The sequence below is a fragment of the Micromonospora musae genome, from assembly GCF_003626545.1.
In the GTDB taxonomy this organism is placed as follows: Bacteria; Actinomycetota; Actinomycetes; order Mycobacteriales; family Micromonosporaceae; genus Micromonospora; species Micromonospora musae.
Map to the genome: position 1 here is coordinate 113,106 of NZ_RAZS01000013.1, position 57,671 is coordinate 170,776.

Sequence of the window (57,671 nt, forward strand, 5' to 3'; positions counted from 1 at the left end):
AACCTCGGCTCCGACGGCCGGCCGATCCTCGGCCTCGACTCCCGGGACCTGCTGGAGATCACCCTGGAGGCGAGCGCCGACGGCTACCTGGTGCCGGCGCACATCTGGACGCCGTGGTTCTCCGCCCTCGGCTCGAAGTCCGGCTTCGACGCCATCGCGGACTGCTACGCAGACCTGGCCGACCACATCTTCGCCGTGGAGACCGGCCTCTCCTCCGACCCCGAGATGAACTGGCGGGTCGGCAGCCTGGACGCGTACCGGCTGGTGTCCAACTCGGACGCGCACTCGCCGCCGGCGCTGGGCCGGGAGGCGACGCTCTTCGCCACCGACCGCGACTACTTCGCGGTACGCGACGCGCTGCGCACCGGCGACGGCCTCGCCGGGACCGTGGAGTTCTTTCCCGAGGAGGGGAAGTACCACGCCGACGGCCACCGGCTCTGCGGGGTCAACTGGGCTCCGGAGCAGACCCGCGCGGCCGACGGACGCTGCCCCGAGTGCGGCAAGCCGCTCACCGTCGGTGTGCTCAGCCGGATCGAGGAGCTGGCCGACCGCCCGGCGGGTCACCGGCCGCAGCAGGCCCGCCCGGTGACCCACCTGGTGCCGCTCGCCGAGATCCTCGGCGAGTTGAACGGGGTGGGCGCCCGCTCGAAGAGGGTCGACGGGAAGCTCAACGACCTGATCGCCGCCCTCGGACCGGAGCTGGAGATCCTGACCGGCACGCCCCTCGACGAGATCGCCCGGGTCGGCGGCGAGCTGCTCGCCCAGGGGATCGGCCGGCTGCGCCGGGGCGAGGTCCGCCGGGTTCCCGGCTACGACGGCGAGTACGGCGTCATCACGCTCTTCGATCCGGCGGAGCTGCGCGGACGGGCCGGCGGAGCGCAGGCGGAGACGCTCTTCGACGTACCGGTGCCGGTGCAGCGGCGGCCCGCGGAGCCGGCCGCGAAGGCACGGGCCAAGCGCCCGGCGGCGGCCAAGGCCGAGCCGAAGCGGAAGGCCGCGCCGCCGCCCCCACCGCCGATCGCCCCGCCGCCCTCACCACACGAGCCGTTCGAGCCGATGCTCGCCGGGATGGAGGAGGTCGGCACCGGGCTGCTGGACCGGCTCGACGCGATGCAGCGGGTGGCCGCCTCCGCGCCGGGCGGGCCGCTGCTCATCGTGGCGGGGCCGGGGACCGGCAAGACGCGGACGCTGACCCACCGGATCGCGTACCTCTGCGCCGAACTGAACGTCTTCCCCGAGCGCTGCCTGGCGATCACGTTCACCCGGCGCGCCGCTGAGGAGCTGCGGCACCGCCTCGACGGCCTGCTCGGGCCGGTCGCCGAGGACATCACGGTCGGCACGTTCCACTCGCTCGGGTTGAGCATCCTGCGGGAGAACAACGCCGCCGCCGAGCTGCCGCCGGACTTCCGGATCGCCGACGACGCCGACCGCGCGGCGGCCCGGGTCGAGGCGGGTGACGACGCGGCCGCGTACACCGCGTTGCTGCGCAAGCAGGGTCTGGTCGACCTGGACGAGCTGCTCACCCTGCCGGTGGCGCTGCTGCGGGCGGACCGGACGCTCGTCGAGCGCCACCGGGACCGCTGGCAGTGGATCTTCGTCGACGAGTACCAGGACGTCGACGCGGTGCAGTACGAGCTGCTGCGCCTGCTCAGCCCGCCGGACGGCAACCTCTGCGCGATCGGCGACCCGGACCAGGCCATCTACTCGTTCCGGGGCGCCGACGTCGGCTACTTCCTGCGCTTCTCCCAGGACTTCACCGATGCGCGGCTGGTCCGGCTGAACCGCAACTACCGCTCCTCGGCGCCGATCCTCGCCGCCGCCGTGCAGGCGATCGCGCCGTCGTCGCTGGTGCGTGGCCGCCGGCTGGACCCGGCCCGCCTCGACCCGGAGGCCCCGCTGGTCGGACGCTACGCGGCGGCCTCCGCCGCCGACGAGGCGGACTTCGTCGCCCGTACGACCGACGAGCTGGTCGGCGGGCTCTCCCACCGGTCGCTGGACTCCGGCCGGATCGACGGCCGGTCCACCTCGCTCTCGTTCGGCGACATCGCGGTGCTCTACCGCACCGACTCCCAGGCAGCGCCGATCGTGGACGCGCTCACCCGGGCGAACATCCCGGTCCAGAAGCGCTCGCACGACCGGCTCCGGGACCGGCCGGGCGTGGCGGCGATCGCCCGCGAGCTGCGGCACGCGTCCGGGCTCGGCGGCGGCCTCGCCGCCCGGGTACGGCTGGCCGGCCAGGTCGTGGCGGAGCGCTTCGCAACCCCGACGCTGGACGGCGCGGGCACCGTACGCCCCGAGGACGTCCGGACGGCGGTCGACCTGCTCACCCCGCTCGCCCGCCGCTGCGGCGACGACCTGGAGCTCTTCCTCTCGCAGTTGGCGACCGGCGCCGAGGTCGACGCGCTCGACCCGCGCGCCGAGGCGGTCACGCTGCTCACCCTGCACGCCGCCAAGGGGCTGGAGTTCCCGGTGGTCTTCCTGGTCGGCGCCGAGGACGGGCTGCTGCCGCTGCGCTGGCCGGGCTCGACGCCGGACGAGGAGGCCGTCGCCGAGGAGCGCCGGCTCTTCTTCGTGGGCCTGACCCGGGCGCAGGATCGGCTCTACGTGAGTTCCGCCGCGCGCCGCATCCGGCAGGGCACGGAACGGGATTGCGCACCGTCGCCCTTCCTGGACTCGATCGACCCCGGCCTCTTCGAACGCTTCGGTGACGCCGAGCCCCGCCGCCCCAAGGACCGCCAGCTCCGCCTGCTCTGAAGCATCCGGCCGCCCGGGCCGGCCGCGTCGCCGTCGATCCGGGCGGCGGGCACGACGGGCGGCAGGAGGGGCGGGCGGTCGCTCAGGCGAGGAGCGCCGCGAGCCAGGCTCCGGTCAGGATGGCCGGACCGAACGGCCACCCGGTGTCCCGGCGGATCCGCCCGGCGAGCAGTTGCGCCAACGCCCAGAGCCCGCCCAGCACATGCGGCAGGGCCAGCCCCCAGGCGAGGGCCGGCCAGCCCAACCAGCCGAGCGGCAGGCCGAGCGCGGCGGCGAGCTTGACGTCGCCGAAGCCGAGCCGCGAGCCCGGGAGCAGCGCCAGGAGCACGTACCCGGCGAGCGAGATCGCGGCGCCGGCCAGGGCGGTCGAGAGCCGGGCCGCCTCGCCGCCGGCCGCTGCCACCGCGCCCAACCCGAGCGCGCCGGACGCCGCCGCCGCGGCGACCAGTGGGTCGGGCAGCCTGAGGCAGTCCAGGTCGACCGCGGCGAGCACCAGGCCGACGGCCGCGATCACCAGGAGGACGGGCAGCGCCGGGTCGTCGCCGCGGGCGGCGACGAGCCCACCGAAGGCCACCCCACCGGCGACCGCGAGGCCGAGGCGAGGCCGCCTGGGACGCGCCACGCGCGGGTTCGGGACGACGTAGCGGCCCCCGAGCGTGGGGGCGACCGATCCGGCGAGCACCCCGAGGAGCACCGCGACGGTCAGCGGGCCGGCGGTCACCGGCCGGACGCTACCGGCGGGATGTCTCCGGGGTCGCCCCGGCCGCCGAAGGCGCGGTATCCGGTCTGCTCGTCGCGCCTCGACCCGGGCGCTCGGTGCTCACCACCAGGGCCACCCCGGCCACGATCACCGCGCCGCCGAGCAGCACCTGCGCGGTTACCGGCTCGGCGGCCAGCACCGCGCCGAGGGCCACCGCCACCGCCGGGTTGACGTAGGCGTACGTCGAGACGAGCGAGAGCGGCGCGTTGTGCAGCAGCCAGACGTACGCGGTGAAGGCGACCAGCGAGCCGGCCACCATCAGGTAGCCGAGCGCGAGCCAGGAGCGGCCGCTCACCTCGGCCGGGTCGAAGCCGCGCAGCTCGCCCCGGCCCACCGAGAGGACGATGAGCGCCACCGCACCGGCCGCCATCTCGTAGACGGTGGCGACGAACGGATCGGCGGGCATCCGGAGGCGGCCGGAGAGGAAGGAGCCGATCGACCAGCTGGCCGCCCCGGCGACCACGGTGAGCGCCCCGCCCAGGGGCACCGCGTCCGCGCCTCCGCTGGGCAGCACGAGCAGGACCAGCCCGACGAATCCGAGGCTGACTCCGGCGAAGGTCCAGATCCGGGGGCGGTCGCCGGTGGCCGAGCGGAGCAGCACCACCAGCAGCGGCACCGTGGCGACCAACAGTGCGGCGATGCCGGAGGGCAGCGCGACCCCGGGCGGCCCGGACTCGGCGAGCACCACGAGCCCGTTGCCGCCGGCGAGCAGGAGCAGCCCGACCAGCCCCGCCGAGGCGAGCTGCCGCCGGTCGACCCGGAGGGCGCCCGCGCCGCGGCGGATCCGCAGGACGAGCGCGAGCACCAGAGCGGCGGCGGCGAACCGGGCCGCCGCCGAGGCGAGCGGCGGCATGGTCTCCACCGCGATCCGGATACCCAGGTACGTGGAGCCCCAGAGCAGGTAGACCAGGAGGAGCGCGGTCCAGACCAGGGTGGGGGTCGCGGTCACGGCCCGGCCGGACGGATCGGCGGCAGGGGACGGACGAGAGGGAGTCGAGGCCATCGTCGGTCCACGCTACGGTGACCTCGGTGTCGGCGTCCCGCCTTGGTGGCCGGCCTCTCACCACTGTCCAGGAGGGCGTTCATGGCGAACTACGGATCACCGGGTGGCGAACCCCCGGACCCGTGGCGCGGGCAGCGACCTTATCCGGGGTACCACGGTCAGGAGGCGCAGCGGCCGGCCCGACCCGAGCCGCACCACGACGAGCCGCAGTACACCGAGCCGCCGTACGGCGAGCCGCGCCGCGACGGCCGCTACGACGCCGAGCCGCGCCAAAACGGCCGCTATGACGCCGAGCCGCGCCGCGACGGCCGCTACGAGGAGCAGCCCTACCCGAACGGCGGGCACGCCACGGCGGGACCGCAACGGGCGTACGAGCCCGCGCCCGAGTGGGACCCGGTCGGCGGCCCGGTGCCGTACGCCGGGGCGCCCGCTCCGGCGCGGCGTCGTCACGGGCCGCTGATCGTGGTCTCGGTGGTCGTGGTGCTGCTGGTGCTGGCCGCCGGTTCGACGCTCTACCTCCTGGCCGACGGGGACGAGCCGCCGCCGGTGGCCGCGCCGACCAGCGCGGTCCCGTCCCGGGCAGCGGATCCGGACGTACCCGCCCCGACGGCCCCGGCGACCGCGGCGGCACCCGAGTCGTCGGCGGACCCCCGCTTCGCGAAGGTGGGGCAGTGCGTCCGCCACGACGGCACCGCGAACGGGAAGCCGAAGCTGCTGATCGCCGGCTGCGCCGCGAACACGTACGAGGTGCTGCGCCGCTTCGACGGCACCACGAGCGGGGAGAAGGACGCCGAGACGAAGTGTGCCCAGGTCCGGGGCTACACCAACTGGTACTTCTACGACAGCGAGCTGGACACCCTCGACTTCGTCCTCTGCCTGAAGCAGCGGTAGGGCACCGTCGCAAGGCGCGGGGTCGCCACCGGTAGCCGAAACTAGGGCTTTCTAGCATGGACGCTAGAGAGCCCTAGTTTTATGTCGAGAGTTCTCGACACGCCGGTAGCCCCATCTATCCATGTCTAGCCTCGCAGCTAGACAGCCCGATACTCTGCGATGCGTGGATCCGGTCCGCAACCCGTACGCCCCGGGCGCCGGTCAGCGTCCGCCCGAGCTCGCCGGGCGGGGGCGAGAGCTGGACGTCTTCGACATCGTGCTGGAGCGCATCGCCCGAGGACGGCCGGAGCGGAGCCTGATGCTCACCGGCCTGCGCGGCGTCGGCAAGACGGTGCTGCTCAACACCCTGCGCTCGCAGGCCATCAACCACCTCTGGGGCAGCGGCAAGATCGAGGCCCGACCCGATCAGTCGCTACGCCGCCCGATCGCCGCCGCGCTGCACATGGCGGTCCGGGAGCTCGCACCCCGGCACCGCGCCCCGGACCGGATCGACGACTTCCTCGGCGTACTCAAGGCGTTCGCGATGCGCGCCGCACCGACCGCCCGCGGTGGTGCCGCGCCGAAGTTGCGCGACCGCTGGCAGCCCGGCATCGACGTGCCCGCGAGCAGCGGCCGGGCGGACTCCGGCGACATCGAGATCGACCTCGTCGAGTTGCTGACCGATGCCGCAGCGGTCGCCAGCGACGTGGGCACCGGTGTCGCCATCTTCATCGACGAGATGCAGGATCTCGGCCCCGAGGACGTCTCGGCGCTCTGCGCCGCCTGCCACGAGCTCTCCCAGCTCGGCGCACCGCTGATCGTGGTCGGTGCCGGTCTGCCCCACCTGCCGGCCGTGCTCAGCGCCGCGAAGTCGTACTCCGAACGCCTCTTCCGCTACCAGCGGATCGACCGGCTCGACCGGATCGCCGCCGACCAGGCGTTCTGCGCCCCGGCCGAGCGCGAAGAGGTCGAGTACGAGCCGAAGGCGCTCGACCTGCTCTACGAGAAGTCCGGCGGCTACCCGTACTTCGTGCAGGCGTACGGGAAAGCCACCTGGGACCATGCGCCGCGCTCCCCCGTCACCGCGGCCGACGTCCGGGTCGCCGCCCCCGAGGCCGAGGCCGAGTTGGCGGTCGGCTTCTTCGGGTCCCGCTTCGAACGGGCCACCCCGGCCGAGCGCGAGTACATGCGGGCCATGGCCACCCTCTCGCTGGTGGAGGCCGAGTCGGGGGGCGAGGTCCGGGACGACATGGACGCCGCCGTGCCGACGGCGGAGATCGCCCGCGCGCTCGGCCGCAAGCCGGCCAGCCTCTCCCCGGCCCGGGACGCCCTGATCAAGAAGGGGCTCATCTACTCCGGCGAGCGGGGCACCGTCGCGTTCACCGTGCCGCACTTCGGCCGCTACCTGCGCACCCAGCCGGCCTGAGGCCCACCCCATCGGCCAGGCGGCGAGTCAGACCTTCGCCCAGGGCGGCGGAAAGACCACTTCACCCTGGGGCGGTGCGGCCGCGTCACTGGTCGCCGGCGGCAGCACCAGCGCCTGCCACGGCTCGCCCAGCCCGGACCAGGGGCTGGTCAGGCCCATCCGATCGGCCCGGCTGAAGCCGAAGCGGCGGTAGTAGGCCGGGCTGCCGAGCACCACCACGAGCCGCTCACCCAGTTCGGTCGCGGCGTCGAGGGCCGCCTGCACCACGGCCGTGCCGTGACCGACCTTCTGCCGGTGCGGCGCCACCGCCACCGGGCCGAGGGTCAACGCCGGCGCGGAACCCCGATCGGATTTCACCCGTACGCGGGTGAGCAGCGCGTAGCCGACCACCTCACCGCCGTACTCGGCGACCATGGCGAGTTCGGGCATCCACGCGTCGCTGTCACGCAGCTCGTTGACGAGCCCGACCTCCGGCGGCGCGGCCACGTCCGGGCGCGCGAACGCGGTAGCCAGCACCCGGCGGACCGGGCCGGTGTCGGCCGGGCCCTCGGGTCGAAGCCGCAGCGTGGTCACCCGCGCGAGGTTACCCGTCGGGAGCGGTCCATCAGCGACGGTCGCTCGAATCGGCGTGGCGCGACGTGCACGTACGCCGATCCGGATCGGCGGTTGCCGGGGTGGCCAGGGCCGCGACGGGGTATGACTGAGCCATGAAACCCGTACGCTCCCTCGCCCGCGCCATGTTGAGCGGCATCTTCGTGGCCAGCGGGTATAGCAACTTGACGAATCCCGGCCGGTTGGTGCCCGCCGCCAAGCCGATCACCGACCGTGTGGAGCCACTGCTCGAGCAGGTCAACCCCCGCATCCCGACCGACACCGCGACGTTGATCCGGGCCAACGGCGCGGTGCAGATCGGCGCCGGGCTGCTCTTCGCCACCGGAAGGCTCACCCGACCGATGGCGCTGGTGCTGGCCGGCACGCTGGTGCCGGTGACGCTCGCCGGGCACCGGTTCTGGGAGAACGAGGACGCCGCCGCGCGGGCCAACAACCGGGTGCACTTCCTGAAGAACCTCGGGCTCTTCGGTGGGCTGCTGCTCGCCGCCGCCGACACGCAGGGCAAGCCGGGGCTCCGCTGGCGTACGGGCCACCGGATCGGCCACTCCCGTAGCTCGATGCGGAGAGCCGTCCGCACCGCGCGGCGGGAGGCCCGGGTGGTGACCGCCCGGGCCGCGAGCACGGCCCGTCGACTGCCGGGCTGACCTGCGTCGATGCCTCCCCTCGACACCACCGCACCCCACCCAACACCACGAATCACCTGAACCGCCCGCTAGGCGTTAACGCGGTGGAAATGTCAAAAACATGTGTGGGATCGGACACGGTCGCATAACGCGGGAGGCACTAACGTGAGTCGCCGTTCTAGGCTCCGTGCGGGACCTGGACGGGTAGGACGAGCTTGGTACGGGGGTGGCCACGCCATGCCGGCGACCGTCGGGAGACGGGCGGACCGCCTCGCCACAGTCCGACGCGTGACGAGCCGCGTCGATCGCGGAATCGTCGTACGGGTCAGCATCGTGGCCGCCGTCGCCTACGCCGCCTGGCTGGCGATCGGCGCCTTCGGACGGCCGTACAACTTCTTCGACATGAAGATCTACCACGGCGCGGTGGTGTGGTGGGCGACCGGACACGAGCTCTACGAGTTCGTCGCGCCCGAGACCACCCTCGGTTTCACCTACCCGCCCTTCGCCGGCCTGGTCATGCTGCCCATGGCGCACCTGCCGATCGAGGCCGCCGGGATGGTGAACGCGCTGGCCAGCCTCGCCGCCCTGGCGGTGGTGCTCGCCGGCCTGCTGCGCCCGATCGTGGACCGGCTCGGCTGGTCACTGTGGTACACGGTGGCCCTGGCCGTACCGCTCGCCGCCGCCATCGAGCCGTCCCGGGAGACCCTCGGCTACGGCCAGGTCAACCTGCTGCTCTTCGCCCTCGTCATCGCCGACCTGATCGGCCTGCGGTGGCGCTCCCGCCGGGGCACGCACGTCGCCCCCGAGGACGGCCCGTTGCTGCGCTTCGTCTACAGCGGGGCGTGGGCCGGTGTCGGCATCGGACTGGCCACCGCGGTGAAGCTCACCCCGGCCCTCTTCATCGTCTATCTGATGATCACCCGGCAGTGGCGGGTGGCGACGACCGCGATCGCGACGACGATCGGGGTGACGGTCGGCAGCTTCGCCATCGTCGGCGTCGAGTCCCGCGCGTACTTCGGCGGCGTCCTCTGGCAGACCGAGCGGGTCGGCGCCGCCGACATGACGCCGAACCAGTCCCTCGCCGGCCTGCTCGCCCGCCTCTACGACTCGATCGAGACCCCGGGGCTGCTCTGGTTCTCGTTCTCGGTGCTGATCCTGGCGCTGGGGCTCTCCCGCGCCGCGCACTCGCACGCCGACGGTGACGAGCTGACCGCGTTCACCCTGGTCGGGCTCACCGCCAACGTGATCAGCCCGATCTCCTGGACGCACCACCTGGTCTGGGTCATCCCGGCCATCATCGTGCTGGCCGACGCCGCCGTACGACGACGCGACGCGAGCCGGGGGCTCGCCCACCGCTCCGGGGCGGGCGGGCCGTACTCCGGGCTACCCGGGGTCAACGGCCTCCGCCCGCCGATCTGGTATCCCACGTTGACCGGGCTCCGCCACGGTGTCGCCGCGATCGCGCTCTACCTGCTCGTGCTGATCTCGCCGATCTGGCCGTACGAGCACCAACTGCCGGAGGAGTCGCACTACCAGGACGGTCTCTTCGGCGCGCTCATGGAGAACTCGCTGGCGTTGGCCCTCATCGTGCTGGTCGCCGCGATGCCCTGGCGGCCGGGGGCCGAGCCGGTCTTCTACGCCGACCGGTTGGGCCGGCAGCCCGCCGCCGCCCGCCGCTGACCTCGCCACCGACCTACCCGCGCCGCTGCCGGTGGCCGGCGTACCGCCCGGCGGATCCGCCGACAGACCGCGGGGCGGCTCGGTGGCGACCCGTCAGGGGCAGTTCACCCACTCCTCGCTGCCGTCGGCGAAGACCTGGTGCTTCCAGATCGGCAGGCGGGCCTTCACCTCGTCGACCAGCCGTGCGCAGGCGGCGAAGGCGGCGGCCCGGTGCGCCGTGCTGACCGCCGCGACCAGGGCCGCGTCACCGATGGCCAGGGCACCGATGCGGTGCGAGACGGCCACCGCGTACACCTCGGGGTCCGCAGCGACCTCGGCGGCAACCTCGCGCAGGATCCGTTCGGCGCTCGGGTGCCCCTCGTACTCCAGGCTGGTCACCGCCCGGCCGTGGTCGTGGTCGCGGACCACGCCCTGGAAGGAGACCACCGCGCCGGCGCGCGGATCGGCGACCGCCGCCTCGTGCGCGGCCAGGTCGAGCGGCTGGTCGGTGACCGTGCCGTGGGCGAGCGTCGGCGCGGTCATGCGGCACGCTCCCCGCTGCGCAGCGGCAACGGCACCACGGGGACCCGACTCCCCACCTCGCCGCTGCCGCCCGGCCCGATCACGGCGAAGCCGTCGGCCCCGGCGAGCCCCCGCAGCATCGCCGAGCCGACGTGCCGAACCGGATGGGCGGTGCCGGCGACCCGGTCCAGGCGGACCAGGGCGAGGTGGGTGTAGTCGCCCCGCCCGGGCACCGGCTCGGCCAGCGTGGCGTGCGGCAGCTCCGGCAGCTGCCGGCCCTGGAGGCCGGCGAGCAGCGGGGCGACCAGGGAGACCAGCGCGACGATCGCCGACTGCGGGTTGCCCGGCAGACCGGCCACGAAGCGGACCCGCCCGTCCGGCCCGGTCAGCCGGGCCAGCAGCATCGGGAACCCGGGCCGGACGGCCACGGTGTTGACGACGTACTCAGCGCCCAGCTCCTCGAGCGCCGGGTGCAGGTGGTCGACGGGGCCGTGCATGGTGCCGCCGGTCGTGCAGACCAGGTCGGCGTCGGCGAGCGCCGCACGCAGCGCCGCGACGTGCGCGGGGAGGGTGTCCTCGACCGGGCCGATCACGTCGGCGGGGCGGATCTCGCAGCCGTACCGGCGCAGCCAGGCCGGCAGCGACGGCCCCAGCGCGTCGCGGACCTGCCCGGCCGCGGGCGGGCCGGCGGTCAACAGCTCGTCGCCGAAGACCAACAGCGCGGCGCGTGGCGCGCGCCGCACCGGCAGCGTGTCGTATCCACAGGAGGCGGCGAGGCCGATCACCGCCGGGTCCACCGACGTGCCGGCGGGCAGGAGCTCTTCCCCGGCGTACGCCTCCTCACCCGGCTGCCGCCACTCCGGCGCGCCGCGGGGGGTGCCGACGACGCGGGCGTCCGACGTCCGTTCGGACTCCTCGATGCGCAGCAGCGCCGTGGTGCCCTCCGGCACCATCGCGCCGGTGGCGATCTCCACGGTGGTGCCGTCCTCGGTCAGCGCCGGCGGAGTGCTGCCGGCCAGCACCCGACCGACGACCCGCCACGGCCCGGATCCCCGTACCGCCCAGCCGTCCACGCTGGCGGTGGGGAAGGCCGGAAGGTCGGTACGCGCGGTCAACGGCTCGGCGAGGGTCAGTCCGTCGGTCTCGGCGAGCGGCCGGGCGACGACGGGAAGCGCGGCGGCGAGCCCGACCGCGTGCACCCGGGTACGCGCCTGTGCCCACTCGGCCGGCGGCGAGGCGACGGCGTGCTCCGCCGTCGCTGCGGTTTCCGTGCTCACCGGCCGAGCCTATCCGGGTGGGGGCCGCTGCGCCGGGGCAGTCGACGCGCCGGGCCGCTCGGTGGCCGCCACCGCGCGGCTTGTCGACGGCGCGCGCTCGACCCTTCGCCGCCACGCAGCCGGCCGCGGCACGCGCTCACTGGTCGCCGCGGGCAGCCGGCCGACGGCGTGTGGTCGGAGGCCGCGGCCGATCCACGGCGTGCGCTCAGTGGTCGCCGCCGCGCAGCTGGTCGACGGCGTGGGCGAGGATCGGGCCGAGCACGGCCAGGCCGTCGCGGGCGCCGCCGGTCGAACCGGGCAGGTTGACCACCAGCATGCGGCCGGCCACCCCGGCCAGCCCCCGGGAGAGCGCCGAGGTAGGGACCCGGTCCCGGCTGTGGGCGCGGATCGCCTCGGCGATTCCGGGAATCTCGTAGTCGAGCAGCGCGCGGGTCACGTCGGGGGTCCGGTCGGAGGGCGTGATGCCGGTGCCGCCGCTGGTCAGCACCACGTCGATGTCGTCGGCGAGCGCGGCGCGCAGCGCCTCGCCGACCGGCCCGCCGTCGGGCACCACCACGGGATCGTCGACCTCGCAGCCCAGTTCGCGCAGGCCGGCGACGAGCAGTGGACCGCTGGTGTCGGCGTAGACGCCGGCGGCGGCCCGGTTCGAGGCCACGATCACCCGGCCCCGGATCACGGCCGCTCCTCGGGGCGGACCCACTCGCCGGTCTTGCCACCCTCCTTGCGCAGGACGCGGACACTCTCGACGGACGCCGCCGGGTCCACCGCCTTGACCATGTCGATGAGGGCGAGGCCGGCGACGGTCACCGCGGTCAACGCCTCCATCTCGACGCCCGTCCGGTCGGCGGTGCGCGCGGTGGCGGTGATCTCGACGGTGTCGGTGGTGGGCTCCAGCTCGACGGTCACGGCGTGCAGCGCGATCGGATGGCAGAGCGGGATCAGGTCGGGGGTGCGCTTGGCGCCCATGATGCCGGCGAGGCGCCCCACGGCCAGCGCGTCGCCCTTCGGCAGGCCGTCGCGCCGCAGCAGGTCGATCACCTCGGGCGTCGTCCGCAACCGGCCGGCGGCGACCGCCGAGCGCCCGGTCACCGCCTTGGCGGAGACGTCGACCATGCGCGCCGCACCGGCGGCGTCGACGTGAGTGAGCTGCGCGGATTCGGTCACGGCCGCGAGCCTATCTTCCGGGTACGACCGCTCGGGGCGCGCGTCGCCGTCCTGTCGGCTGGAGAATCGCGCTGCCCGCTTCGGGCCGGGCCGCAAACAGCAAGTGATCGACGCCGGGAGGTGGCCGACGGTAACGGATGGGCGACAGTTCATCCGCCGGTTTCTCGACCGTAACCGAGGACCCGTACCGAATTGCCGGTCAGCACGGGCCCGGCCCGCTGCTCAGGCCCGCCGCGCCGGTGCACCGTGCGCCGCGAAAGTTGCGCCACCGGACGCATGCGCGTGGCGGGTGCCGCCGGTCGCGGAATCCGGATTCGATGGGCGTTCATCTGAACGCCCATCGAATCCGGATACTTTCCGGGTCACGATTGCGGCCGGGGCGGAGAGGACGTAAATGTGGTTCAGGCCGACTGCGGCGCAGGTCAGCCGCGGGGGCGTGCGGGATGTCCGAACTCGCGGTGATTCGGCGAGCCCATCTCACCACAGTTGGGACAAGACGTCCGCACCTCACCGACCAGCACCGGCAGCGTTGCGCGACAAAGCAATCGCATAGCGAAAAGGGTCGACAGCGCTCCGCACAGGCGCGATGGACAGACCGTCACAAACCCTCTTCCTCTTGGCTAATGTTGCGCATACCGACATTTATTTCTTCTAATCATCTCTAGTTGCTCCTAAGCTGCCGTTTCAGAGGGACGAGGACCTCCACGGGAAAGGTCCCGGAATGGCATCGGTACGAAAGGAGCAACGCGATGCGCGGCAGCGACTGGAACTGAGGCTGGGACGGGACTTACCGGCGCCCCGGGAGTAGGCTGCGAACGGCTGAGGCAGTCACCTGGAGTGGTATGACGCTTCCCCCACGACGCGAGAATGAGACCGATCGGCGGCTGATGCTGCTCGTCGGTCTCGTCGTCGTTCTGGCATCCGTCATCGTCGTCACCACACTGCGGCCCGCCCTGACGAGCGCCGCACCGAGATCGCTGAACGACGCCGCCACCCTCGTGATGCTCGCCTTCATGATCGCCGTCGGCACCCTGGTCAAGGCGCGGGTACGCATCAGGTCGACCACGCACTCGATCAGCTGGAACGAGACGGCGATCGTCATCGGCGTCGCCATCGCCCCGCTGCCGTGGGTGGTGCTCTGCACCGTGGTCGGCATCGCCCTGGCGTCACTGCGCCTCTCGCCGATCAAGGTGGCCTTCGGCGTCGGCAAGAACGTCATCGTCGCCTGGGGCGCCGGCACGACCCTGACGGCGCTGGGCTGGCCGTCACCGTCCGGCGACTGGCGGTGGGTGCTGCCGCTGGCCGGCGCCTACCTGGTCGCGGCGCTGCTGGACGACCTCCTGGCGATCCCCGTCATCGCGCTCGCCTCGGGCACGAAGATCGCCCGCAACTTCCGCAGCAACCTCGACCTACGGCTCGGCGGCTTCGCCGTACGCTTCCTGGTCGCCGTCTGCACCCTGCTCATCCTGCAAGCCTCCCCCCGGTTCCTGCTCGCCGTGCCGCCGTTGGTGCTCAGCCTGCACCTCACCTACTCCGCCCGGATCCGCGCCCGGACCGAACAGCAGGCCTGGCAACGCCTCGCCCGGGCCACCGACGCCCTCAACGTGATCGACCTCGACAACGTCCTCACCACCGCGGTCACCCAGGCCGCCGAACTCTTCTCCGCGGACGAGGTGGAGATCGAACTGCGCGAGGGTGACCGGACGGTACGCGGCGGCGCCGACGGCGTCATCGCCTACGACGGGCGGGCCGGCGAGCCCACCCCGGTCGACGGGACGGTGGTGCCGGCCGCGCTGGAGGGGCACGATCGCACCGCCGACGTCGGCGTGCTCCGGCTGCGGTTCCGCGGGCCGGTGCAGCTCTCCGAACGGGAGCAGTACACCCTCCGCACCTTCGCGTCGGCGCTCTGCACCGCCGTACGCAACGCCCAGGCGTACGCGCAGCTCGCCCGCGTCGCCGACGAGCACGCGTACGCCGCCAGCCACGACGCACTGACCGGGCTGGCCAACCGGCGGCAGCTTCTCGAACAGGGCACCGAGCAGCTCAGCACGAAGCACGCCGACGGCGTGACCGCCCTGATGCTGATCGACCTCAACCACTTCAAGGAGATCAACGACACCCTGGGGCACGCCGCCGGCGACCAGGTGCTCGTCCAGGTGGCCGAGCGGCTGCGCGGCGCCGCCCAGGGCGACGAGCTGGTGGCGCGGCTCGGCGGCGACGAGTTCGCCGTGCTGCTGCGCGGCCTGCCGGCGCCGGCGATCGCCGCGCACCGGGCGGAGACACTGCTCGCCGCCCTGCACGAACCGATCGACCTGGACGGCATGCGGATCAGCGTCGAGGCGAGCGGGGGCATCGCCGCCGCGCCGACCGCCGGTGGGATGCCCGAACTGCTCCGCCGCGCCGACGTCGCCATGTACCAGGCCAAGCGGGCCGGCCAACGGATCTCCACCTACGCGCCGACCCGGGACACCGCCGACCTCAACCGGCTCACCCTCGGCGGAGAGTTGCCCCGTGCGGTCGCCGACCACGAGTTCACCGTCAACTTCCAGCCCATCGTCGACCTGGCCTCCGGCGAGATCACCAGCGCCGAGGCGCTCGCCCGCTGGCACCACCCCACGCACGGGCTGATCGACCCGCTGCGCTTCCTGGAGGCCGTCGAGCGCTCCGGGCTGCTGCCGGCCTTCGCCGAGGCGATCCTCGACCAGGCCCTCATCGCCGCGAAGACCTGGCGGGAGGCCGGCTTCGACGTACCGATCGCGGTGAACGTCTCCCCCCGCAGCCTGCTCGACGCGCGTTTCCCCGGCTCGGTGCTGGCCCGGCTGCGCGCCCACGACCTCCCCCCGGACCAGCTGGTGCTGGAGCTGACCGAGACCCTCACCCTCAGCCAGCTCGACGTGGTCGACCGGGTGCTCAGCCGGCTCCGCGACGAGGGCGTACGACTTGCTCTGGACGACTTCGGCACCGGCTACTCCTCGCTGAGTCTGCTCTCCCGAATCCCCGTGCATGAGCTGAAGATCGACAAGAGCTTCGTGACCGCCATGGAGAACTCGGCCGAGGCCGCCGCGGTCATCCGCTCCACCCTGGATCTCGGCCGCAGCCTCGACCTGACCGTGGTGGCCGAGGGAGTGGAGAGCGAACTGCAACGCCGGGCCCTCTGGCAGCTCGGCTGTGCTGCGGGCCAGGGTCACCTCTTCGCCCGGCCGATGCCCGCCGGCATGCTCCTGGCCGCGCTGCAGCGCGGCGCCGGCGGCGGCCCCGGCCTGCTGGCACCGCCGCTGCACGACGCCGGCGCGGTGATCCGCCTCAGCCGCCGCACCGGTGGACGCGGCCGGGACCGGCTCCCGCACCAGCCCGCCTGACCAACCGGTGGCCCAACCCCCGGCCACCTCGACGCGCGACCCGAGCCGGTACGTCGACCGTCTGCCACACTTGCCCGCGTGACCGCCGCAGCCCCGACTCCCCGCCCCCGTGGCTGGCACGCCCTCAGCTCCGCCGGAGGCGGGCTCCCGCTCGACCTCGCGCTCTACGCCGTGTCGGCCGTCTTCGCCGCGATCACCGCGGTCACCTCGACGCTGCTGCCGCACCGCGCCTGGGGTGGCACCGCGGCCGTCGGCTACCTCGTCGCAGCGCTGGCCGTCACCGTCCAGCTGCTGCTCCGGCACCGCCGACCCGACTCCGCACTGACCGGCCTGTCGGCCCGCTGGGCGATCACCGCCTTCGCGTGGGCGACGACCACCCTGCTACCGCTGGCCCGGCAGAGCGCCGAACGTGCCGCCGGACGCACCGACCGGGCGCAGGAGGAGGTCCTCGTCGTCGAGCAGGCCGGCGCCCGGCTCGTCGAGCACGGCACCCCGTACCTCGGCCACGACGCCATAGCCGCCCTGCCCGCCGACGAACGACTGCTCGGCTACACCCCCTACCAACCGGGCATGGCACTCTTCGGACTGCCCCGAGCGGCCGCCGCCGGCTGGTGGACCGACGCCCGGGTCTGGTTCGCGGTCGGCACCGCGGTCGCCCTCGTCCTCGCCGTCGCAGTCCTGCGCCGTGCCGGCACCGGCCCCGCCGGTCGCCCGGCCATCGGTCACGCCGCCGATCTGCTCCGCGGCGTGCAGGCCGCCACCGTGCTGCCGATCTGCGCCCTGACCCTGGCCACCGGCGGCGACGACCTTCCCGTCCTCGCCCTCTGTCTGCTCGCCCTCTCGCTCGCCGCCACCGGGCGGGCCGGATGGTCCGGCCTCGCCGTCGGCCTGGCCGGTGCGCTCAAGCTCTTCGCCTGGCCGGTCGCCCTCGTCCTCATCATCTGGGGCGCGACCCGCCGGGCCGGCCTCCGGGTGGCCGCCGGGGCGATCGGGCTGCCCGTCGCGGCCCTGCTGCCCGCCCTGCTGGTCGACCGGGACGCCCTCGTCGAGAACGTGCTCCGCTTCCCCCTCGGGCACGGCCTGGTCACCAGCCCCGCACAGTCGCCCTTCCCCGGTCACCTGATCGCGAGCGGGCTGCCCGGCGGCCGGCTGATCGCCGCCGGCCTGCTCGTCGCCGCCGGGGCGGCGATCGCCGGGTGGCTCTTCCGCCGGCCGCCGCGCACCGCCTTCGCCGCCGCGCTCGTCTGCGGGTACGGGCTGCTCGCCGCGATCGCGCTCATGCCGTCGACCCGGTTCGGGTACCTGCTCTACCCGATCGCACTGCTCGCCTGGGCGGCCGCCGTGCGGGACCCGGACCGCGCGGACGCGAACCCGGCTCTTTCCGTCAACTGGCAGGCGATGGAGCGCGGCAGGGCGTAGACCTGAGTCATGACGACCTACCGCGACCGCGCCGAGGCGGGTCGGACGCTCGCCGACGAACTCACCGGGCTGGCCGGCGAATCGGGCGTCATCGTCCTCGGCCTCGTACGCGGCGGAGTGCCGGTGGCGCAGGTGGTCGCCGAGCGGATCGGCGCGCCCCTGGACGTGCTGGTCATCCGGAAACTCGGCATGCCCTGGGCCCGCGAGGTCGCATTCGGAGCGCTCGGTCCGGGCGGCGTGCAGGTGCTCAACGAGCATGTGGCCAACCAGCTCAGCGAAGACGACATCGCCGACACCAACCGTCGCGAACAGGCCGAGCTGGAGCGCCGCGACGAGCTCTACCGCGCCGGGCGGTCACCGTTGGACCTCACCGGCCGCACGGCCGTGATCGTCGACGACGGCCTGGCCACCGGCGCCACGGCCCGCGCGGCCGTCGAGGTGGCCCGCCGGCTCGGTGCCCGGCGGGTGGTGGTCGCGATACCCGTCGGCTCACGGGAGGCGAAGGAGACGCTCTCGGCCGAGGCGGACCAGGTCGTCTGCGTACAGTGCCCGCCGGAGTTCATCGCGGTCAGCGCCTACTACGAGGACTTCCACGAGGTGGACGACGAAGAAGTCGTGCAGGCGTTGACGGCAACTGCGTGACCCGACCGGGTACCTTCGGGTGATGAGTCTCACCTGTCCCAAGTGCCACGGAGAAATGCGCCAGTACGAACGCAGCGGCGTCGTCATCGACCAGTGCGGCGAGTGTCGGGGAATCTTCCTCGACCGGGGCGAGCTGGAAAACCTGTTCGCGGCGGAGGCGAACTGGAGCAACCAGCAGGCCGGCTCGGCTGCCCACGGCCAGCCGGCCCATCAACCGGCCCACCAGCCGGCCGGTTACCCGCCGCCCCCGGCCCCCGCCCCGCACCAGCCCGGCTACGGCGCAGTGCCGCCGCCACCGCCGGCGCACGGCTACCCGCCGGCCCCGGCGTACGGCCACGGGCAGCAGCACCACGGCTACCACGGCCACTACCGGAAGAAGAAGCACAAGAGCTTCCTCGACGACTTCTTCGGCTGAGGTCGCCACACGAGCGGACGGCCGGCCCGGCGAGTGCCGAGGGCCGGCCGTCCGGTCGTGACCAGCGGATTAGCGGCCTCCGTGCGAGGCCGACCCGATGAGCAGTGGTGCCCTGGTACGCCTCCGCCAACGCCTCGTGTTGCGCCGCGGTGCTCTCCGCTGCTCGGCTGAGGTCGACGGAGCCGGCTCTCAGACGATCGCCATGTCGACGAAGCGGGACAGGTGCAGCTGGGCCGCGACGGTCACCGTGTCAGTCGGCCCGTTTCGATGCTTGGCGACGATGAAGTCCGCCTCACCGGCCCGAGGCGACTCCTTGTCGTAGTAGTCGTCGCGGTGCAGCAGGATGACGACGTCAGCATCCTGCTCGATCGAGCCCGATTCACGAAGATCGGACAGCTGGGGCCGCTTGTCCGTACGCTGCTCCGGGCCACGGTTCAGCTGGCTGACCGCGATCACCGGGCACTCGACCTCCTTGGCCAGCAGCTTCAGGCCACGGGAGAGGTCCGCGACCTCCTGCTGGCGGCTCTCGGTGCGCTTCGGTGAGGTCATCAGCTGGAGATAGTCGACGACGATCAGCTTGAGGTCGTGCCGCTGCTTGAGCCGGCGCGCCTTGGCTCGGATCTCCATGAGGTTCATGCTCGGCGTGTCGTCGACGAAGAGCGGGGCCTCGCTGATCTCACCCATGCAGCGGGCCAGCTTGGTCCAGTCGTCGTCGGAGAGCTGGCCACTGCGCAGTACGTGCAGCGGGACGCGCGCCTCGGCCGAGAGCAGCCGCATGACGATCTCGACCTTGCTCATCTCCAGCGAGAAGATGGCGGACGCCTGGTTGGCGCGGATCGCCGCATTCCGGGCAAAATCCATGCTGGCCGTGCTGTTGTGGGTGGGAATCATTGCTCTGCTGGCGAGGTAGAGATGCTCGGGATTGTCAACGGTGACGCACCGGACCGGCACGCTCGGAACCGGCCTGACGTCGACGATGAACCGCGATGTCGTGCGGACGTCGGAGACCGTTCGCCGGCGCGCTTCGTGTGCCGCCCGCTTCCGCGCCAAACGGAAGATCGGATCCGGGGTGGAGAAGTTCAGGGTGTATGCCGTGGAGGAGGCCTCAGTGCGTCCACGCACGGACTTCGTGTTGACCGTGCAGCGGTAACCGAGACCGACCACCAGTTCGCGTACGTCCTCGGCAAGCCGCTTCGAGGTGGAGGTGTACTGAAGGTTCCCGGCAGGAGCGACCGTTCCGTCGGTGTCCATCAGCCCGGCGAGCAGCGCTCGTCGTTGTGCCTCCGAGGCGCGCAGGTACGTACTGGGAATGTGCTTGTCATCCGTGACACCGGCCTGTCGAAGCAGGCCGAGGAACGATCCGTTCCGCTTGTGACAGCCGGCGCACCGCCGCGTCGTCGCGTTCTCACGCAAAGCTCGGGTGGACTGGCCGCAGTCAACGCAGCTTCCGGCCCTCAGCGAGGTGGGCGGGTCGGGCAGCAGGATGGTGTAGACCATCGGGCCACTGGGGCGGATGACATACCCGTCCGCCTCCACGTGCGCGAGCATCTCGGCATCGGCGGTAGTGAAACGGCTCGCGTCGGCGTGTCCGTCGCCGAGCCAGACCCCCAGCGTGTACGGCGATATCGGCAGGTCGCGCTCCGGCAGGCGTAGCGGCCCGCAGTTGCTCACGGCGTGATTGAGCCGTCGGTCTGCGGTAGCGGTACGCAGCGTCGCAGCGATCTCAGCGGTGGTGACCACGCTCTCGTGGCGGGCTCGGTTGCCCGCGTTGACCGGGCGCTGGACGCGTTCCAGCAGCGCGGTCAGCAGCGGCCGGGCCGGGTATCCCGGCGCTGTCCAGTTGCGCTGCTGGCCCGCCCTGACAACGGGACGGCTGATCCGTGCCGTCGAGCCGACCTCGCGGGCGACGGTGTGCAGGGTGTGCCGAAACTCCGGACCGACGTGCTCAAGCACCCGGGCCAGGGTGATCGGCTCGTTCCCGTCGCCGACGAGTGTGGCGTGCGCCGTCCGTACCTTGGTCAACGAGGACTCGGCCCAGTGCCGGCTCGGATGCTCCGGGCCCTGCCGGCGGCTCGCCCGGGTCGTGGTCTTCCACAGGTGTTCCGCGTCCGCCACGATCACCGTGCCGTCGCTGAACTCGACCTCGTAGCAGGGGCGGTCGTACATGACGTCGAAGGCGTGTGTGACCGTGGTAGGGCTGCCGTCCGCCGCCAGTAGTTCGTCGCCTGCCTCCACCTCGCCCATGGTGGTCCAGCCCTCGGGGGTTGGAAGCGGGGTGTCGAGTGCGAGGGCCTTCCCCAGACCAGGTCGCCCGGCCACGATGATCAATTGCCCGCCGTGCAGGCCGTTGAGCAGTCGGTCCAGATCGGTGAAGCCGGTCGGCACGCCGGTCATCACGCCGCCCTGCGCGCCGACCGCCTCGATCTCGTCCAGGGTCGGCTGGAGCATGTCGGCCAGGACGGCGAAGTCCTCGGTGACCCGGCGCTCGGTGACGTCGTAGACCGCCTGCTGGGCGAGGTCGACGATGTCGTCGACCTCGCGGCTCCCGCCCTGGGCGGTGCCGTAGCCGAGCTGCACGATCTTGGTGCCGGCCTCGACCAGCCGGCGCAGCACCGCCCGCTCGCTCACGATGCGGGCGTAGTAGGCGGCGTTCGCCGCGGTCGGGACGGCCGCCATGCAGGTGTGCAGGTACGGGGCACCGCCGATACGGGCGAGATCACCCGAGTCGGCCAGCGCGGCGGCCACGGTGATCCCGTCGGCCGGCTCGCCCCGGCCGTAGATGTCGAGGATGGCGTCGAAGATGGTGGCGTGCACCGGCCGGTAGAAGTCGTTGGTCTTGAGGATCTCGACGACGTCGGCGATGGCGTCCTTGGAGAGCAGCATGCCGCCGATGACGCACTGCTCGGCCGCTATGTCCTGGGGCGGGGTGCGTTCGAACTGACCGCTCTGCTGGGCAGGCACCTGAGGTTGCCCTCCGGCGCGCGACTCCGCCCGCATGTCGTCGGTGACCGACACGGTCCCCCCTCCGCTGCGTCGGATCCTCGCCCCGGCTTTTCCCTCCGGGTGCGACACTCCTGTCGACCGGACCCGGCGCGATCGGGGGTCATCGCGCGGACGGTCGGGGGCCAACCATACGGAACCCGAGGTCAGCGACTCAACACCGGCGGTGGACGAGCCTCGGGACAACCTGTGGACGCCGGTGGGCGGACATGTGCGCAGGGTGTGCACAGGCTGTGGACAACCGTTGGGGAATTCGCCATGACACCCGCGTTGAGCTGGGATTACGCGATCCCCAGCCTGTGGATGACAAGTTTTCGGTCAGATCGGGCCGTCCTCCGTCCCGTACTATCTCCACCGGATGGCTACACCTGCGCAGCGCATTGCGCCAACGGTTGAGAAGGGTCACGCTCCGGCCGTGAGTTACCGGGACTGGGGACGCGGGGAGAGCCGCCCGCGCGCGCGTGAACCGATCGCCTCATGGGACGAGAGCGTGGCGCCCGACCCGGTCGCCCCCTACCGCTCCGACGCGCGCGGGCAGACGCCGAGTCGTCGTCGGCCACGCGACCGGGGGCAGGACGAGCCCGTCGACGCCTACCTGCCGGGCTGGGCTGTCGATTCCGGGATTCGCCGGGCCGACGGCGGTGGACGGCACGCCGCGCCCGACGACGATGACGAGGCCGTTCGGCCGAACTCCGGCGGGGGTCGGCGCGCCGTCGACAGCACCGGCAGCCGGCGGGAGAGGTCATCGACCCCCACCGGCTCGGTCTCCGACCACACCGCGGAGTGGACGCTCGACCGCCCCCAGGACCAGGGGTATGTGGGTAGCCGGCGAGCCGACCCGGCGCAGGACGGGCCGACCTCCGGCCCGATCGCGTCGCGCCGACCTCGACGGTCGTCCGCCGGGCGGCCTCAGGTGATCTGGTCGGGAGGCGGGGAGTCGGAGGAGCCGGCCGCTCCCGCGGAGCGGGCGCGGCCCACCCGGCGGGCCAGGCGGGCGGCGGAGGAGGAGCCTCGGCCCGCCGTCGACCCGTGGGAGCCGACGACGGCGCGGCGGGCCGACCAGACCGAACCGACGTATCCACCGGCGGTGGATACGTGGGACGCGTCCGGGCCGCAGCCGACGCCGAAGGCGGTCGAGACGGAGCCGTGGGACGCCTCGGGGGTGCACGTCTGGCCGACGGTGGGCGGCGTCGACCGGTGGGACGACACCGGCCAGTGGGAGCGGTCGGAGCTCACCGGCCGCTGGGCGGAGCCGGACCACACCGGCGAGTGGGACCGGCACGGGGCCGGGTGGGACCGGGAGGCGGGCGGGTGGGACCGCACGGAGCCGCCGCGCTCCCGACGGGTCGCCGCCGAGGAGGGTCCGGGCGGGTCCGGCGAGGACGAGGGTTTCTGGGCGGGTACCCGACTGGCGGGTGACGACCCGCGCTGGACGGATCCGGCGGCGTCCGCGCCGCGCTCACCCGTGGTGGCGTATTCGACGCCGCGGCCGCGAAGCGCGCCGGGTGCGTACGGGCCGAGTCGGCGGCGCACCGACCCCATCGGCGCGCCCCGGGGCACGGGCCGCACGCCGCCGCGCCGGCAAGTCGACCCGGTCGGGTCGTCGCGCACCTGGACGCGGCGTCTCGAGGACGATCTGCTCGACCCGGATCCGGGTGGAACGCTCCGCTCGCTGCTCTACACCGCGGCGTGTTACCTGATTCCGGCCGTTCTGGTCCTCGCGTGGTTGCTGACCCTCGACGCGCGGCCACCGGCGGGCTGCGTCACCGACATCACCGGTGGAGGCTGCGATTCGGACCGGGCTCACGCGCTCGGCTCGCTACTCGCCGGCGCGCCCCGCTTCGGGGTGGCGCTGGCCAGCAGCCTCGTGGTCGCGGCCCTGCTGCGCAAGGTCGGAACGACGTGGCGCTCCACGACGATCGCGCTCGCCTCGGCGGTGGTCGGCGGCGGCCTGTCGACGGTGTTGATCAGCGTCGTGACGGGTCAGCCGATCGGCTGACCGGCCGGGCTGGACCCGCCGCCGCGCGCCCTACCGGAGTCGCGCTGCGATCTGCTCGGAAAAGGCCGGAGCCCGCACCGAGCGATCGGTGCGGGCTCCGGGTGGTGCGTGATGCTTCAGGACGCGACGACGTTCAGGTTGAACGAGGCCGTGACCTCCGGGTGCAGCTTGATCCGCACCGGGTAGGCGCCGGTCGACTTGATGTGACCGGGCACCTCCAGGCGACGCCGGTCGAGAGCCGGGCCGCCGGCGGCCTTGACCGCATCGACGATCTCGGCCGGGGTGACCGAGCCGAAGAGCCGTCCGCCGTCGCCGGCACGGGCCTTGAGGCTCACCTTCAGGCCTTCGAGCTGGCCCTTGACCTCGTTGGCGTGGCCGAGGTCGCGGATCTCGCGGGCCGAACGGGCCCGCTTGATCAGGCTGACCTGCTTCTCCGCGCCCTTGGTCCAGGCGATCGCGAAGCCCTGCGGCAGCAGGTAGTTACGGCCGAAGCCGTTCTTCACCTCGACGATGTCGCCAGGGGCACCGAGGCCGGAAACCTCCTGGGTAAGGATGATCTTCATTTCGGCGCCTCCTCTCAGCGGGTGGTGGCCGTGTACGGCAGGAGCGCCATCTCACGGGCGTTCTTGACCGCACGGGCGATCTGCCGCTGCTGCTGCGAGGTCACGCCGGTCACCCGCCGAGCGCGGATCTTGCCGCGGTCGGAGATGAACTTCCGCAGCAGCGCGGTGTCCTTGTAGTCGATGTAGGTGATCCCGTCCTTGTCGAGCGGGTTCACCTTCTTCTTCGGCTTGCGAAGTGCCGCAGCCTTGGCCATTGCTCTTGCTCCTGGTTTGCGATCACGGGCGCTCGGCGCCATTAGAACGGGGGCTCCTCGTCAAAAGATCCGCCGCCCGAACCGGAACGCGAGGGGGCGGGCGCGGCCGAAGCCCAGGGGTCGTCGAAGTTGCCTCCGCCGCCACCCTGGCCGCCACCACCGCCACCACCGAAGCCGCCGCCGCTGCCGCCGGAGCGGGCCATCTTCTGCACCTTCGCCGTGGCGTAGCGCAGCGACGGGCCGATCTCGTCGACCTCGAGCTCGATGACGGTGCGCTTCTCGCCCTCGCGGGTCTCGTAGGACCGCTGCCGCAACCGGCCCGACACGATCACCCGGGCGCCCCGCTGGAGCGACTCGGCGACGTGCTCGGCGGCCTGGCGCCAGACGGTGCATGCGAGGAACAGCGGCTCGCCGTCCTTCCACTCGCCGGACGCCCGATCCATGAACCGGGGCGTCGAGGCGACGCGGAACTTGGCGACCGCAGCCCCGGAGGGGGTGAACCGCAACTCGGGGTCATCGGTCAGATTGCCGATGACCGTGATGGTGGTGTCTCCTGCCATGACCATCTCCTCGCGCACTCATCGTCTCGCCGTACAGGCTCCCAGAGCCGTACGACAGCGTGGATGAGGCTGATCCGGGCGAACCGGGTTGGATACGCTCAGCGCATTTCCGGCCGAATGACCTTGGTACGCAGCACGGACTCGTTGAGTCGCAGCTGACGGTCCAGCTCAGCCACCGCCGCAGGCGTCGCCTGCAGGTCGATGACGGCGTAGATGCCCTCGGCCTTCTTGTTGATCTCGTACGCGAGGCGCCGGCGGCCCCACACGTCGGTCTTCTCCACCGAGCCACCCGCGGTCCGGATCACGTTCAGGTACGTGTCGAGCGACGGGGCGACGGTGCGCTCCTCGAGGCTGGAGTCGAGGATCACCATGATCTCGTAATGACGCAAGACGTGCTCACCTCCTGTGGGCTAAGCGGCCACGGTCCTTCCGTGGCAGGAGGTCGTGCGTCGTGGACCGCGCCGGAGTCGGGGGAACCCGCCCGGACGCGGACAACCGGACCAGGATACCCGGTCTGGACGATCATGCCCGGGCGGCCGTCCGCTGGGCTGGGCGCGAGTCGCCGCCGGCCCACAGCCCCGGCTCGACGACGGAGCGCGCCGGTCGGGGCAGACGGCGGCGGGGCAGACGCCGACGGGCAGACGGCGACGGGGGCCCGCGCCGAGCACCAGGCTGGCAGCGGACCCCCGTCGAAGAGGCCGCGGGGCGTCCCGTCCGCATTCCTTGGGTGGGACCTGGGGAGGAACGACCACACCGATGAGGTTGGACCGGAGACGCCCCGCGGAGCTTTATCGTGTTGTTACCTGACGATACAACGGCTCTCGTCACTTGTTGGGGGATTGGCGTAATTTCTCGCGAAAATTCCGGTGCTTCCCGGCCTGGCCGGGCAGACCCTCGCCACGCCGGGCCGCGCGGCGAGGGAGCCCCGCATCAGGGAAGGCGGACGGCCGTGGTCCCGATCTACGACAGCGGCGACGCCGACGAGTCAGGGCAGCGGATCACGAACTTCCCTCCCACCTCATCAACGACCGCCGGGTCCGCGGGTGACGACGTCCGGCAGCGACTCGGTCCCGCCGTGATTCCCCGCGTCGGAGCCTCGACGTAGGCTCGCCTTCATGCGTATCGGAGCCCACGTCGATTCGACAGACCCGCTCGCGGAGGCGTCCGCCCGAGAAGCCGACGCCGTGCAGTTCTTCCTCTCGGACCCCCAGGGATGGAAGGCCCCCATGCCCCGAGAGGACGCCGCACAGCTACGCGACGCCGAGGTCGACGTCTACGTGCACGCGCCGTACGTCATCAACGTCGCGACCCTCAACAACCGGATCCGGATCCCCAGCCGCAAGCTGCTGCTCGCCCACGCCGGCGCCGCCGCCACGGTCGGCGCGAAGGGGCTCGTCGTGCACGGCGGGCACGTCAACGCCGGCGACGACCTGGCGGTCGGCTTCGACAACTGGCGCAAGACCTTCGCGTACGCCGCGGACTCGGGCGGATTCGAGGTGCCGGTGCTGATCGAGAACACGGCCGGCGGTGAGAACGCCTGCGCGCGGCGGCTCGACGCGCTCGCCCGGCTCTGGGACGCCGTCGGTGAGTACGAAGTGGGCTTCTGCCTGGACACCTGCCACGCCCACGCCGGCGGCGAGGAGCTGCTGGGCCTGGTCGACCGGGTCAAGGCGATCACCGGGCGGATCGACCTGGTGCACGCCAACAACTCCAAGGGGGGCTTCGGCTCCGGGCAGGACCGGCACGACAACCTCGGGGGCGGCACCATCGACCCCGACCTCGTGGTGGCGGTGATCCGGGCGGCCGGGGCGCCGGTGGTCGTCGAGACCCCCGGCGGCGTCGACGGCCAGGCCGACGACATCGCCTTCCTTCGTGAGCAGCTCGGGACGGAGCGCCCTGCGGCATGACGACCGGACAGTCGGAGACCGGTGGCGCCCCCGCGCCGGCCGGCGACAGCCAGCGACCCACCAGCGGACCGGCACCGCACCCGACGGTCGAGGACGGGGGGAGCAAGGGCCGCGCGGGCACATCCGGTAGCGATGACCGGATCGCCGACGGCGCCGGCCGGACCCACCCGACGACCACCGCTCACCCGGAGCCCGCCGCCGACGGCAACGGCGCGGAGCGCGGAACCGGCGGAGCCAGCACGGCGGCCGACGCCAAGAGCAGCGCGAGCGGCACCGCGGCCGAGAAGAAGAGCGGCGCGAACGGCACCGCAGCCGACGCCAAGAGCAGCGCGAGCGGCACGGCGGCCGACGCCAAAACCGGCGCGAACGGTACGGCCGGCAACGGGAAGAGCGGCAGCTCCGGCGGGGCCGGCGACGGTGAGCAGACGAAAACGGAGCTCGACCCCGGTGCCGGGGGCAGCTCGGGCGACCGGCCGTCCGGAAAGGACGCCGCCGCGGACGCGGAGCAGAAGGCGGGCGAGAAGAAGACGGGCGACACGGCCGTGGAGGCCAAGGACCCGTGGACCGCCTTCGGCCCGGCTCCCGAGGCGACCCCCGGTCGTCCCCGCCGGATGGCCCGCGCGGTCGGTCGGTTCCTGATTCACGAGTGGACCCTGGCGGCGCTCGGGTCGCTCGCCCTCGCGGTGCTGATGACCTGGCCGACGCTGCGCTATCCGCTCTACACGATGCCGCAGGACACCTGGGATCCGAGCCTGCAGGCCTGGCAGATGGCCTGGTCCGGGCACATCCTGCTGGCCAACCCGGCCCAGCTGTGGCAGTCGAACAGCTTCTTCCCGGAGCTGTGGAGCTTCGCGTTCTCCGACACCCTGCTCGGCTACGCCCCGGCGGGCATGATCGGTACGGGCCCCGAGGCCGCCGTCCTCCGCTACAACATCATGTTCGTGCTGGCGCACGCGCTCGCCACGTTCGGGGCGTACGCGCTGGCGCGGCAGCTCGGCTCGGGGCGCATGGGCGCGGCGGTGGCCGGTGTGGCCTTCGCGTACGCCCCGTGGCTGCTCTCCCAGGCCGGGCACCTGCACGTGCTCTCCAACGGAGGTATCCCGCTGGCGCTCGCCATGCTGGCCCGGGGCCACGGCTGGTCGCTGCGGCACGGCTACCGGCCCGAGCTACGGCACGACGGCTGGGTCTACGCCGGCTGGCTGGTGGCCGCCTGGCAACTGAGCCTCGGCTTCGGCATCGGCCTGCCGTTCGCGTACTTCCTCGGCGGTGCGGTGCTCGTCGCGGTCGTCACCTGGTACGTCCGGCGGACCTGGTTCTGGGCGGTACGGCGGCCGTTCGGGATCCGGCTGCTCGTGGCCAACCTGGTCGGCGGGGCGCTCTTCGCCGGTGTCGGCCTGCTGATGGCAATCCCGTACTTCAAGGTGACCGAGCTGCACCCGAACGCCGAGCGTTCGGTCGGCGACATCGGCCTCTTCTCCCCGCCCGCCTCCGGGTTCGTCACCGCACCGGCGGAGTCTCGGATCTGGGGTGGGTTGCACGAGGGCGCGCGGGCGGCGCTGCCCTGGCATCCGGAGATGACGCTGCTGCCCGGGTTCGTGCTCTACGCCCTGGCCGCCGGTGGCCTCCTCTTCTCGGTCTGGAAGCTGCGGCAGCGCCTGCTGCTGCTCGCCGGGGTGGTGGGCACGATGGTGCTCGCCATGGGCACCCGCTTCTTCGGCGGCACCTGGACGTACGTGCCGCTCTTCGAGCACCTGCCCGGCTGGAACGGCCTGCGTACGCCGGGTCGGCTGATGCTCTGGGTCACGCTGCTGCTCTGCCTGCTGGCGGCGGGCGCGGTCACGGCCTTCACCGACCGGGTGTACGAGCTGGCCCGGCAGCGGATCCCCTCCTGGCCGGGCCCGTGGCTGCGGCTGGCCGCCGTGCTGCCGCTGCTGCTGGTGGCGGTCGAGGGGCTGAACACCACGCCGCATCCGGTGGCCCCGGCCCAGCCGACCGCCCTGCGCCTGGTCGACGGTCCGATGCTGGTCCTGCCGAGCAACCAGAGCCTCGACCAGCACGTGATGCTCTGGTCCACCTCACACTTCCAGGACGTCGTGAACGGCGGCAGCGGCTTCACTCCCCGCCAGCTGGACGACGTCCGGCGGGTGACCCAGTCGTTCCCCGACCAGACCAGCATCGACTACCTGCGCACGCTGGGCGTACGCAACGTGGTGCTGCTGCGCGACCAGCTCGCCGGCACCCCGTGGGAGATCTCCGTCGACCTGCCCGTGGACTCCCTCGGCATCACCCGGGAGGAGATGGGCGACGCGGTGGTCTACCGGCTCTCACCGGGGGAGCCGGGGTCCGCATCCCAGCCGCAGCCGACGCAGTCGGACGAGCCGGGGCTGCCCACGAGCCTGCCCACCGGGCTACCGACGAACCTGCCCAGCGGGCTACCCACCAACCTGCCCACCGGGCTACCCACGAACCTGCCCAGCGGGCTGCCGACGAGCCTGCCGACCGGGCTGCCCACGCGGTGACGGTGCGGTGATCCGGCCGTGGTGACACGGTGCCGGGTGGTGTGAGGCTTCACGCGACGAACGGGCCGGCAGCAGGACGGGCCCGCGGAGCAGGAGGAACCACGCAATGAGAGCACGTATCCGAACCATCGTCGCCGGGCTGGCCACGCTGGCCGCCCTGGCGGTCGCCACCCCGGCACAGGCGGCGACCGCCGCTGCCCTCGGCACCGCCGCGAACCCCTTCACCATCGCGGCCAACTCGGGCTGCGGCTCGAGCTGCGACGGCAAGGACCCCTCCGTCTACGCGATCTACTACTCGGGCCGGATCACCACCTGCTCGGCGGACGCGATCACCGCGCGGGTCAACACCAGCGCCGGCATCACGTTGGAGCTGCGCTACAGCCCGATCTGCCGTACGGCCTGGACGCGGGTCCCCAGCGACTACTACTACCCGTACATCCGGAGCTACTACCCCGACGGCCGGCTCCGCGTCGAGTACAACGGCTTCAAGGGCGCCTACTACTCGCAGATGGTCAACGACGCGAACCTGCTCGCCGAGGCGCGGGCCTCGGCCGGCCCCACGGTCTGGACGACCGGCCGGTACTGAGCCGGTAGCCGGAACACGGGACCGGGCGGCGCGACTCTGCGCCGCCCGGTCCGTCGTCGTACCCCCCGGGCGATCGGCTGCGCGACAGTGGTCCGGCGATGTGCCGACCGTGATTCCGCGGTGAGCGCCCCGGTGATGCTGCCCCTCACTGGTAGCGCCGTCGGCACCTCCCGTCGCGGCGCGACCGATCTCGACCAGAGGGGATCAGTTGAAGCAGCGGATAGGAACAAGACGATGGTTGACGGCGGCGTGCCTCGCCGCCACCATCCTCGCCGTCCAGCCGGCGTCGGTACACGCCGAGCAGCGGCACGCGGCCGCCCCGCCACCGTCCGCGCCGACGACCACGGCCGCGTCGGGCTCCGGCGAGCACTCCGTCACGCCCGCCCAACGGGCGCGGATGGCCAGCGAGGAGCCGCTGGTGAAGGCGGCGCTACGGATTCGTACGGCGGCCAAGGCCGCCAAGGCGCCCGGCTTCGCCGGGGTGGCGTTGCGCGACGGCACGGTGACCGTCTACTGGAAGGGTCCGGTGCCGCCGTCCAGCCGCAAGACGATCGACCAGGAGTCGGCCAAGGTGCCGGTCGTGGTACGCCCCGCCGCGCACTCCGCCGAGGAGCTGGGCCGGGCCGCCGACGAGATCCGCCGGAAGCTCGCCGCCTCCGGCGACCGCTCGGTCGTCTCGATCGGCTACCCGGTGACCGGCAGCGGCATCACCGCCACGGTGACCGGCGCGAAGACACCGGCCGCCCTCGCGAATACCCCGGTGCCCGTGACACTGGCCCGGACCACGCCGAAGGCCACCAAGCCCGCCACGTCGGCCTCCGGGTCGGGCCGGACGGACGCACCGGCCGCTCCGGGTACCGCCCGCACGAGCGGCACCGGCGGCTCGATGGGTGCGCTGGCCTTCGGTGACTGGCCGAACCCGAGCCGGCAGGACGACGCCGTCCCGGCGTGGGGCGGGGCGCACCTCATCAACTCCGAGGCGACCGGGGGCAACGAGGGCTGGCAGGTCCGCGACGACGAGACCGGCAAGGTGGTGAGAGCCGACGACAAGTGGCACTGCACCTCCGGCTTCCCGGCGATCTTCAAGGGCACCGGCCAGGAACTCATGGTTCAGCCGCTGAGCTGCGGTGGGCCGCAGCGGCAGTTCGTCGACGCGAGCGGCGACCCGGTCAACGTGAAGAGCACCAGCATCGGGGTGGTGGCGTCGTCCGGCGTCTCGCTGACCGTTCCGGTCGGCGGCGCCGAGCCGTTCCTCTACGACGGGGATCCCTGGACGCAGGTCGGCTGGCAGATCAGCGACTGGGCGGAGCCGGTGGCGGGGCAGAGCGTATGCGTCTCCGCGGCCGAGTTGGGATCCTTCTGCGACGCCACGATCGGCGACGAGGTCGGCACGGAGAGCGCGCTCATCCAGACCTCGCAGGGTGACTCCAACCTGACGCAGAACATGACCAACCTCGGCACCCACTACGAGGACGGGCCGGTGCACCCCGCCCGCCGGCCCTACGTGCTGGCGGACGGCAGCGTCTGCAACACGTTCGACTTCATGGACAACACGGACTGCTCACAGTTCGCGTTCGCACCGGGAGACATGGGCGCCGCCGTCTACACAGTGCCGGCCGACGGTGACGACACCGGCGTGACCATCAGGGGCCTCCTCGTCCACCAGCACGACGGCTACCTGCAGAACCCGACCAACTTCCACATCATCGGGGCCGACCAGATCTTCGCCGCGTACCCGGACATCACTTTGCTGACCTCAAGGAACGACCGGCCGTGAAGAACGGGGGAACGATGAGTTTGATCGGCAGGAGCGGGGCCCGCACCGGCAGACCGGTGGCGTTGGCCGCGGCCGGCGCGGTCGGCCTCGCGCTGTTGTGGGTCCCACCGGCGCAGGCGAAGCCACAGCCGACCCGTGAGCCGGCCGGCGTCGCGGCGGTCGCGGAGGCGGAGCGGGACCGGGTGATGGGTACCGGGTGGCAGTCGTCGCCGGACCGGGCCTGGACCACGGCCGGGGACGCGGAGGGTTTCCACGTCCTGGTCGCCGACGCGGCCGAGGGCTACGCCTGGCGCACCGTCGCCACCCTCAGCGAGAGCGGGTTCGACACCGACCGCTGGATCGGCAACGCGTGCGTCACCGGCTCGGGGCGGCGGGCCGTGGTCGTGTACGCGCCGCGGACCTTCACCAACAAGGCCGAGCTCAGTGCGCGGGGCGGTTTCACCGCCGTCGTCGATCTGGAGACCGGCGGGGTGACGAAGCTGCCGGCGACGACCAGCCTCGCCTACTTCAATCCCGGCTGCGGCACCGGAGAGGCGGTGGCGCTGACGCAGGAGGGCGACGAGCAGCGGCCCGGCACGCGGCTGCTGCGGCTGGACGCCGAGCGGGCGAAGCTGGGGCCGAAGATCACGGTGAAGGGCCAGCTCACGTCGACCGTTCCGGTCGGGAACGGTTTCGTCGGCGCGCGCGGGGCCTATCTCACGAAGGTCGACGGCAAGGGCGGTACGACGGACCTCGCCGAGGCGAGCAACGTGCCGTTCGCGATCCGGCCGGACGGTTCGGGTGGGGTCAACTACCTCGAACTCGACGGCACCTCGATGCGGGCACGCCGGCTGACCGGTGACCGGCAGGTCACGTTGGCCGAGGGCGGGGTCGGTGCCTTCGGGCTGGAACGCGGTGCCGGCGGGCGCGTCTTCCTGACCGGTAAACCGTCCACCGTCGCGGCGCTGCCGGCGACCGTGCAGCGGCTCGACGTGCCGGCCACGGCGGAGGTCTCCACGACCGGCCGGCTCGCCTTCGAACGGACGATGACCGCCGAGGAGACGCTTCCGGGCGGCACCGCTTCGGCAGCCGCGGCCCCGGTCCGGTTGACGGCGGTGGTGCCGCAGACCCGTAAGGCGGTCTCCTTCCAGGTGGCGCCGACGCACACCGCCACGGCGGGGGCGGCAGAGGTCAGCCCCGCGTTGGGCCGTCCGGGCGCGACCGCGGCGGGTACGACCAGCCGGGCGAAGGTCGCCCCGGCCGCCGCGGACGACGACCTGATGACGCGCTTCGACCCGGAGGACCCGGATCCGTGGTGCGCGGTGCCGCGCAACGACATGAAGACGCTGGCGTACCACCCGCGCCCCCGGCAGATCGAGTGGGCTGTCGACTACGCGATCTTCGGGGCGCTCACCCAGTCCCGACCGGCGAACTTCAAGAACTTCGGGTTGCCGGCGTACTCCCCGCAGGGGATGTTCCCGCCGCGCACGCTGGCCGGCGGCGGCCACGTCTCGGCGCAGATCATGCTCGGCATCCTGGCGCAGGAGTCCAACCTGTGGCAGGCCTCGCAGACCGAGTCCGGCGAGTACGGCAACCCGTTGATCGGCAACTACTACGGGCGTAACTACTACGACGAGGACACCAGCGACGACTGGCGGATCCACTGGGACGAGGCCGACTGCGGCTACGGCGTCGGTCAGGTGACCGACGGAATGCGCAAGGCCGGCAAGGAGAAGCCGGGCGAGGTGGCCCGGCCGGCCGTCCAGCAGCGGGCCATAGCCCTGGACTACGCGGCCAACATCGCCGCCTCGCTCCAGATCCTGCAGGACAAGTGGAACCAGACCTACTCCAACGGTCTCGTCATCAACAACGGCGACCCGACCATGGTCGAGAACTGGTACTTCGCGGCGTGGGCCTACAACAGCGGCTTCTACCCGTCCAAGGGAGACGGCGGGCCGTGGGGGGTGGGTTGGAGCAACAACCCGATCAACCCCCGGTACGACCCGGCGCGGCACCCGTTCCTGGACGTGCGGAACCCGTTCGACCTCGATGACAACGTCCCCGTCTTCAGCGACGCGGCGCACCCGCAGGACTGGCCGTACCAGGAGAAGGTCATCGGCTGGGCGGCCCAGTCGATCGACACGGGCGACGACGGGGTCGGCTTCCGCACCGCGTTCTGGATCGGGGAGCCGCTGGACGCACGGATCCGACGGACCCAGCAGAAGCCGGACATGCGGCTCTTCTGTGACAGCTCGAACAACTGCGACCCGCTGGCCCGGGTGCAGCCGAACGAGCCCGGTCTCGAGCAGGAGCCGCCGGGTCCGTGCCTCCACAAGAACGGCTCGGGTCAGTACGACCTGAAGTGCTGGTATCACGCGCCGGTCACCTGGAAGGGCGACTGCGAGGAGAGCTGCGGCTTCGAGGGAATCCGGTACGACGTGCCCGACAACTACGCCGAGCCCGTCGACGGCACGCACAACCCGCCGCAGTGCACCGCGGCGACGCTGCCGGCGAACGCCCTCATCGTCGACAGCATCTCCTCCGGCACCTCCATGCCGCGCTGCGGCAACGCGCCCCGCAACGACGGAACCTTCGTCATGGAATTCGCGGAGGGCTGGCCCGGCGAGTACACGTCGAAGATCGACACGCATCAGCTGGACAACGGATTCGGCGGCCACCACTGGTTCACCCGGGCTCGCGGGTCGGCCAAGTTCCGGGTGGTGGCCACCTGGGCGCCACCGTCCAGCCATACCGGCCGCAGCGGCGTCTTCGTCTACGTCCCGCCGACCGGCGGTCGGGTCAACGACGCGTACTACGAGGTCAACACCGGTGACGGCCGGATCCGGATGCTGAAGGTGGACCAGGAGGCGTACCACGGCAGGTGGGCGTTCCTGGGCAACTACCAGCTCCGCTCCGGCGCCTACGTCCGGCTGGACACCAGCCGCTCGGCGGCGTCGGAGAAGACGATCAGCATGGACGCCGTGGCGTTCGTGCCGGGCGGCATCTGACCGGACGACCCGCCGGGGGTATGCGAGCCGCGTACCCCCGGCGGCGTTCCGGCGCAGGTCAGCCGGCCACCGGCAACGGTTCGGCCGGCAGCTGGTCGCGCCGCCGCCACCGGTCCAGCCATGGGGCGTCGGGGGCGCCGTCGAGCACCCCGCCGTCCGGGTCGTCGGCGTAGGTGGCCCGGACCGCGTCGCGCTCGGGGCGCAGGATGTCGCGCACGATGAGCCCGCAGAGCACCACGACGGTGACCAGCCGCAGCGTGGCGGCGAAGACGAAGACGCCCTCCGGGAAGACGGCCCGGCCCGTCGAGGCGCCGAGCAGTTCGCCGTAGAACGCCGCGAAGTAGCAGACCTCGGCGAACTGCCAGGCGAGGAACGCCCCCCAGCGCGGCCGGGCGAGCACGGCGAGCGGCAGCAGCCAGAGCACGAACTGCTGAGACCACACCTTGCTGAAGATCAGGAAGGCGGCGACCACCAGGAACGCGAGCGCAGCCAGCCGCGGGCGGCGGGGCGCCAGCAGGGCCAACGCGGCCACCCCGAGGCAGGCAAGCCCGAAGAGGGCGTACGAGAGCAGGTTGAGCGTGGGGATGTTGCCGTTCAACCAGTCGAACGGGCCCTCACCACCGACCTTGCCGTCGAGGTAGCGGCCGATGTACCAGAGCGTCCCCCAGTCGATGGCGCGCGTGCTGTTCAGCTCGAAGAAGCGGTCCCAGTTCTCCCAGTACGGCACGGCGGCCGGCAGGTTCACCACGATCGCCGCCACGACGGCGGCGCCGACGGCGCTGAGCGCGGCACGGAGCCGGTTGGCGCGGGCGGCGAGCACCAGGATCGGGCCGAGCAGGAAGAGCGGCCAGAGCTTGGCGGCGCCGGCCAGCCCGAGCAGCGCGCCGGCCAGCACCGGCCTTCGTCTCGCCCAGGCGAGCAGACCGAACGCGGCGATACCGATGGCGAGCAGGTCCCAGTTGACGGTGGCGGTGAGCACCAGCGCCGGCGCCAGCGCGAAGAGCGCGGCGTCCCAGGGTCGTCGGCGGCGCAGGGCCAGGATCACCGCAACCGTGGCGACGGCGAGCGCGCCGAGCACGAGCGCGTTGAGGTTGTAGAACCACTGGCCCTGGTTGATGCCGGGGTCGTCCTGACCGAGGGCGTGCACCGGCAGGCCGAGCGCGCCCATGAAATACCCGGTCAGCACCGGGTACTCGACGGGGTGGTCCCGGTAGGGCACCTTGCCCTCGTTCAGCCCCTCGGCGTAGTAGAGGGCGAGCACGTCGGTGTAGCAGAACCGGGTGTACTGCACGTTGTTCTGCCAGGCGCCGTCCTGGCACGGGGACTTCTGCACCCAGTGCAGCGCCAGGGCGAGGCAGGCGAGGGCCAGCACGATCCGGGCCGCCGTCCAGAAGCGCCGTTCCCGGCCGGCGGGGCGGTCGAGGGTCACGGCGTGATCGCCCAGCGGGCCGCCGATGAGCCCGGAGACCCCACGGACGAACCCGTCGGAGCGGGACGGGTGGTCGCTGCTGCCGGCATCGCCGTGGCCGGGTGTCGACTGGGTGCTCATGACAAGGCATCCTGCCGCATGCCCCACCTGCGCTGAAGTTCATCCGGGTCGGGACGCGTCCGCCCGCGCGTCCTCCGTTCACGGCGAGACCGCACCCGAGCGGCACGTCGCGTCCGGGCGGATCACACAAGTGGCGATAACCGAAATCGGGGGCGTACGTCCTGAAAGGGTAGGAGAGCCCAAATCGGTTCTCTTGACAAGGATCGAAACCCGGCTATTCTGTGCAAGCGCAATTAGCAGCACTCGGGGGAAGAAAATGGAGTTCGGCATCCTCGGCCCCCTGTCGATCAGATCCGGGCCGTCCGCTATCCATCTTTCCGGAGACCGCAACCGGAAACTACTCGCCGCACTCATCCTGAATGTCAATCGGGCGGTCCCCATCGATCGACTGATCGATGTCGTCTGGGACGAGCAACCGCCGGTGACCGCCCGTCAACAGGTACAGAATCGGCTGGGTCAACTCCGCTCGATGCTGGCGCTCGACGACGCCGGACAGCGGATCATCCGGCACGGCACCAGTTACGTGCTGGAAGCGGCCGAGGAACGGGTGGACGCATTCAGGTTCCGCGCGATCTGCGCGCAGGCGAATTCGACGAGTCACGGCGGTGAATTCGAACGGGCCATCGGGCTCCTGCGGGACGCCCTTTCCCTCTGGCGTGGCCCCGCCATTCAGGACATCACCTCCCCCACCTTGAACGCGGAGAAGTCCGCCTGGGAGGAGGCCAAACTGCGGGCCGTCGAGCGCCTCGTCACGCTTGAATTCGCCCGCGGTCACCACAGTGTGATGATTCCCGACCTCCATGCCTGGGCGAGGCAATATCCGTATCACGAGAAATTGCACTGCCACCTGGCGGAGGCGCTGCACATCGGTTCCCGGACCGCCGAGTCGCTGCAGGTCCTGGCCCGACTGCGAGCGACGCTGCGCGACGAGTTGGGCATCGACGCCGGGCAGGAGGTGCACGAGTTGGAGAGCCGGCTCACCGGGCGACCGGGGGAGCTCACGGCACCTGTCGACGTGCCGGTGAACCTCCAGGCGGTCGAGGCCCTGCAGCGAGCCCTGACGGAGACCACCCGAGCCCTGCAACTGCTTCAGATCCTTACCGGTTGAAGCCGCCCGTCAACTGCCGGGCGTCGTCGACTCCCCTTGATCGTCCCCCGAGCGACCCGTCGCGCTCGCCTCCCCAGCACGTGAAACGCCGCCGGCGGCCGGAGAGAGGTCCGGCCGCCGGCGGCGTCAGGTCGGGTCAGTAGCGATCCGGGGGTGTGCTCGGTAGCAGTCCACCCCCACGGCCACCACCGCCGGGGAAGAGCGGATTCCCGCCGCCAGGGTTGCCCCCACCGGGGTTACCGCCGCCGGGGTTGCCGCCACCGGGATTGCCGCCGCCGTTGGGCGGGCAGAGCACGCCGAACGGGTCGTTGCACGGCTGGTCGGGCGGGGTCGGCGGCGGCGCGGGCATCTCGCCGTTGCCGGACTCCTTGTCACCGACGTTCGCCGCCGGCGGGAAGTCCAGCTTGTCCTGGCCCTTCAGCGCCTTGTTCATGAACCGTTCCCAGATCTCACCGGGCAGACCACCACCGCTGATCCGGGTGCCGTCCTTCGTCTTCAGCGCCTTGCGATCCTTCACGTTGCCGACCCAGACGGCCGTGGCGATCTGCGGGGTGTAGCCGACGATCCAGGCGTCGCCGTTCTCCGGGCTGTCCGCCTTCTGCTCCCACGTTCCGGTCTTCTGGGCCGCCTTCCGGCCGTCGGCGAGCTCGTGGTGCGTCCGGGCCGGGTAGTCCTCCAGGACGGAGGTCACGTCGGCCACGATGTCCTTGTCGATCCGCTGCTTCGGATCGAGCTTCTCGCCGCCGACCGTCTTCCACTTTCCGTTGTCGTCCTGCTGCTGCACCGAGACGAGGAAGTGCGCCTTGTTGTAGACGCCGCCGTTGGCGAAGGTGGCGATGCCGTTGGCGTGGTCCAGCACGGTGATCGGGTACTGGCCGTAGCCGAGCACGTTGAAGAACGGCGACGGCGCGATGTCCTTCGGGTCGGACTTGACCAGGTCGTACGGCTTCTGCGGGCTGGTGTCGGTACGCCACATCGTGGTGACGCCGGCGTCCCGGGCCATCTCGATGACCTTGTCCGGCTTGATCTCCTCGGTGACGTAGTAGAACGGCACGTTGAGCGACATCAGCGTGGATTCCCGCAGCGTGCAGGAGTTTCCGCAGCTCGGGTTGTCGTTGCCCGCGTTGCTGACCTTGAACTCCACGCCTTCGGGCGTGAAGCCCTTGCCCTTCCAGCGCGACTGGAGGGACTTACCCGCCTTGAGCGCTGCCGCCAGCGTGTAGATCTTGAAGCTGGAGCCGGGCGAGTGGCCACCCGTCACGTTGCCCATGGTGTCGGTGTTCTTGCCGGCGTAGTCGGTACCGACGCCGGTGTCACCGCCGTAGTAGGCGAGCACCCGGCCGTTCTTCGGGTTGACGGCCACGACCGCGGCCATCAGGTTGGACGGCTGGCCGGCGAGCTCCGAGCCCTTGGTCTTCCGCTGGGCGACCTCGAGCGCCGCCTGCTGCATCTTCGTGTCGATCGAGGTGCGGATCCGGTAACCGCCGGACATCATCGCCTGCGAGCAGAGCGGCTTGGCCTCGGTGGCGGACGCCTCGTCCTCGACACAGATGCCCTTTTCCCGCATCTCCTGCCGGACGTAGTTGATCACGTTGCCGTAGGGGGTGTTGATGCCGAAGTCGATTCCGACCCCACCCTTCTTCGGCGGCTTGAGGGTCTTCGTCGGATACTCGGTCGGTGCCGGCTCCTTGCCCGGGGCGTTGAGCCAGCCCTCCTCGACCATGCCCTTGATGACGTAGTCCCAGCGGCCCTTCGCGTCGACCTCGTTGATCGCCGGGTCGTAACCCTGGTGCGTGGCGCTCGGCTCCGGCTGCTTGATCAGCGCCGCCAGCACGGCGCCCTCGGCCGGGGTGACCTTGCTGATCGACTTGCCGAAGTAGGTCTGCGCCGCCGCCTCGATGCCGTACGCGCCCCGGCCGAAGTAGATCACGTTGAGGTAGTGCTCCATGATCTTCTCTTTCGAGAACTGATCGTTGAGCTTGGAGGCGAAGATCGCCTCCTTCACCTTCCGCGCGTACGTGTCGTCCTTCAGGTTGTCGTACGCGTTGCGCGCGTACTGCTGGGTGATCGTCGAGGCGCCCTGCTTGTCGCCGCCGGTGAAGTTGTTCCAGGCGGCGCGGGCGATGCCCTTGTAGTCCACACCGGAGTGCCGGTAGAAGTTCCGGTCCTCGGCCGCGGCCACCGCGTCCTGCACGTACTTCGGGATCTGGTCAATGGTGACCAGGGTCCGGTTCTCCTGGCCGACCTTCGCGATGATCGTCTTGTTGTCGGCGGCGTAGAGCGTGGTCGCCTGCGGCGGGTTGAGCGCCTCGGGCAGCACCACGTTGGTGGAGTAGTAGGTGAAGCCCACGACGCCGATGCCGGCGAGCATGATGAGCACCGCGAACCCGGCGATGATGATGTTCATCCGCTTGCGCTTCTTCGCCCGCGCCGCGGCGGCGGAGTCACCCGCACCGCGGCTGCGACGCGGTCCGGTGGGCCCACCGGGGCCGCCCGGGCCACCCGCGCCCGGCGGAACGCTCGCCCGGGCCACCGAGGCCCGACCGCCGACCGACGCCGATCCCACGCTCGCTCGCCCGGCGGAGGCCGCGCCCACGGCTGCGGCGCCGACGCTGGCCCGACCTGCCGGTCCGGCCGGGGAGACCGGAACCGAGGCCCGGCCGGCGCCTCCACGACCGGACGCGCCACCCGGTGCCGGTGAGACCGGGACCGACGCCCGGCCGGAGCGACCTGTCGACGCCGAACCGACCGAGGCCGAGCCGACGGACGCCGCGCCCGAGGCACCGCCCCGCGGCGAGACGGAGGCCCGCCCGCCCGAGCTCGTGCCGCGTGGCGTCACCGATGCGCGTCCGGGGGAGGCGGATGCCTCCGGGGCCGACCAGCCGTCACCGCGCGCGTCCTCACCGGGCCGCCGGTAGCCGTCGTCCGCTCCCCGCCCGGGGCCTCCGCTCGGATTCGGGATCTGTGCCCGCCCGCGCGAACTGGGATCGCCGTACGAGTTCATTCCTCACACCCTGCCGGTCGCGGTGGGGCACCGCTGCGCCACCACCGGGTTGCCGTGAGCTGATTCACGCGTTTCCACGACACGAACGTGCCGGACGCGTGACGTCGTTTCCCGATCAATCGGGCCTATCGGACCAATCACCGTCGTCCACCCTGGCGATCCTGCGTGACGCCGGGAACGGGCGACCGGTTTGGACTCACCGTTGGGCCTCTCGCCTTCGGTGCACCGGGCCGGAGGCATCGCCACCCACCGCTTCGGCCTCCGATCCGGCCTCGGCCAGGCCGTCCCGGCCGAGCAGGTACTGCTCGACGAGATGGTTCCAGTCACAGCCGAGGCACACCTCCACCACAAACACCTGGAACTCACGTAGCGTCATCGCCAGCACGGGCAGCTCCGCCAGTGTGCGGGCTTGCCCGGCCGACTGCTTGAGTTCGTCGCCGTAAATGTAGTGGACGTGGATGAGGTTCTCGCTCCGGCAGATCGGGCAGCGCTCGTCGGTCGGCTCACCGTGGAACCGAGCCGCGTTCTTCAGGTACGGCGAGGCGTCGCAGACGTCGTACGTGCCGACCCGGCCGGCCAGGAGTTCACGCAGCACCGCTCGCTTCCGGAGCGAGTAGTCGACGACCTGGCGCTGCGTACGCATGCGGAGAAGGGTACGCGCTCCGGCCGACCGAGGCGACCGGGGTCACTATCCGTAGTTGAGGGACCCCGAATTCGGGATTTGCCCTGATCGGAGTCAACGACTAACGTGCGATGTATCGGTCCGATACATCGCGGCGGTTGTCAATCCGCGCAGGGGGTAAGAGAGGGTGGCCCGTGCTCGAGCTCGCCATCCTCGGCCTCCTGCAGGAGTCTCCGATGCACGGCTACGAGCTGCGCAAGGAGTTGGCTGCCAAGCTCGGCGCGATCCGAGCGGCGATCAGCTACGGCTCGCTCTACCCGACCCTGCGCCGGCTGCAGGCGGCGGGCTGGATCACCGAAGCTGCCGAGTCACCCGCCACCACCGAGGAGATCCCCGCGCTGACCAGCCGACGTGGTCGGGTGGTCTACAAAATCACCGCGGAGGGCAAGGAACGCTTCGCCCAGCTCATCGCACAGACGGGGCCCGAGACGTACGACGACACGGGCTTCGGCGTGCACTTCGCGTTCTTCGCCCGGACCGACCAGGCGACCCGCCTCCGCATCCTGGAGGGTCGCCGCCGCAAGATCGAGGAGCGTCGCGAGGGACTTCGCGACGTGCTGGCACGGGCTGCCGAGCGCCTCGACGCATACACCTTGGAACTGCAGCGCCACGGACTTGATGCCTGTGAGCGCGAGGTCCGCTGGCTGGAGGAGCTCATCGCCAACGAGCGCTCCGGCCGTGCCCCGACGGTCCCGCGAACCGGGACGGCCGGCGGCCGACGAGAAGAGATCAGCCCGCCCCCGCCTGGAGAGTCCAGGAAAGAGCGGCCGTGATGAAAAAGAAGGAGGCAGACGCTATGGGCTCCGTCCGCGTCGCCATCGTCGGTGTGGGTAACTGCGCCTCGTCCCTCGTGCAGGGCGTCGAGTACTACCGGAACGCCGACCCGAACGACCGCGTCCCGGGTCTCATGCACGTCACCTTCGGCGACTACCACGTCTCCGACGTGGAGTTCGTCGCGGCGTTCGACGTGGACGCCAAGAAGGTGGGCATGGACCTCGCGGAGGCGATCGTCGCCAGCGAGAACAACACCATCAAGCTCTGCGACGTGCCGCCGACCGGCGTCACCGTGCAGCGCGGCCCGACGTTCGACGGTCTGGGCCTGTACTACCGCGAGATCGTCCAGGAGTCGGACGCCACCCCGGTCGACGTGGCGCAGGCGCTGCGCGACGCGCAGGTCGACGTCGTGGTCTCCTACCTGCCGGTCGGCTCCGAGCAGGCCGACAAGTTCTACGCCCAGGCCGCGATCGACGCCGGCTGCGCGTTCGTGAACGCCCTACCGGTCTTCATCGCCTCCGACCCGGAGTGGGCGCAGAAGTTCACCGACGCCGGTCTGCCGATCGTCGGTGACGACATCAAGAGCCAGGTGGGTGCCACCATCGTGCACCGCGCGCTCGCGAAGCTCTTCGAGGACCGCGGTGTCGAGCTGCTGCGCACGTACCAGCTCAACTTCGGCGGCAACATGGACTTCATGAACATGCTGGAGCGCAACCGCCTGGTCTCGAAGAAGATCTCGAAGACCCAGTCGGTGACCTCGCAGATCCCGCACGAGATGCAGAAGAGCGACGTGCACATCGGCCCGTCGGACCACGTGCCGTGGCTGGACGACCGCAAGTGGGCGTACATCCGCCTGGAGGGCCGCTCCTTCGGCGACACCCCGCTGAACGCCGAGCTCAAGCTCGAGGTGTGGGACTCCCCGAACTCGGCCGGCGTCATCATCGACGCGGTCCGCGCCGCGAAGATCGCCCTGGACCGGAAGATCGCCGGCCCGATCCTCTCGGCCTCCTCGTACTTCATGAAGTCCCCGCCGGTGCAGTACGCCGACCACGACGCGCACGCCGCCGTCGAGGCGTTCATCGCCGGTGAGATCGAGCGCTGACGCGCTGACCTCAGCAACGCAGCGAGGGCCGGGTCCGTGCGGACCCGGCCCTCGCTGCGTCCGGCCCGCCCCGCGATGACCGGGCACTAGGAGGTCACGCCGTCGAGCCGGGCCGTTCGATTCGCCGAGAGTGGGTGAAAGCGGGGCAACGAGGCAGTGGCGCTCCTCGCGGTGGTCAGGACCAGGCGCGTTGCAGTGCGAACCGGGCCTCCAGCTCCAGCAGGTGCACCTTGCGGTCGAGCCCGCCGCCGAAGCCGACCAGCTTCCCACCGGCACCGACGATGCGGTGGCACGGCACGATCACCGGGATCGGGTTGCGGTTGCAGGCGACCCCGACGGCCCGGGCGGCGCCGGGGTCGCCGACCCGATGGGCCACCTCGCCGTAGGTCAGCGTCTCGCCGTAGGGGATGCCCACCATCTCCCGCCACACCGCCCGCTCGAAGTCGGAGCCGCGCGGGATCCTGACCGGCACCGCGAAGTCGGTGAGCTCGCCGGCGAAGTACGCCCGCAGCTCGGCGACCGCCTGCCGGGCCAGCTCGTGGTCGGGCTCGTCGACGGCCCCCTCGACCCGGGCGAAGGCCGTCCCGCAGACGCCTGTCGCGTCGGTGGCCACGGAGAACTCCCCGATCGGTGAGTCGAGCACGGTCCAGCGCATCCGTCCATTCTCCGTGGCGGTACGACAACCTCGCCGCGCGGGACCGCCGGCCGTCCCGCCACGTCGGGTCAGAGCAGGTTGATCCCGAGCAGCAGCGAACCGGCGACCAGGCTCGCGCCACCGGCGACGGTCAGCCAGATCAGTTTGTTGGGGCGGGTGTCCTGCGGGCGTACGACCGAGAGGAAGAAGCCCAGCGGCATCAGGATCGGCGGCGCGACCAGCAGTGCCCGGATCAGGGTGCGGGTGCCGTCGGAGGCGTCGGCCTGGTCGACGTAGGGCAGGACGGCGAGCGCGAAGAGGACCAGCACGCCGGCGTGGGCGTGGCCGGCCGTCCAGAGGCCGCGGCGCACCGGGTTGTCGAGGTATCCGGTCTTGCGGCGGGCGACGTGCATGAGCAGCGTCAGTCCGCCGTAGGACACGGCCACGACGGTGATCAGCAGGATTCCGGCGGTGGTCAGGGTTGCCGAGGACATGGGCACCTCCATCTTGTCGCCGCAAAGATTGCCTCGCCGACCCCCATCTTGTCAATGGCTAGATTGCTGCGGGCATCCCGTCCGCCCAGCCTTCACCGACGCGCGGTTCCCCCGACCGGCACGTTGCGGAACGTCGATACCGTGCCGAACGTGGCCACGGGGACGTTCATCTTTCTGATCATCGGAGGCGCGGGCCTCGGTGTGCTGGCGCTCGCCCTGCTCGGCACGGAACTGCTCCACTTCGGCGGCGTCGACGTCGACGGGCCGATCTCGATCGAGAGCGTCGCCGGATTCGCGGGCGCGTTCGGCTTCGGCGCCGCGATCGTCAACGAGCTGGTCGGAGGCCGGACCACCGGCGCGGTCGCCGCCGCGGCGGCCGGCGGGGCCCTCGCCGCGCTCCCCTTCGCCTGGGTCGCGACCCGGCTGGGCCGCGCCGCCCGACGGATGCCGACCGACGCCACCCCGACCCGGAGCGACCTCGTCGGCTCGGTCGGGCTGGTCGTCTCCCCGGTGCCGCTGAACGGCTACGGCGAGGTCCGGGTACGCCTGGCCGGTCAGCCGGTCAAGCTCAACGCCCGCGCCGACCAGCCCATCCCCGTCGGCGCGCGAATCTTCGTGGTCCAGACGCTCAGCGAGACGAGCGTGCACGTCGAGACGTACTGACCGAACCCCCTCGCAGACAGGACACCTGCATGCCCCTGCTCATCGCCATCGGAGGCGCCGTCCTCCTCGTCATCGTCCTCGTGCTCTTCGTGCTCTCGCGGATCAAGGTCGCCGGGCCGAACGAGGCGTTCATCGTCACCGGTCGCAAGGGCCGCACCACGCAGACCGCCGACGGCAGCCGGTCGACGGACATGTCCGGACAGAAGGTGGTGCTCGGGGCGTCGGTCTTCGTCCTGCCGGTGGTGCAGAAGCTCCAGTCGCTCGACCTCTCCAGCCGGCGGATCGACGTCGGCATCAAGGGCGCGGTGAGCAAGCAGGGCATCCGTACCGACCTGCACGGCGTCGCCATCGTCAAGGTCGGCGGCACCGAGGACGCGATCCGCGCCGCCGCCCAGCGCTTCCTGCATCAGCAGGACGAGATCGAGGACTTCACCCGGGAGGTGCTCGCCGGCGCGCTGCGCTCCATCGTCGGCCGGCTCACCGTCGAGGAGGTCATCCGCGACCGCGCCGCGTTCGCCAGCGCGGTGGCCGAGGAGGCCGAGCACTCGATGACCAACCAGGGCCTGGTGCTGGACACCTTCCAGCTCCAGGACATCCTGGCCGAGGGGACCTACCTGCAGGACCTCGGCCGACCGGAGGCCGCCCGGGTGCTCAAGGACGCGGCCATCGCCGAGGCCCGGGCCCGCCAGCAGGCGGAGCAGGAGCGGCTGCTCGCCGAGGGGGCGATCGCCGAGGCCAACCGGAACCTCGCCCTCAAGCAGGCCGGCATCCAGGCCGAGATCGACGCCGCGAAGGCGAAGTCCGCCGCCGCCGGGCCGCTCGCCCAGGCGGAACGCGACCAGGCGATCCTCTCCGAGCAGCAGAAGGTGGCCGAGCGCAACGCCGAGCTCAAGCAGCGCCAGCTCGACACGGAGGTCCGCAAGCCGGCCGACGCCGCCCGCTACAAGGTGGAGCAGGAGGCCGAGGCGGCCCGCAACGCGGCGGTGCTGCAGGCCGACGCCCAGCGGCAGTCGGTCATCGCCGCCGCCCAGGCCGCCGCCGAGCAGTCCCGGCTCACCGGTGAGGGTGAGCGCGCGCGGCGGGCCGCGCTGGCCGAGGCGAATGCGATCGAGGGCGCCAAGGAGGGTGAGGCGGAGCAGCGGCGGCGCTCGGCGATCGCCGAGGCGGTCGAGCGGGAGGGGCAGGCCGAGGCCGCGGCCATCCTCGCCAGGGGTCAGGCGGAGGCGGACGCGATGGCCCGCAAGGCCGAGGCGTTCGCGGCGTACGGCGAGGCCGCCGTGCTCGACCTGCTGGTCAAGGTGCTGCCCCAGGTGGTCGAGGCGGCCAGCGCACCGATCAGCGCCATCGACAAGATGACGGTCATCTCCACCGACGGCGCGTCGTCGCTGACCAAGTCGGTGGCCGGCAACGTGGCCCAGGGGCTGCAGCTCGGCAGCGACCTCACCGGCATCGACCTGGCCGGGCTCCTCGCCCGGCTCGGCGCGGCCGCCGACAACGGCAAGGCGAAGCCCGCCGTCGAAGCCTGAGCACGAGGAAGGGCCCCGAGTCGACGCGTCGCGTCCCCTCGGGGCCCTTCGTCAACTCCGTCAGGAGACGATGCCCTCGTCGCGGGCCCAGCGGAGCAGCTCCGCCTCCGCGGCGTCCCGGTCCAGCGGACCGCGCTCCAGCCGCAGGTCCTTCAGGTACTTCCAGGCCCGACCCACCACCGGCCCCGGCGGTACGCCGAGCAACTCCATGATCGCGTTGCCGTCCAGGTCGGGGCGTACCCGGGCCAGGTCCTCCTCCGCCGCGAGCCGGGCGATCCGCTCCTCCAGCGCGTCGTAGTCGGCGGCCAGCTGGGCGGCCTTACGACGGTTGCGGGTGGTGCAGTCCGAACGGGTCAGCTTGTGCAGCCGGGGCAGCAGGTCGCCGGCGTCGGTGACGTAGCGGCGCACCGCGGAGTCGGTCCACTCGCCCCGGCCGTACCCGTAGAAGCGCAGGTGCAGCGAGACCAGGGCGGTCACCTTGGCGGTGACCTCCTTCGGGTAACGCATCGCCTTCATCCGCGCCTTGGTCATCCGGGCACCGACCACCTCGTGGTGGTGGAAGCTCACCCGGCTGTCCGGCCCGACCGACTTCGTGGCCGGCTTGCCCACGTCGTGCATCAACGCGGCCATGCGGAGGATGAAGTCGCAGCCCTCCTCCTCGAAGCCGATGGCGTTGCCGACCACGGTCAGTGTGTGCTCGTAGACGTCCTTGTGCTGGGCGTGCTCGTCGATCTCCAGCTTCAACCCGGTCAGCTCGGGCAGGAAGCGCTCGGCCAGCCCGGTGTCGACCAGCAGCCGCAGCCCGGTGATCGCGTCGGCGCCGCAGAGCAGCTTCGTGAACTCGTCCCGGATCCGCTCGGCGGTGATCCGGTCCAGGTCGGCGGCCATCGCGGTCATCGCGGCGCGTACGTCGGGGTGGACCGCGAAGCGCAGCTGCGCGGCGAACCGGGCGGCGCGCAGCATCCGCAGCGGGTCGTCGCGGAACGACTCCTGGGGTGAGGCCGGGGTACGGATCACCTTGGCGGCGAGGTCGTCGAGGCCGCCGTGCGGGTCGGTGAACCGGTGCTCGGGCAGGCTCACCGCCATCGCGTTGATGGTGAAGTCGCGCCGCTTCAGGTCCTCGACGAGGCTGGTGCCGTACTCGACCACCGGGTTCCGGCTGACCTGGTCGTACGCCTCGGCGCGGAAGGTGGTGATCTCCAGCCGGAGGCCGTCGCGTTGCGCGCCGATGGTGCCGAACTCGCGACCGGTCTCCCAGATCGCCTCCGCCCAGCCCTTGACGATGCGCAGTGTCTCGTCCGGGTGGGCGTCGGTGCAGAAGTCGAGGTCCTCGCCGAGTCGACCGAGCAGGGCATCCCGTACGGATCCGCCCACGAGGTGCAGTTCGTGACCGGCCTGGGCGAAGCGGCGGCCGAGCTCGTCGGCGACCGGGGAGACGCGGAGGAGTTCGGCGACGGCGTTGCGCTGCGCGGCGGTGAGGTCGCGGCGGTCGGCGGCGTGCGGTGCGGAGGCTTCGGACATGGGATCGCCAGACTATCGGGCCGGGTCTGGATCTCCTGCGGCGGGCGCGGGTAACGACTTCGCGTTGACTAAGGTCTGTGACGTGCGGGCGGGCGCCCGGCGCGAGGTATCCGGGGAGGCTGAAGATGAGCGGCGGGCTCTACCGCAGCGCGAACGCCATGCCGGACGGTGCCATGCCCCCGCCCGACGGCGCGACCTTCATCTCCGCGGAGCCGCTGAACCAGCCGGGAGCGGAGGCCGTCGCGCCTCCGCAGGAGATCGTCGCGGAGACGAGCGCCGCCGCGAACAGCGCCGTGATGGCGATCGGCAGCCTCGTGAGCCGGGGCACCGGTTTCCTGCGCACGCTCGTGCTGACCGCCGCGCTCGGCGGCGCGCTCGTCGGTGACGCGTACACCACCGCGCAGATCCTGCCCGGGATGGTCTACGAGTTCCTGCTCGGCGGCATCCTCACCAGCGTCCTGATCCCGGTGCTGGTACGTCGACGCAAGGCGGACGCGGACGGCGGTCAGGCCTACTCCCAGCGGTTGCTCACCCTCGCGGTGGTCACTCTCGCCGCGGCCGCGCTGATCGCAGTGGCTGCCGCGTCGCTCCTGACCAGGCTGTACACCAGCGACAACCGTGGCACGGACTACCAGGACCTGGTCACCAACCTGTCCTACCTGATGCTGCCGATGATCTTCTTCACCGGCCTCAGCGCGCTGGTCAGCGCGGTGCTCAACACCCGGGGGCACTTCGCCGCACCGATGTGGGCGCCGATCCTGAACAACATCGTGGTGATCGCCACCGCCGGGATCTACATCGCGATCTACGGCGCGGAGATCGTCCAGCCGGCGGAGATGACCACTGGTCGGATCGTCCTGATCAGCGGCGGCACGCTGCTCGGCGTCGCGATCCAGGCCGCCGGCCTGCTTCCGGCGCTGCGCAAGGTCGGTTTCCGGTGGAAGCCACGGTTCGACTTCCGCGCTCTCGGCCTCCGCGAGCTGGGCCGACTCGGCGCCTGGATGTTCTGCTACGTCGCGGTCAGCCAGGTCGGTCTGATCGTGCTGTTCAACCTGTTGAACCGCGCGGGCGACGGGGACGCGGGCGCGCTGATCTACAACAACGTCTTCCTGCTGCTGATGATGGCGCACGGCATCATCGCCGTATCGATCATCACGGCGCTGATGCCCCGGATGAGCGCCGCCGCCGCCGATGGCCGCTACGGCGACGTCGCCGCCGACCTCTCCCGAGGCACCCGAACGGTCTCGGCCGTGCTCGCGCCGATCGCCGTCTGCTACGCGGTGCTCGCCACACCGCTGGCGGTGGTGCTGTTCCGCTACGGCGCCTTCAGCGAGGAGAGCGCCTCCGACACCGCGCTGGTGCTGCTGCTCGCCGCGCTCGCTCTGGTGCCGTTCGCCATCAGCCAACTCTTCACGTTCGCGTTCTACGCCCTGCCGGACACCCGCACCCCGGCGCTGATCAACATTCCGGTGGTGGCGCTGCGGATCGGTGTGCAGATCGTGCTCTTCGTTGCCTTCGCCGCGCACTTCGCCGCCGCCGGAATGATGATCGGCAACGCCGTCTCCTACCTGGCGGCCGCGATCGGCTCCGCCTGGCTGCTCCGCCCCCGGGTCGGCCGGATCGGGCTCGGCGAGATTCTGCGTACCCTCGGCCGGGTCCTCGTCGCCGCTCTCGGCGCGGCACTGGTCGGGCTGCTGGTCGTCAAACTGCTCCCCGGCGACGGCGTCCCGAGCCGGGGCGAGGCGATCCTGCAACTGGTGATCGGCGGTGGCGTGATCGGCGTGACCTACCTGGGCCTCGCCATGGCGCTGCGGATCGGTGAGATCACCGAGGTGGTGGGGATGGTCCGCCGCCGGCTGGGCCGCTGACCGCAGCTTCGCCGCCCGCCCCGCACAGTCCGTGACGGTGGATCACCAGCCTGGGGATGCGGCTGTGGATAACTCCGCGATTCACTAGCCAGCCACCGGATCGGCCTGTGGATAACCAGCCGTACGGCTGAGCTTGGCCACCCGTACGGTGGGAATGACCGAGCTGGGCGCGAACCGCCACCCGGTCGGGCCCCTCCGTCGGCCTCTTGCGGTGAACCCGTAGATTGGCCAGTACATGTGCCAGCAACGTGGCTGACAACGGTCGTAACCGGACGAAGCGTTCCACCCCCGGCGCCCCGCCGGGTACGGCGGGAAGATGACATGTCGGGGAGGCGGGCAACCCGGGTAAGGTCGCTCTCGACGGGTACGGCAGGCGGCGGCGCTCGCGCCGACACCGGTCGGCCGGTTCCTTCGAAGGCAGAGCGGGAAGCCACATGCCCAGCAGCGCGGGTCCATCGATCGACACGATCACCGAGGGAGGACGGGTGACTCAGGTCGGCGAGGGTCAGGACGCGGACGAGAGCGCTCCGCCGGTCATGACCTTCGGTGCTCCCACGACCGGTGAGATCCTCGCCGAGCGTTACGAGCTGGTCGAGCACATCAACAACGACAGCGCCGGGCGGTTGGTCTGGCGAGGTGTCGACGTCGTGCTGCGCCGCCCCGTCGCGGTCGTGCTGCGCTACCCGGGCGGCGACTCCGCCACCGAGATGCTTCAGGCCGCCGTCGCGGCCAGCCGGGTCATTCACCCCAACCTCGTCGGCGTCTACGACGCGATCGACGAGGACGAGCGGGCGTACGTGGTGCGCGAGTGGGTGGACGGCCAGTCCCTGCGCGAGATGGTCGCCGACGAGCCGCTGGACCCGGCTCGCGCGACCGCGATCGGTGCCGCCGTCGCCAGCGCCCTCGCGGCCGTCCACGCCACCGGAATGGTGCACGGGAACGTGCACCCGGGCACCGTCATGATCTCCGACGACGGCCGGGTGGTCCTGGCCGACGCGCGTACCGATGGCGACGACAGCCAGGAGAACGACGTCCGCGCGGTCGGCGGCCTCCTCTACTTCGCGCTGACCGGGCACTGGCCGCACACCGAGGCTCCGTTGCGGGGCGCCACCGCCGGACACGGCCGGGCCGGCATCGCCGACGCGGTCCGGGACGCCGACGGCGCGCTCGCCGCGCCCCGGCAGGTACGCGCGGGCGTGCCCGCCTACCTGGACGACCTGACCATGGACCTGCTCGACACCGAGATCGCTCCGCCGTCGTCGGACGTGCTCTCCGCCGAGCTGGCCCGGCTCGACGTGCCGGCCGAGGATCAGTTCCTCGAGAACAGCGGCCCGCTGCGCTTCTCCGCCGAGGCCGGGGAGGAGCCGTCGCCGCTGGCCGCCGCGGGCGGCCGCAAGGTCGCCATCGGCATCGCCGGGCTGCTGGCGGTCGCCCTGGTCGGTCTCCTGATCGGCATCAGCACCCTGGGCGGCGACGACAAGGACCCGCAGACCAACCCGGTGGCCGCGCCCAGCTCCAGCGCGCCCGCCCAGGCCGACCCGCCGGCCGCGGCCGTCGGTCCGCTGCGCATCGAGGACGTCCGTATCATCGACCCGGACAGCACCAAGCGCGACGAGCTGGATGACGCCGACAAGATCACCGACGGCGACAAGGACAAGGGCTGGCGGACCGACAACTACCCGAACAACAAGTACGGCAACCTCAAGCGCGGCATGGGGGTCTGGCTGGACCTCGGCGCCCCGCACACGGTGAAGTCCGTACAGGTCACCCTCTCCGCCACCGGCGCGACCGCCGCGCTCTACGCGGGTACGACCAACCCGCCGTCCACCTCCTCCGGTGACAAGCAGGTGCTGCGCGACTTCAAGACCCGGATCGGGCAGCCGTTCGAGGAGCACGACGGCACCACGATGGCCTTCGACGGCTTCAACGCCGACCAGAAGTACCAGTACCTCTTCTTCTGGGTCACCCAGCTGCCGGCCGAGGACGACGGCGGCTTCCGGCTCGGGGTCCAGGAGATCACGGTTCAGGGGTCGTGAGCCGGCCACCGCGCTCCGGGCACCGCCTCCGCCGGACGTAGTGATGGAGGAGCGCGAGACCCGTACGACGACCGCGCCTTCGGCGGGTCCGCCCACTCCGGCCGGGCCCGCCGACCCGTCCGACGACCTGGCGCTGCTGCGCGCGCACGTCGCCGGCGACCGGGATGCCTTCGCTCAGCTCTTCCACCGGCACCGCGACCGTCTCTGGGCGGTGGCGCTGCGGACGATGGGCGACCGCGAGGAGGCCGCCGACGCGCTCCAGGACGCCCTGCTCTCCGCCCACCGGGCCGCGAGCCGGTTCCGCGGTGACTCGGCCGTCACCACCTGGCTGCACCGGATCGTGGTGAACGCCTGCCTCGACCGCATCCGCCGCCGGCAGGCTCATCCGACGGTGCCGCTGCCCGACGGGGTACGCACCGACAGCGGATCCGCCACGGGAGGTGTGGAGCCGGCCGCCCCGACGCACGACCACGACACCGCGCTGGTCGTACGGGAAGCGCTCGCCGCGTTGCCGGCGGAGCAGCGTGCCGCGCTCGTCCTGGTGGACGTGCAGGGTTACCCGGTCGCCGAGGTGGCGAAGATCCTCGGCGTGGCGGAGGGGACGGTGAAGAGCCGCTGCTCCCGGGGCCGGGCTCGGCTGGCCGTGCTGCTGGGTCACCTCCGCCCCACGGCGGGTGACGTGGCGACGCCGGTCGGCGGCGGCTCCGACGTGCCCCCGGTCACGCTGGGGAACCCGCGCCGGGCCGACGGCGTCGGATCGGGGTCGGGGCGATCCCGGCGGGACGCCAAGCAGGAGGACTCGTGACGGTCGGGCGGTTCCGGGAGGTCGACCACGACCTGCTCGCCGACTACCTCGGTGGCGCGCTGGACGGCACGCCGGAGCACGTGGTGGTCGCGCGGCTGGTCGCCGAGGACGTCGCCTGGGCCGAGGCGTACGCGCGGCTCGCACCGGCCGTGGCGGCCGTCGAGGGGGACCTGGCCCGCTGGGGGGAGCCGGTGGCCGAGATGCCGCCGGAGGTCGTCGACAGGATCACCGGGGCGCTCGCCGCGGCACCTCCGCCAGCCGATGAACTCGCGACCGGCCGATCCGCGGTCGACGACGCCCCCACTCAGCCGGACCTGGACGCGGAGACCGCTCCCGGCGAAGGCGCCGGGTTCGACGGAGGCGCGACGTCCGGTACGCCCACGGAGGAGCCCTCCAGGCCGGGCGGAAGCCCGCTCGTTCCGGCGCAGGGCGGTCCGCGCCGGCCGGCTGCCGGCGTACCGCGCTCGGATCGGGGCGTGGCCACCGGGCCCGGCCGCCGGCGGCGGCGTCTGATCCGGATGGCCGGTCCGGTGGCGCTGGCCGCGGTCGCCGTGGTGGCCGTCGGCATCGGCCTCGACCGGCTGGCCGGCGGTGGCGACGACACCGGGACGTCCGGCACCGCGCTGGAGGCGCCCGCGAACGCTCCCGAGGCGGCGGCCGCGCCGGTCCGGACCACCGGGCCGTCGCTGCGCAGCGGCACCGACTACACACCCCAGAACCTCGGCTCGGTCTTCGCCTCCGACCTGCCCAAGACCCTGGAGGGCAACCCGGCCCCGACCAACCGGAGTGCCGGCGACGCGAACGGCGACCGGATGTCGGCGCCCGACGGAAGGGACCGGCTCGTCCGGCTCACCGACCCGGCGGCCCTCAACACCTGCCTGAGCGAGATCGCCCTGGAGCACCGGGGGGGTCCGCTCGTGGCCGATCTGGTCGACTACGCGGCCTTCCAGGGGGAGCAGGCCCTGGTCGTACGCTTCACCGACGCGGCGGGTGCCCGGTGGGCCTGGGTGACCGGACCGGAGTGCGGAGTGCCGGGCTCCGGCGCGGACACCCGCTACCGCACGCGGGTAGGGTGAGTTCACGGTCATCCGGGCGTTCGGGCATCCGCGTGACCTGACCCACCGAACGACCGGCGCGGGAATTCCCGGTTCGTACGATGACGTTTCGCAAGTAGCTGCCGGCACCTTCAGGCGCCGGTAACTCGGATCGGCATCGTGCGCGCGTCGATGCCGAAACACACACAACTCGGGAGACGGCAGTGGACGAGGTCCGCAACCTGATCATCATCGGCTCCGGGCCGGCCGGTTACACGGCGGCGGTCTATGCCGCACGCGCCAACCTGAAGCCCCTCATCATCGAGGGCGTGCAGTCGGGTGGCGCGTTGATGACGACGACCGAGGTGGAGAACTTCCCCGGCTTCGCCGACGGCATCCTCGGCCCTGAGCTGATGGACAACATGCGCAAGCAGGCCGAGCGGTTCGGCGCCGAGTTCCTGACCGACGACGTGACCCGGGTCGAGCTGGTGGACACCGGCGACACCGGCTCCGGCGCGGTCAGCACCGTCTGGGTCGGCGAAACCGCCTACCGGGCGCACGCGGTCATCCTCGCCACCGGTTCCGCCTGGCGGCCGCTGGGCGTGCCGGGCGAGCAGGAGTACCTCGGCCACGGCGTCTCGTCGTGCGCGACCTGTGACGGTTTCTTCTTCCGTAACCAGCACATCGTCGTCGTCGGCGGTGGTGACTCGGCGATGGAGGAGGCGAGCTTCCTCACCCGCTTCGCCGACTCGGTGACCATCATCCACCGGCGTGACTCGTTCCGCGCCAGCAAGATCATGGCCGACCGGGCGCTGAACAACGACAAGATCAAGGTGGAGTGGGACAGCGTGGTCGAGGAGGTCCTCGGCGCCGACGGCAAGGTCACCGGCGTCCGCCTCCGGAACGTGCACACCGGGGAGACCAAGCAGCTCGACGTGACAGGCGTCTTCGTGGCGATCGGCCACGACCCGCGCAGCGAACTCTTCCGTGGGCAGGTGGAGGTCGACGACGAGGGGTACGTGAAGGTGCAGGACCCCAGCACCCGGACCAGCGTGCCTGGCGTGTTCGCGGCCGGAGACCTGGTAGACCACACCTACCGGCAGGCGATCACCGCCGCCGGTACGGGCTGCGCCGCCGCCCTCGACGCCGAGCGCTTCATCGCGACTTTGCAGGGCTGAGAACCGAAACAACCCCCGGAGGAGGGCCATAGTGGGAACAACCAAGGCGGTCACCGACAAGAGCTTCGTCAGCGACGTCCTGCAGTCCGACAAGCCGGTGCTGGTCGACTTCTGGGCCGAGTGGTGCGGCCCGTGCCGCAAGGTGTCGCCGCTGCTCGAGGAGATCGCTGGCGAGATGAGCGACCAGGTCACCATCGTCAAGGTCAACATCGACGAGAACCCGGAGACCGCGCGGGCGTACCGGGTGATGTCGGTGCCGACCCTGACGATCTTCAAGAACGGCCAGCCGGTGCAGTCCGTGGCCGGCGCCAGGCCGAAGGGCGAGCTGCTCAAGCTGATCGAATCGGCGCTCTGACCACCGCTTACGCCGCGACCCCGTACCCGGTTGACCCGGGTGCGGGGTCGCGTTTTTTCGCCGGGCGAGCCACCTCACCGGGCCGGAACGCATAACCTCAAGCACGGGCCGCCCGGCCAGCCAGCATCCGTGCAGAGGGGGTCGTGCGTGCGTCCGATCCGTCCCGGTGACCGCGGGCCTGCGGTCACGGAGATCCGTACGGTCCTGGCCGGTCTCGACCTGCTCCCGCCCGCGGACGGCGCGCAGCTCGACGAGTTCGACAGCACGACCGAGCGGGCGGTACGCGCCTTCCAGCAGTCCCGCGGTCTGAGTGTGGACGGCCGGGTCGGCGCGGAGACGTGGCGAGCCCTGGAGGCGGCCCGCTGGCGGCTCGGCGCGCGCACCCTCTACCACGCGGTGCCCGAGCCGCTCACCGGCGAGGACGTCCGTTCCCTGCAGGAACGCCTGCTGGAGATGGGGTACGACGCGGGCCGGGCGGACGCCATCTACGGCATCCGGACCTCCCGGGCGGTCGCCCAGTTCCAGCGGGAGGTCGGCCTGACCCCGGACGGCGCGTGCGGGCCGCACACCATGAACGCGCTACGCCGGCTCGGCCGGAAGGTGGTCGGCGGGCGCCCCCAGTGGCTTCGCGAGTCCGACGCGATCCGGCAGTCCGGCCCGACCCTCGTCGGCCGTACCGTGGTCATCGACCCGGGGCACGGCGGCACCGACCCCGGCGTGGTGGTGCCGGACGGGACGCTGCGCTGGACCGAGGCGGAGCTGGTGCACGACCTGGCGAGCCGGCTGGAGGGGCGGCTGGCGGCCTCCGGGGTGCGGGTACAGCTCACCCGCGGCCCCGCCCCCGGCGAGTGCCTGCCGGACACCGACCGGGCCCAGCTGGCCAACGCGCTCGGCGCCGACGTGTTCATCTCGTTGCACACCGACGGGCACGTCAATCCCGCCGCCGACGGCGTGGCGACCTACCACTACGGCACCGACAACGGGGTGACCTCGGCGACCGGTGAACGGCTGGCGGGGCTCGTGCAGCGGGAGATCGTGGCGCGTACCGGGCTGCGGAACTGCGGCACCCACGCCAAGGCGTGGGACCTGCTCCGGTTGACCCGGATGCCGGCCGTCCGGGTGGAGGTCGGCTACCTCACCTCGCCGACGGACCGCGCCCGGCTGGTCGACCCGCGGTTCCGCGACCGGGTCGTCGAGGCGATCGTGGCGGCCGTGCAGCGGATGTACTTCCCGATCGAACGGGACGTGCCGACCGGCTCGATCGACGTCAGCGAGCTACGGGCCGTGGTGGCGGCCGGCACGGTGGTCGACTGACGAGGCGCTGCTCAGTTCGTGCCGGACCGGGTGGCCGCGGCGGGCCGGACGGGGCGGAGCAGGCTCTCCGGGCTCATCGAGCCGAGCAGCTTCTCCAACGCGTACTCGACGTCGGACTTCCAGCTCAGCGCGGTACGCAGCTCCAGGCGGAGCCGCGGGAAGCGCGGATGCGGACGTACCGTCTTGAAGCCGACGGAGAGGAAGAAGTCGGCCGGCGCGACGCAGGCCCGGGAATCGTCCGGAGCGTCACCGAACTTGGCGTCGCCGAACGCCTCGATCGCCTTGATCCCGCGCTTGGTGAGGTCCCGCGCGACACCCTGGACGAGCATCCGCCCCAGACCACCACCGGCGAACGACGACACCACGTTCGCCGTCATCAGCAACGCGGCGTCGGCGGAGACCGGTGAGGTGGGGAAGGCCATCGAGCGGGGAACGTACGCCGGCGGCGCGTACATGACGAAGCCGGCCGGCATGCCGTCGACGTAGGCGAGCTTGCCGCACGACCCCCACTCGAGCAGCGTCTGGGAGACCCAGGCCTCCTTCTCCAGGCCAGGATCACCGGCGGCGCAGGCCCGGTCGGCGGAGACCGGATCCAGCTCCCAGTAGACGCACTGTCGGCAGGGGCGCGGCAGGTCCTCCAGCGTGTCCAGGGTCAGGTTGACCAGACGTCGCGACATTGGCGCACCCCACACTAGGCTCGGTGGTGAACCGGCACGGAACGACAGCGCCGCCTTCCTGCCCCCGACGAGCGATCGTACGCCGCCGGCCGACCGTACGGGAGGGGACGCGCGAACGCCCCCCGCGCGGGTGACCTGTCCGGGGAGTGGACGCACCTGATGTCCGGTGCCCAGCTCCGCCCCGGCGGTCTAGGATCGAAAATCGGCGTCCCCTGCCGCCATGGTCGCCGGTGTCCGGGGTACGCCTGGGACGGAAGTCCGCCTTAGCGATCGAGGTGATGTCATGGCCGGCACGACGCTCGACGACTACACCGACCGGTACGCCCGGCGCGTGCGCGGCATGACGGCCTCCGAGATCCGGGCCCTCTTCGCGGTGGCGAGTCGTCCCGAGGTCGTGTCGCTGGCCGGAGGCGCCCCCTACATCGCCGCGCTGCCGCTGGACGCGGTGGGCGAGATGCTCGGCCGCCTCGGCTCCGAACACGGCGCGACGACCCTCCAGTACGGCATCGGTCAGGGCACGCTGGAGCTGCGCGAGGGAATCTGCGAGGTGATGGCCCTCTCCGGAATCGACGCCGCCTGCGGCGCGTCGCCGGACGACGTGGTCGTCACGGTCGGCGGGCAGCAGGCGCTCGACCTGGTGGCCCGACTCTTCCTCGACCCGGGCGACGTGGTGCTCGCCGAGGGCCCGAC

Annotated in this window: 47 protein-coding genes (2 of these 47 cut by a window edge); 28 read left to right on the forward strand and 19 right to left on the reverse strand. The window is 71.9% G+C overall.

Annotation, left to right across the window (positions count from 1 at the left end; genetic code table 11):
* A protein-coding gene (locus D7147_RS28160) for a UvrD-helicase domain-containing protein (protein ID WP_120683009.1) crosses the window boundary here: on the forward strand, positions 1-2,754 show its 3' portion. 441 nt of this gene lie to the left of the window's left edge; 2,754 of the gene's 3,195 nt are visible here — the last part of the coding sequence; its start codon lies beyond the left edge, outside the window; the stop codon is at positions 2,752-2,754.
* Positions 2,755-2,836: 82 nt separating this feature from the next.
* Here the strand turns inward: D7147_RS28160 and D7147_RS28165 are convergent, their stop codons facing one another.
* Positions 2,837-3,475 carry a prepilin peptidase gene (locus D7147_RS28165; protein WP_120683011.1) on the reverse strand — a complete coding sequence of 213 codons (639 nt, stop codon included), beginning with the start codon at positions 3,473-3,475 and terminating at the stop codon, positions 2,837-2,839.
* Between the two features lie 10 nt (positions 3,476-3,485).
* Positions 3,486-4,463 carry an EamA family transporter gene (locus tag D7147_RS28170; protein WP_233563530.1) on the reverse strand — a complete coding sequence of 326 codons (978 nt, stop codon included), beginning with the start codon at positions 4,461-4,463 and terminating at the stop codon, positions 3,486-3,488.
* 135 nt (positions 4,464-4,598) lie between these two features.
* On the opposite strand from D7147_RS28170, the gene D7147_RS33745 reads away from it, so the two are divergent.
* Together D7147_RS33745 and D7147_RS28180 are read left to right on the forward strand one after the other, a co-directional pair.
* Positions 4,599-5,408 carry an LppU/SCO3897 family protein gene (locus D7147_RS33745; protein WP_407663395.1) on the forward strand — a complete coding sequence of 270 codons (810 nt, stop codon included), beginning with the start codon at positions 4,599-4,601 and terminating at the stop codon, positions 5,406-5,408.
* A gap of 163 nt (positions 5,409-5,571) precedes the next feature.
* Complete coding sequence (locus D7147_RS28180) at positions 5,572-6,813, forward strand: ATP-binding protein (protein ID WP_120683015.1); 1,242 nt, start codon at positions 5,572-5,574, stop codon at positions 6,811-6,813.
* Between the two features lie 27 nt (positions 6,814-6,840).
* Here the strand turns inward: D7147_RS28180 and D7147_RS28185 are convergent, their stop codons facing one another.
* Positions 6,841-7,386 (reverse strand): GNAT family N-acetyltransferase, encoded by a 546-nt coding sequence (locus tag D7147_RS28185; RefSeq protein WP_120683017.1) that lies wholly within the window; start codon positions 7,384-7,386, stop codon positions 6,841-6,843.
* A 134-nt stretch (positions 7,387-7,520) separates the two neighbouring features.
* Here D7147_RS28185 and D7147_RS28190 point away from each other — a divergent pair, with 134 nt between their 5' ends.
* Together D7147_RS28190 and D7147_RS28195 are read left to right on the forward strand one after the other, a co-directional pair.
* Positions 7,521-8,069, forward strand: coding sequence for a DoxX family protein (locus D7147_RS28190; RefSeq protein WP_120683019.1), 549 nt, complete (start codon positions 7,521-7,523; stop codon positions 8,067-8,069).
* A 216-nt stretch (positions 8,070-8,285) separates the two neighbouring features.
* Positions 8,286-9,728 carry a glycosyltransferase 87 family protein gene (locus D7147_RS28195; RefSeq protein WP_120683022.1) on the forward strand — a complete coding sequence of 481 codons (1,443 nt, stop codon included), beginning with the start codon at positions 8,286-8,288 and terminating at the stop codon, positions 9,726-9,728.
* A 93-nt stretch (positions 9,729-9,821) separates the two neighbouring features.
* On the opposite strand, the gene D7147_RS28200 is transcribed toward D7147_RS28195, so the two are convergent.
* From D7147_RS28200 to moaC, 4 genes are all read right to left on the reverse strand, one after another.
* Positions 9,822-10,250: a molybdenum cofactor biosynthesis protein MoaE gene (locus D7147_RS28200; RefSeq protein WP_120683024.1), complete on the reverse strand. Its 429-nt coding sequence runs from the start codon at positions 10,248-10,250 to the stop codon at positions 9,822-9,824.
* Entirely contained in the window at positions 10,247-11,506 is a 1,260-nt protein-coding gene (locus tag D7147_RS28205) for a molybdopterin molybdotransferase MoeA (RefSeq protein ID WP_120683026.1), read from the reverse strand. Before D7147_RS28205 ends, D7147_RS28200 begins: the two co-directional genes overlap by 4 nt.
* Before the next feature lie 205 nt (positions 11,507-11,711).
* Entirely contained in the window at positions 11,712-12,182 is a 471-nt protein-coding gene (locus D7147_RS28210; RefSeq protein ID WP_120683028.1) for a MogA/MoaB family molybdenum cofactor biosynthesis protein, read from the reverse strand.
* On the reverse strand, positions 12,179-12,670 hold the full coding sequence (moaC, locus tag D7147_RS28215) for a cyclic pyranopterin monophosphate synthase MoaC (RefSeq protein ID WP_120683030.1): 492 nt from the start codon (positions 12,668-12,670) through the stop codon (positions 12,179-12,181). Before moaC ends, D7147_RS28210 begins: the two co-directional genes overlap by 4 nt.
* An 842-nt stretch (positions 12,671-13,512) precedes the next feature.
* On the opposite strand from moaC, the gene D7147_RS28220 reads away from it, so the two are divergent.
* From D7147_RS28220 to D7147_RS28235, 4 genes are all read left to right on the forward strand, one after another.
* Positions 13,513-16,029 carry a putative bifunctional diguanylate cyclase/phosphodiesterase gene (locus tag D7147_RS28220; protein ID WP_120683032.1) on the forward strand — a complete coding sequence of 839 codons (2,517 nt, stop codon included), beginning with the start codon at positions 13,513-13,515 and terminating at the stop codon, positions 16,027-16,029.
* A gap of 78 nt (positions 16,030-16,107) precedes the next feature.
* Positions 16,108-17,448 carry a glycosyltransferase 87 family protein gene (locus D7147_RS28225; RefSeq protein WP_120683034.1) on the forward strand — a complete coding sequence of 447 codons (1,341 nt, stop codon included), beginning with the start codon at positions 16,108-16,110 and terminating at the stop codon, positions 17,446-17,448.
* 9 nt (positions 17,449-17,457) lie between these two features.
* Positions 17,458-18,090, forward strand: a complete 633-nt coding sequence (locus D7147_RS28230; protein WP_120683036.1) for a phosphoribosyltransferase — start codon at positions 17,458-17,460, stop codon at positions 18,088-18,090.
* 19 nt (positions 18,091-18,109) lie between these two features.
* Complete coding sequence (locus tag D7147_RS28235; RefSeq protein ID WP_120683038.1) at positions 18,110-18,505, forward strand: TFIIB-type zinc ribbon-containing protein; 396 nt, start codon at positions 18,110-18,112, stop codon at positions 18,503-18,505.
* Positions 18,506-18,694: 189 nt separating this feature from the next.
* Here D7147_RS28235 and dnaB read toward each other — a convergent pair whose 3' ends face one another.
* Entirely contained in the window at positions 18,695-21,520 is a 2,826-nt protein-coding gene (gene dnaB / locus D7147_RS28240; RefSeq protein ID WP_120683040.1) for a replicative DNA helicase, read from the reverse strand.
* A gap of 400 nt (positions 21,521-21,920) precedes the next feature.
* On the opposite strand from dnaB, the gene D7147_RS28245 reads away from it, so the two are divergent.
* Positions 21,921-23,504, forward strand: coding sequence for a hypothetical protein (locus D7147_RS28245; RefSeq protein WP_120683041.1), 1,584 nt, complete (start codon positions 21,921-21,923; stop codon positions 23,502-23,504).
* Between the two features lie 116 nt (positions 23,505-23,620).
* Here D7147_RS28245 and rplI read toward each other — a convergent pair whose 3' ends face one another.
* The 4 genes from rplI to rpsF form a co-directional block, all read right to left on the reverse strand.
* Positions 23,621-24,067 (reverse strand): 50S ribosomal protein L9, encoded by a 447-nt coding sequence (rplI, locus tag D7147_RS28250; RefSeq protein ID WP_120683043.1) that lies wholly within the window; start codon positions 24,065-24,067, stop codon positions 23,621-23,623.
* A gap of 14 nt (positions 24,068-24,081) precedes the next feature.
* A complete protein-coding gene (gene rpsR, locus D7147_RS28255) occupies positions 24,082-24,321 on the reverse strand; it encodes a 30S ribosomal protein S18 (RefSeq protein ID WP_013289355.1) in 240 nt (79 codons plus the stop codon).
* Positions 24,322-24,362: 41 nt separating this feature from the next.
* Positions 24,363-24,899: a single-stranded DNA-binding protein gene (locus D7147_RS28260; protein WP_187398745.1), complete on the reverse strand. Its 537-nt coding sequence runs from the start codon at positions 24,897-24,899 to the stop codon at positions 24,363-24,365.
* An 80-nt stretch (positions 24,900-24,979) separates the two neighbouring features.
* On the reverse strand, positions 24,980-25,270 hold the full coding sequence (gene rpsF, locus D7147_RS28265) for a 30S ribosomal protein S6 (protein WP_120683045.1): 291 nt from the start codon (positions 25,268-25,270) through the stop codon (positions 24,980-24,982).
* A 726-nt stretch (positions 25,271-25,996) separates the two neighbouring features.
* On the opposite strand from rpsF, the gene D7147_RS28270 reads away from it, so the two are divergent.
* The 5 genes from D7147_RS28270 (at position 25,997) to D7147_RS28290 (ending at position 34,657) form a co-directional block, all read left to right on the forward strand.
* Positions 25,997-26,788, forward strand: a complete 792-nt coding sequence (locus tag D7147_RS28270; protein ID WP_120683047.1) for a deoxyribonuclease IV — start codon at positions 25,997-25,999, stop codon at positions 26,786-26,788.
* Complete coding sequence (locus tag D7147_RS28275) at positions 26,785-29,307, forward strand: hypothetical protein (protein ID WP_233563532.1); 2,523 nt, start codon at positions 26,785-26,787, stop codon at positions 29,305-29,307. Before D7147_RS28270 ends, D7147_RS28275 begins: the two co-directional genes overlap by 4 nt.
* 106 nt (positions 29,308-29,413) lie before the next feature.
* Complete coding sequence (locus D7147_RS28280) at positions 29,414-29,893, forward strand: DUF2690 domain-containing protein (protein WP_120683049.1); 480 nt, start codon at positions 29,414-29,416, stop codon at positions 29,891-29,893.
* 238 nt (positions 29,894-30,131) lie between these two features.
* Positions 30,132-31,670: a chymotrypsin family serine protease gene (locus D7147_RS28285; RefSeq protein WP_120683051.1), complete on the forward strand. Its 1,539-nt coding sequence runs from the start codon at positions 30,132-30,134 to the stop codon at positions 31,668-31,670.
* 14 nt (positions 31,671-31,684) lie between these two features.
* Complete coding sequence (locus tag D7147_RS28290) at positions 31,685-34,657, forward strand: golvesin C-terminal-like domain-containing protein (protein ID WP_147437460.1); 2,973 nt, start codon at positions 31,685-31,687, stop codon at positions 34,655-34,657.
* A 58-nt stretch (positions 34,658-34,715) separates the two neighbouring features.
* Here D7147_RS28290 and D7147_RS28295 read toward each other — a convergent pair whose 3' ends face one another.
* A complete protein-coding gene (locus tag D7147_RS28295) occupies positions 34,716-36,206 on the reverse strand; it encodes a glycosyltransferase family 87 protein (RefSeq protein ID WP_120683055.1) in 1,491 nt (496 codons plus the stop codon).
* Between the two features lie 256 nt (positions 36,207-36,462).
* Here D7147_RS28295 and D7147_RS32215 point away from each other — a divergent pair, with 256 nt between their 5' ends.
* Positions 36,463-37,314: an AfsR/SARP family transcriptional regulator gene (locus D7147_RS32215; RefSeq protein WP_158609405.1), complete on the forward strand. Its 852-nt coding sequence runs from the start codon at positions 36,463-36,465 to the stop codon at positions 37,312-37,314.
* 136 nt (positions 37,315-37,450) lie between these two features.
* Here the strand turns inward: D7147_RS32215 and D7147_RS28305 are convergent, their stop codons facing one another.
* Positions 37,451-40,318: a transglycosylase domain-containing protein gene (locus D7147_RS28305; protein WP_120683057.1), complete on the reverse strand. Its 2,868-nt coding sequence runs from the start codon at positions 40,316-40,318 to the stop codon at positions 37,451-37,453.
* Between the two features lie 196 nt (positions 40,319-40,514).
* Positions 40,515-40,961, reverse strand: coding sequence for a DUF5318 domain-containing protein (locus D7147_RS28310; protein ID WP_120683059.1), 447 nt, complete (start codon positions 40,959-40,961; stop codon positions 40,515-40,517).
* Positions 40,962-41,134: 173 nt separating this feature from the next.
* Here D7147_RS28310 and D7147_RS28315 point away from each other — a divergent pair, with 173 nt between their 5' ends.
* On the forward strand, positions 41,135-41,773 hold the full coding sequence (locus tag D7147_RS28315) for a PadR family transcriptional regulator (protein ID WP_120683061.1): 639 nt from the start codon (positions 41,135-41,137) through the stop codon (positions 41,771-41,773).
* A gap of 23 nt (positions 41,774-41,796) precedes the next feature.
* Positions 41,797-42,876, forward strand: a complete 1,080-nt coding sequence (locus D7147_RS28320) for an inositol-3-phosphate synthase (protein ID WP_120683063.1) — start codon at positions 41,797-41,799, stop codon at positions 42,874-42,876.
* 175 nt (positions 42,877-43,051) lie between these two features.
* Here the strand turns inward: D7147_RS28320 and D7147_RS28325 are convergent, their stop codons facing one another.
* Together D7147_RS28325 and D7147_RS28330 are read right to left on the reverse strand one after the other, a co-directional pair.
* The gene (locus D7147_RS28325; protein WP_120683065.1) at positions 43,052-43,531 is read right to left on the reverse strand and encodes a methylated-DNA--[protein]-cysteine S-methyltransferase; all 480 of its coding nucleotides are present in this window, start codon (positions 43,529-43,531) and stop codon (positions 43,052-43,054) included.
* Positions 43,532-43,599: 68 nt separating this feature from the next.
* Positions 43,600-44,004, reverse strand: a complete 405-nt coding sequence (locus D7147_RS28330) for a hypothetical protein (protein ID WP_120683067.1) — start codon at positions 44,002-44,004, stop codon at positions 43,600-43,602.
* Between the two features lie 150 nt (positions 44,005-44,154).
* On the opposite strand from D7147_RS28330, the gene D7147_RS28335 reads away from it, so the two are divergent.
* Both D7147_RS28335 and D7147_RS28340 read left to right on the forward strand, forming a co-directional pair.
* A complete protein-coding gene (locus D7147_RS28335) occupies positions 44,155-44,667 on the forward strand; it encodes a hypothetical protein (RefSeq protein ID WP_407663396.1) in 513 nt (170 codons plus the stop codon).
* 29 nt (positions 44,668-44,696) lie between these two features.
* Positions 44,697-46,193, forward strand: a complete 1,497-nt coding sequence (locus D7147_RS28340) for a flotillin family protein (protein ID WP_120683071.1) — start codon at positions 44,697-44,699, stop codon at positions 46,191-46,193.
* Positions 46,194-46,253: 60 nt separating this feature from the next.
* Here D7147_RS28340 and D7147_RS28345 read toward each other — a convergent pair whose 3' ends face one another.
* On the reverse strand, positions 46,254-47,714 hold the full coding sequence (locus tag D7147_RS28345) for a CCA tRNA nucleotidyltransferase (RefSeq protein WP_120683073.1): 1,461 nt from the start codon (positions 47,712-47,714) through the stop codon (positions 46,254-46,256).
* Between the two features lie 125 nt (positions 47,715-47,839).
* Between D7147_RS28345 and murJ the strand changes: the two genes are divergently transcribed.
* The 7 genes from murJ to D7147_RS28380 all read left to right on the forward strand — a co-directional run bounded on the left by murJ (position 47,840) and on the right by D7147_RS28380 (position 56,304).
* Positions 47,840-49,582 (forward strand): murein biosynthesis integral membrane protein MurJ, encoded by a 1,743-nt coding sequence (gene murJ, locus D7147_RS28350; RefSeq protein WP_120683075.1) that lies wholly within the window; start codon positions 47,840-47,842, stop codon positions 49,580-49,582.
* 434 nt (positions 49,583-50,016) lie between these two features.
* On the forward strand, positions 50,017-51,618 hold the full coding sequence (locus D7147_RS28355; RefSeq protein WP_120683077.1) for a protein kinase family protein: 1,602 nt from the start codon (positions 50,017-50,019) through the stop codon (positions 51,616-51,618).
* A gap of 43 nt (positions 51,619-51,661) precedes the next feature.
* Positions 51,662-52,423, forward strand: a complete 762-nt coding sequence (gene sigM / locus D7147_RS28360) for an RNA polymerase sigma factor SigM (RefSeq protein WP_120683079.1) — start codon at positions 51,662-51,664, stop codon at positions 52,421-52,423.
* The gene (locus D7147_RS28365; RefSeq protein ID WP_120683081.1) at positions 52,420-53,499 is read left to right on the forward strand and encodes a hypothetical protein; all 1,080 of its coding nucleotides are present in this window, start codon (positions 52,420-52,422) and stop codon (positions 53,497-53,499) included. Before sigM ends, D7147_RS28365 begins: the two co-directional genes overlap by 4 nt.
* Positions 53,500-53,681: 182 nt before the next feature.
* Positions 53,682-54,635, forward strand: coding sequence for a thioredoxin-disulfide reductase (gene trxB, locus D7147_RS28370; protein ID WP_120683083.1), 954 nt, complete (start codon positions 53,682-53,684; stop codon positions 54,633-54,635).
* A gap of 31 nt (positions 54,636-54,666) precedes the next feature.
* Positions 54,667-54,990: a thioredoxin gene (gene trxA / locus D7147_RS28375; protein WP_120683085.1), complete on the forward strand. Its 324-nt coding sequence runs from the start codon at positions 54,667-54,669 to the stop codon at positions 54,988-54,990.
* 147 nt (positions 54,991-55,137) lie between these two features.
* Complete coding sequence (locus D7147_RS28380; protein WP_120683087.1) at positions 55,138-56,304, forward strand: N-acetylmuramoyl-L-alanine amidase; 1,167 nt, start codon at positions 55,138-55,140, stop codon at positions 56,302-56,304.
* An 11-nt stretch (positions 56,305-56,315) separates the two neighbouring features.
* Here D7147_RS28380 and D7147_RS28385 read toward each other — a convergent pair whose 3' ends face one another.
* Positions 56,316-56,981: a GNAT family N-acetyltransferase gene (locus tag D7147_RS28385; RefSeq protein WP_120683089.1), complete on the reverse strand. Its 666-nt coding sequence runs from the start codon at positions 56,979-56,981 to the stop codon at positions 56,316-56,318.
* Between the two features lie 283 nt (positions 56,982-57,264).
* Between D7147_RS28385 and D7147_RS28390 the strand changes: the two genes are divergently transcribed.
* Positions 57,265-57,671: the 5' portion of an aminotransferase-like domain-containing protein gene (locus tag D7147_RS28390; RefSeq protein WP_120683091.1), read on the forward strand. The gene runs 904 nt beyond the window's last position; the window shows 407 of its 1,311 coding nt (coding positions 1-407); it begins with the start codon at positions 57,265-57,267; its stop codon lies off the right edge, out of view.

What these genes read in the sequence shown, in the direction of transcription:
- D7147_RS33745 (WP_407663395.1), top strand. Translation starts at nt 4,599, where the DNA reads ATGGCGAACTACGGATCACCGGGTGGCGAACCCCCGGACCCGTGGCGC.
- D7147_RS28190 (WP_120683019.1), top strand. Translation starts at nt 7,521, where the DNA reads ATGAAACCCGTACGCTCCCTCGCCCGCGCCATGTTGAGCGGCATCTTC.
- D7147_RS28195 (WP_120683022.1), top strand. Translation starts at nt 8,286, where the DNA reads ATGCCGGCGACCGTCGGGAGACGGGCGGACCGCCTCGCCACAGTCCGA.
- D7147_RS28200 (WP_120683024.1), bottom strand. Translation starts at nt 10,250, where the DNA reads ATGACCGCGCCGACGCTCGCCCACGGCACGGTCACCGACCAGCCGCTC.
- D7147_RS28220 (WP_120683032.1), top strand. Translation starts at nt 13,513, where the DNA reads ATGACGCTTCCCCCACGACGCGAGAATGAGACCGATCGGCGGCTGATG.
- D7147_RS28230 (WP_120683036.1), top strand. Translation starts at nt 17,458, where the DNA reads ATGACGACCTACCGCGACCGCGCCGAGGCGGGTCGGACGCTCGCCGAC.
- rplI (WP_120683043.1), bottom strand. Translation starts at nt 24,067, where the DNA reads ATGAAGATCATCCTTACCCAGGAGGTTTCCGGCCTCGGTGCCCCTGGC.
- rpsR (WP_013289355.1), bottom strand. Translation starts at nt 24,321, where the DNA reads ATGGCCAAGGCTGCGGCACTTCGCAAGCCGAAGAAGAAGGTGAACCCG.
- D7147_RS28270 (WP_120683047.1), top strand. Translation starts at nt 25,997, where the DNA reads ATGCGTATCGGAGCCCACGTCGATTCGACAGACCCGCTCGCGGAGGCG.
- D7147_RS28275 (WP_233563532.1), top strand. Translation starts at nt 26,785, where the DNA reads ATGACGACCGGACAGTCGGAGACCGGTGGCGCCCCCGCGCCGGCCGGC.
- D7147_RS28280 (WP_120683049.1), top strand. Translation starts at nt 29,414, where the DNA reads ATGAGAGCACGTATCCGAACCATCGTCGCCGGGCTGGCCACGCTGGCC.
- D7147_RS28290 (WP_147437460.1), top strand. Translation starts at nt 31,685, where the DNA reads ATGAGTTTGATCGGCAGGAGCGGGGCCCGCACCGGCAGACCGGTGGCG.
- D7147_RS28295 (WP_120683055.1), bottom strand. Translation starts at nt 36,206, where the DNA reads ATGAGCACCCAGTCGACACCCGGCCACGGCGATGCCGGCAGCAGCGAC.
- D7147_RS32215 (WP_158609405.1), top strand. Translation starts at nt 36,463, where the DNA reads ATGGAGTTCGGCATCCTCGGCCCCCTGTCGATCAGATCCGGGCCGTCC.
- D7147_RS28305 (WP_120683057.1), bottom strand. Translation starts at nt 40,318, where the DNA reads ATGAACTCGTACGGCGATCCCAGTTCGCGCGGGCGGGCACAGATCCCG.
- D7147_RS28310 (WP_120683059.1), bottom strand. Translation starts at nt 40,961, where the DNA reads ATGCGTACGCAGCGCCAGGTCGTCGACTACTCGCTCCGGAAGCGAGCG.
- D7147_RS28320 (WP_120683063.1), top strand. Translation starts at nt 41,797, where the DNA reads ATGGGCTCCGTCCGCGTCGCCATCGTCGGTGTGGGTAACTGCGCCTCG.
- D7147_RS28325 (WP_120683065.1), bottom strand. Translation starts at nt 43,531, where the DNA reads ATGCGCTGGACCGTGCTCGACTCACCGATCGGGGAGTTCTCCGTGGCC.
- D7147_RS28330 (WP_120683067.1), bottom strand. Translation starts at nt 44,004, where the DNA reads ATGTCCTCGGCAACCCTGACCACCGCCGGAATCCTGCTGATCACCGTC.
- D7147_RS28340 (WP_120683071.1), top strand. Translation starts at nt 44,697, where the DNA reads ATGCCCCTGCTCATCGCCATCGGAGGCGCCGTCCTCCTCGTCATCGTC.
- D7147_RS28345 (WP_120683073.1), bottom strand. Translation starts at nt 47,714, where the DNA reads ATGTCCGAAGCCTCCGCACCGCACGCCGCCGACCGCCGCGACCTCACC.
- murJ (WP_120683075.1), top strand. Translation starts at nt 47,840, where the DNA reads ATGAGCGGCGGGCTCTACCGCAGCGCGAACGCCATGCCGGACGGTGCC.
- D7147_RS28355 (WP_120683077.1), top strand. Translation starts at nt 50,017, where the DNA reads ATGCCCAGCAGCGCGGGTCCATCGATCGACACGATCACCGAGGGAGGA.
- sigM (WP_120683079.1), top strand. Translation starts at nt 51,662, where the DNA reads ATGGAGGAGCGCGAGACCCGTACGACGACCGCGCCTTCGGCGGGTCCG.
- D7147_RS28385 (WP_120683089.1), bottom strand. Translation starts at nt 56,981, where the DNA reads ATGTCGCGACGTCTGGTCAACCTGACCCTGGACACGCTGGAGGACCTG.